Below are 57671 nucleotides of genomic sequence, written 5' to 3' on the forward strand. Positions count from 1 at the left end.
AATCTAATATTGCTCATACTACCTATATACTCATTTCAGGTATTTGACCGAGTCCTTACTTCAAAAAGCGTAGAGACGTTACTATCACTTTCTTTAATTGCATGCCTATGCTTATTATTCTATGGGCTAATTGATTTATGCCGTCAGAAAATCTCAAACTATGTAGCAAGTGACATTGCCAATATTCTATCAGAAACAATGAGCCAGGAAAAACTTGCTGAAACAAAATCAACGAAAAGCAGCGATAAACTGGAATCACTATTTAACAAGGTATATAAAGGCATACACCCTTATACTCTTCAAATTTCAGAGCTAATTTGGAGTCCACTATTCGTTATATTTCTTTGGCTGCTGCACCCTACATATGCATTAATAACACTTACATTTATATTCACTTTTGCAATATTAACCGCAATAAGCAATACAAAAAATGAATCAAACACCGAAATCAATCAAAACATCACGATCAAAGGTTTAGAAGACACAATCATAGCCACTGGTACAACTGACACTATTACAAAAGAAATAGAAAAAATAGATTCAGAAAATCAAGAAAAAAACGCTCATTCTTTAGATTCGATAATTATAATCAAAACCATATCCAAAACAACAAGACTTATAGGACAAATATTAATAATTGCTAGCGGCGCATACCTATACATAGGTAATCAAATATCAATTGGTGGAATGATCGCAGGAACTCTTATTTTTGGCAGAGCCTTGCAGCCTTATGAAAGTATGGTATTGAATGGAAAATCCTGGATTATTTTTTATAAATCAATAAAAGAGCTACGAGAAAGACTAAAGCATACATACCGGGACTCGCCCAGAACAAACTTAACAAAGATGCAAGGCAATATAAATATTGAAAACGCTCTAATATTTCACAAAAATACGAAGAATATTTTTTTCCAAAACTTAAATTTAAGCATTAAATCTGGTGAAATAATTTCAATTATAGGCGGTGCAGGATCAGGTAAATCTACATTACTCAGATGCCTCTTAGGCTTGCAAACCCCTGAAATTGGTAACATTACAATTGATAATGCAGCGCTAACGCAATGGGGTGACGACCTATTCTTAAATGTTGGCTACTATTCATCTAATCAACAACTTTTACCAGGAACCCTTAAACAGAACATATCAAGATACAGCGTCTCAGATGACATTGTAGTTAATACCTGCAAAAGAATTGGTATTCATCGTTCAATAATAAATCTTCCTATGGGCTACGATACAGCCTCAGATGACATCATGTCACAATTGAGTGACGCAGAAAAACAAAGATTACTAGTTGCAAGAGCTATAATAATGGACCCAGCAGTCCTAATCCTTGATAATGCAGATAGCTACCAAGGCGCCGATGGCGAACCTTATATAAAAAAATTGATCGTCGACAGAAAAACTGCCGGAAAAACAACAGTTATCGCCTCAAACAAACCTAGCATAATAAGCCTTAGCGATAGAATAATAATTCTAAACAATGGAAAAATTGAGAAAACATTATCTCCAAATGATCTGGCATTAATAGGCAGGAATAAACTAGAGATATCAAATGTCTAGAACAAACCACATATTAAAAAGTAAATCTTGGGCAAAAAAATCAACCATAACAACTCTATTATCAGCATCAGTACTAATACCTCTTCTATTTATATTAAAGATTCAAAGCGCTGCAATCGCACCAGGAATTCTAAAGATTGAAAGCAATAGAAAAGTTATCGCACACTACCAGAACAGTCTCGTAGAAGAGATATTTATATCTGAAGGTGAAACGGTATATAAGGGGCAACTTCTAATCCAGGCCGACAACACAATTGAGCAGTCAAAATATGAGCAAATAAGAAATGAATTTCTTTCAAATTATGCCCTATACTCAAGATTACTATCTGAGTTAGATAGACACATAAAAGTTAAAATACCAGAAAATTTTGACTCAATAACACTACTGGAAAAACATATAGAACAGCAAAATAGAATTTTTATAAAAAGAAAAGAGAAAATTAACGGAGTAAAAACAATAATAAACGAAAGAATCAGAAAGGCTAATGAAGAAATAGTTTCATTAGAATTAAAAGAACATACGGACAACAAAATTTTACGAACAATAAAACAACAAATATCAATGCAATCGCCCTTAGTAAAAAAAGGACTAGCATCAAGAGAAAAAATTCTTGATTATATGATAGACCGCTCAAAAATTGAATCAAGCATAGGTAACACAAAATCAAAGGTAAGATCTGCTCACATTGAAATAAAACAATTAGAACAAGAGCTGAAGAACACAGACATAGATTTTTTTAGTGTAATAAGTGAAGAAATAACACAGACCGAAAACAGGTTGTTTCAGCTAAAAGAAAGACTTTTTCAGGCTAAGGTTGACTTAGAGAGAACAAAAATATTTAGTCCCGTTGATGGTAATGTTGTCGGACTCTCTATCTTCACAAAGGGAGGAGTTATAAGCGCACACTCCACCCTCATGGAAATAGTACCCGCAGACAGAAAATATATTGTAGAGGCTCTACTTGATCCTAAAGATATAGATATCATAAATTTGGGCGATGATGTTAGCATCAGACTGAGCGCTTATAACTTCAGATCTATTCGCCCTCTTACAGGAAACATTGCAGTAGTCTCAGCTGATCGTGTATCAGAACCTAATACAGGGGTCTCAGCATACTCACTAAGGGTTTCTTTAAATGAGCCTACACAAAATATAAAGCTACACCCGGGCATGCAAGCAGAAGTCATGATACTTAAAGAAAATAGAACCATTATTAATTACTTAACGACACCAATATTAAAAGTATTTAGCAAATCATTTAAAGAAAGTGATTTGTAACTGCGGGTACTGAAACTAATTTCAATCTATTTATTTTAAAATTAACAATACAGCCAAAAAACCTATTAGTGACTAGAGATAGATTTAAAAACAAACCTATGTTCGAATGGCAATTAGCCTTTAACTAAAACCCATTACAACCTAACAATACCTTTTAGCATGTCTACAAGCTGCTTTTTTGGAAAAATAAAAAAATTTAAATAGTTTCCATATATCGACTCATCAAGATACAGGTTTACTATTCATACCACTAAGAGCATTCATACGATATTCAGCAATACAAACAGCATATCAAACTTGCTGCCGTTTCAGGCTCAACAACTATTGCGAATCGATATCATACTTTTTAAATACTACCCACTAAAATTTGAAATAACTTTTCAAGTCTATATTTAAAAATATAGAATAAACAACATACCAGCTAACCTTCAACCTTTAATTTAGCATGTATTTCTATCTTATATAGTTTTTAAAAACTTCAAAGTTTCAGTATCTGTTGCAATTTTATAGTCTTTCTTCCACCAGTCTGATATGACCGTTTGATACATATGCCTAAAATCTGTGGTGTATAACATATCATTGTTTACAAGGTATTTAATATCAGGGTCAGCCCCATAATGCCCGCCAACAACCCTTCCCCCCATCACGAGGTGAGTTGCCGCAGTACCGTGATCAGTACCACCCGAGCCATTTTGAAAAGCCCTACGACCGAATTCTGAATATGTCATTATCAACGTATTTTCCCAATGGCCGGAAATTTTCAATTGATTTTTTAGTGAATTCAAGCCCGAAGCTAACTGTTTTAGCAACTGACTATGCTTAGCCGTCTGCTTACTATGAGTATCGAATCCACTCAGAGCTAGTTTATAAACTGGTATACCACTGTTTAACTGAACCAAAGTGCAAATATCCGACAAATTCATTCCAAATGTTGTTCTTGGAAACAAACTACCCAATAGTTTTTTATCTCTAGAAAAACTTTTTAATAGTTTCTTTCCTTCATGAATATAATTTTGTGAACTGATAACACTATTCAATGCATCATTGCTAGTTGTCACATTAGTAGACATAACTGACTTTGAGCTTTTTACAAACTTAGCCATATTCTTAAACTGGATAAAGCGATTCATCCCTCCCGTAACACACCCGGGATTTCGACCAAATACAATACTATCTAGTCCACTTCTTCCCATCCCATCGATGACATTAGAAAGCCAGCCTTTCATACTACCGTTATCTACTTTATTAGCAGTATCCCAGATATCAATAGACCGAAAATGCGACTTATTAGGCTTTTCATAACCCAGGCCATGTATTAACGCAAAGTCTCCATCCAGCCAACTTTGCTTAAGAGGTTCTAGTGAGGGGTGTAATGCAAAATCAGTATCAAGATCAATCATTTTGTCACGACCAACTCCTAGCTTGGGCCTTAACCTATAATAGCTTTCAAGCTGATTCAAAGGTATGTAGCTATTTAGAGTGTCATTTCCACCATTCAACTCAATAAGTATTAGAACAGGCAATTCTTTATGGTCTATCGAATATACTCTGGCATTAAATAGAAATGGAGATAAAGCTACCATTCTCAGCAACTGTCGTCGATTCAATGTAAACTCCTTATTTACTTTAATTGCCAGACAGGATCTGAAAGTAATTGTTCAATTTTACCTAAACAGGTTGTAGAACCCATAGTTTGAAGAGGCGGCATCGCAGTATAATAATTTAATTCTATTGATTCACATAATCTATGTGACAAATTACTATTATTCATGTTTACACCTCGTAAAACTCTTCCTAGGAAATTTAACCTTACAAGTAATCGACCAGAACTAACCCACTCACTTCCGAAAGGCCACCCTTTAACGTTCGGGGGATCAAACAAATCCATTCCCATCTGAGCCGAATAACGCGTAATATCTTCTGGTTTAACCATTCGATTACCTACTACACGAACAGTCCCAGTTATCAGCTCTAAAGGAGATTTTATCATTTGCCCTTTATCTAAATTAAACTGATCTGATTCAATGATTGTGACAACTAACTTTTCAATATCCCAATTTTTATAGAAATCATCACTGAGTTCATCAACCATTTCATTATCTACTACACTTATAAAATGACTCCAAATTTTTTCCGTAATATACCGTGCAGCTTCAGGCTTCTCTAAAATCAGTCCCAGCACAGCCTCTGGATTATAATTGCCTGATTTATCAAATATAATCTTATTTCCTTTGTCGTGCATATCTTCTACAAATACTGTTTCAAAAGTTTCTTTATCAACTGTAAGACCAGTAAGAGATCTAGCAACCCCCTTCACATCATCTTCAGTATAATTCCCTACACCTAATGTGAAAAGTTCCAATAATTCTCTAGCAAAATTCTCATTTGGTTTTTCTTTAACATTTGAATTATTATCCAAATAAATGAGCATTGCAGAATCAAACAATATAGCTTTTAATAATTCATCAAAAGATCCGAGTGATAATTTTTCAATTGAAATATGTTGTTTATAAATAAGCTGAGGCTCTTTTACTTTCTTAAGAGACGATGTGAAATGATTATGCCAAAACAGAACCATCGTATTTCGCAAGCCGTCCTTACTATAAAGAAGATATTCTGCATACCAATTTTTCATTTGTTTCTGACACTTTTTACGTAACTTAACAAAACTTTCTCGTTCTGTTTTTGACCATTTTTTTCGATGTGACATTGGTATTATTTTTGATTTCAGACAACCTGGAGCCATAGGTACTGTTTCGTTTACTTGTTTATTATCATAATAGACAACACCTTTTTTACAAATTCCAGAAAAACCTAGCATGTTTGTTCGCAGTGATAAATGCAGGCATTTATCCGCTGCGATCACTTTTGAATTAAGTAGTACAAAAGAAACAACAGTGGCAAATATGATTTTGATCACTAAGGCCTGCATATAAACATCAACCTCACTTATAAAACCTATAAAATAAATTTTACGTAATTAACAATTAGTTTTTTTCCATATAGCCATTGTGTTAAAACCAAGTCGTTTATTAACCAACCACATGGCCATAATATTTTGTGTAGAAATAGCGATAGCGGTTGCTATTGCAGCACCAGTAACACCATATATTGGAGTTAAAACCAGGCCTAGTACTATGGCTACGGGACCAGAGATAAGTGCAGTATTTCTTAGCTCTTTTTCATGCCCTGACATTGTAAGCAAATAAGCTACAGAGCCAGTCATCACATTAACAAACTGGCTAACTGCAAGAATCTGTAGCAGGCTGGCTCCTCCGCTAAATCCTTCACCAAATAGACCCATGATGTAATCTGGAATAACAACCATAATCGTTACAACAGGTATCGACAAAAATATCATTATTCGTGTAGATGTGATGGCCATATCTTCCAATTCAGCCATCTTTGCTTGCTTAAACATGGCAGCGTATCTTGGCGCAACAACCATATTTACTGCCATTAAAACAAAACTGACAAGCAAAGCAGTTCTTTGCGCTACTGCTAATTGCGCAACTTCTTCTGTTGAGACAAAACTACCCGCGATAAACTGTCCGGACCATTGGACAGTTTGTTGCATGATAACCACTATCCATAATGGCATGCAGCTTTTAAATAATGCTTGCCAGCTAACAACTTGTGAACCCCTTTCCAAATTACTAAAAAATAGATAACAACCAAAAATAACGGTTAGTACTGTTGTAATACTATATGCTAATGCCGCACTTTCAGGGCTTGATACAGAATAAATGTATAGTCCAATGGCCAACACTAAATTCACGACAATAGTCTGAATTAAAATAGAAGCAGGTATGCGCCTGGTGCCTTGCAGTGCCATGGAAATAAGTGTTAATACACTCAATCCAACAATACCTGGCGAAATCAGCTTAAGAACGGCACCAAGTTCTGATTTTTGAAACAGACTTTCAGCCAATAAATCCGCACTATAATACAAAACTATAGCCAGGCTGAAACTTACTAATGAACTAATTAAAATGGCTTTGTAAACTGTCGTTCTAATGATCCCCCAGTTCCTTTCAGGCAGTGCCGCACCACAAAATCGAACGATAGTATTATCGAGTCCTAACCGGGAAAAAGCCGACACAAAAGATACAATGCTGAAAGCAAGAAAGTACAAACCGGCACCCTCAGCTCCTAGCTGACGTCCTATGACCAGGCTTGTGATAAGTGCTGCAATAGCAGCCAGAGCACGGCAAAAGAAACTAATAATTGTTTGAATCAGTAACTCTCGCCGCCCACTGAGCTTCATCATAATTGTTAGAGACAATCTTGCATTTCCTTATGCACGACCATATTCATCCTCTATTCGAATAATATCATCTTCACCAAGGTACGATCCTGATTGAACTTCAATCAACTCAAGCGGTATTTTGCCAGGGTTTTCCAGAGAGTGGATATCCCCAATCGGGATATAGATGGACTCATTTTCAGAAATAAGCATTGATTCTTCGCCACGACGAACTTTCGCGGTACCCAACACAACAACCCAGTGTTCAGCTCGGTGATGGTGCTTTTGCAGTGATAATTTAGCACCTGGGTTGACCGTTATACGCTTAACTTGATAGCGACCACCACTATCAATTGAGTCATACTTACCCCAGGGCCGGTAGACCTCGCGATGTTGAAAATGCTCTGATCTGGCCGCATTCTTAATACCAGACACTATTTTTTTAATATCTTGTACCCGGTCTTTACGAGCCACCAACAGTGCATCTTTGGTATCCACTATTACCAGGTCATCCACCCCAAGTGTGGTTACCAGGCGGTCACAACCATAAACAAAACTGTTCATTGTATCTTCAATAATAACATCACCTTCGAGAACGTTATTATTGGCGTCTTTCTCTTTTATTTCCCACAGTGCAGACCAGCTGCCCACATCACTCCAGCCGACATCCAACGGAATCACAACTACACTGCCAGAGCTACCACGAGAGTCAGCCCCCCCTGCTAAAAGGGAGCCCTCAGCACACAGCGGCTCCATCACTGCATAATCGATAGACTCATCAGGACAAGTTTCAAAAGCCTCAGCATTAACCCTGATAAAGTCCATATCTTTAGCCGTATCAGCCATCGCCTTTTCGCAAGCCTCGATAATATCGGGCCGATACTTTTGTAACTCTTCCAGATAACGATCAGCACGGAACATAAACATTCCACTGTTCCAGTAGTATCCCCCCTCTGCCAAATATGACTCAGCGGTAACCCTATCCGGTTTCTCTACAAACGCAGCTACGTTGTAATACTCTTGCTCTTCGCCTTTTTGGAAATCCGCCCCTTCGGCCTTGATATATCCATAACCTGTTTCAGGATGTTGAGGAACAATCCCAAAAGTAACCATCTTACCCTGAGCAGCCAGCGGCAGCGCCTTATCAATCGCTCGACGAAACGCTTCTTCATCTTTAATCACATGATCCGCCGCCAACACCAACAGAATCTCACTCTCAAGCTCGTTGGCATCGGACTTCTGCTTTTCACCTCCAGACGCCAATTTATTGGCATCGGCGTGCAACGCAGCCAAAGCCACAGCAGGAGCAGTATTCCGCCCTACAGGCTCAAGAAAAACAGAACATTGCACACCTAACTGCCGCATTTGTTCTGCAGCCAAAAAACGATGATCCTCATTACAGATCAAGCTAACCGAATCGACGTCTCCCAAGCGCTTAACCGTATCCTGTAGCATTGTGGTTTCACCATTAAGTGGTAAAAACTGCTTAGGGTATTGAGTACGGGACAGTGGCCAAAGTCGAGTCCCCGAACCACCACATAGAATTACTGGTGAAATCATTTTAGGCACCCACCCTGGTTTTCGAGTAAACATACTCTTTAATTTGTTTACGAAAGCGACTAGTACAAAATTTTTCCGCATGGGTACGAATAACGTTAGCATCAAACTGTTCAGAACAGTTTTCAAATCTCAATACCGCGTCACATAGTGAAGGCACTGATTGCTGATCAAAAAACACACCTGTAACACCATCGTCTACAGTCTCCAACGCGCCACCTTTGCCAAAAGCTATAACAGGTGTACCGCAGGCTTGTGCCTCAACAGGAACTATCCCGAAATCCTCTTCCGCAGCAAAAACAAATGCTTTTGCATTAGCCATTAATTCTCGCATCTTCTCAAACTCTTGATAGCCGAAAAGTTCAACATTCGATGTTGCTAACTCACTAATTTTTTCCATTTCTGGGCCATCACCAACGACTATGAGCTTTTTATCTTTCATTTCACTAAACGCTTCAACAATAAGATCAATTCGTTTATAGGGTACAAGCCTTGAACATGTAAAATAATAGTCACTTTTTTTATTGACTACGTTAAAATCATCAACATTGACATTCGGGTAGATAACCTCAGCATCACGTTTATAAACTTTCTTAATACGTCTGCTAATGTACGTTGAGTTAGCTATGAAAAAATCAACATTGAAAGAACTGGTGACGTCCCACATCCGCATCTTGTGTAATAAATGTCTATAAATAAAGGATAGAAAACCTTTTTCTTTGTGTGCTGATCTAAGATATTCTTCCTGTAAATCCCAGGCATACCTCATAGGTGAATGGCAATAGCAAATGTGTACCTGATCAGCACCTGTTATAACACCTTTAGCCACGGATGAACTGCTTGATAGAATTAAATCATATTCAGATAAGTCAAAAGAAGCCATTGCCATTGGCATAAGAGTAAAATATTTCTTGTATGATTTAGACAGTGGTAATTTTTGAATGAACGTTGTATTTATTTTTTTCCCATTAACGATTTCATCTCGTTGTTTATCAGTCAAATAATCTACAGTGGAAAAAACATCGGCGTCAGGAAAAATTGAAAGCAATTCACTTACAACTTTTTCGGCACCACCACTATCGACAAACCAATCATGAACGATTGCAACTTTTTGACCTAAATTTACTGACATATTTTAACTACCTGATCAACGTGTCGGTTTATATTTTCAGGCATACTCCAATACAATCTGTATCCACGTTCACTGCAACTCTTCACATTGTCATTACTTTCAAATAATTTGATCGTCTCAGACAACGAGTCCAGTTCATATGGGTCATATAGCATCCCTGCTTTGTATTTCCCTAAAGCTTCCATACCACAATTAACATTAGCGCATATAACCGGTACTCCCATAGCAATTGCTTCAGTTACAACAAGGCCTTGAGTCTCATACCATAGACTCGGAAAAAAAAGATACCGAGCCTTAGCCATGATCTTTTCTACATCATGCCGTCCAAGCCAACCACAACATTCCAGATTTAGATTTTGTAATTTTTTATTACCAAAATCTGATTCTTCAGCCCCGATGACAACTATTTTTCTTCTGAAGTCTATCTTTGACAGCAATTCAAGTAACTCTGCAACGCCTTTTTCAGGTGAAGGTCTACCCACAACGACAACATAATCATTTTTTTCAGAATGAATCCTGTCTTTTTTTATCAAATCAATTGGATTATTAATAACAGAAATGGATTCAAAGTATGAAAACTCATTAATCACATTCAAACTAGCGTTTGTCACCGCTATTTCTGAACATTTCCCACGAGCTAATCTAAAAGCAAAAAACCTGAGAATACGCCAAACTTTTATAAGATAACTTCGAGAATCGCAATTGCGCACAAGACACCTAAATGAAACCGCACTTTCCTTACATGACTTTTTTATTTTATAGTCAAAAAAACCACCATTCGGACAATGCATAAAATAGTCATGATTCCAATAAAAGGTTCTATCCGTATAAGATCTTAACGATAGGAATATTGATGGTGATAACGATTTACTCCAGCCATGAACAAGTACTTTAGTATCATCAGTTATACATGCTTTTAAAATCTTACGTAACTTAAGCGCCACAGACAGGTCAAATATTCCATTAAGAGCACCATCGACGCTATTACTCCTCGTTAAATAGTCTCCTTTGCCGATGACTAGATGGTCAACATTATTATTACTTAACTCAGGAGCTAATTTTTTAGAACCTGTTACAAGTAAAATCTTCTTATTTCTTCCTATAGATAGTTCTAAAATTTGAGAAACTACAACTTTGGCAAGACCACCATTAATATAGCCATGATCTGTAATAACAATATAATCATAATCATTTAGCATATAAATCATACAACCTGTAGACTTCTTTATACAAAGCTTCGCAGTTTTTAGGAACATCAACCATTTTATAAGATGCCTTTAATGCATCTTTTCCACGCTGATGATTATGAATTCCAGAAAATACACCTCTAGATTTTGATTCATACATCTGATCAAGATTACACTTAAGGCTCGCATATGAATCTAAATTCAAATGATTAAAAACTTTTTTTAAATCATCTTCTGTTGCACCAGCTAGCTTAGATGTATCCACAACCGTAAACAAATCTGATTTTAGATCTTCAAATGAATTATAAATAAGGTATTGAATATAGAGCGCATAAAATTCAGGCTGCATTGTATATTCTGATAAACTAAACCCTTCCAAATACTCACACCCATCATGTGGAAACACTTCAGGAAAGATCCAGTTATACCTTTTAAAACTATTCATTATTCCAATTGGAGGTCGAACTGTTATATATACATGATCAAAAAAAACTGTAGCGGATTTAAGAGACAACGATAAAAACGGGTCCTTTACAACACGATTAAGACCTTTAAAATTGTTTAAGCTTCTTTTTGTTCGTGCACCAAAAACTCTTTTGGCACATCTACGTAACAAGTCATCACCTGGAAATATACCATCTTTAACAATAACGTCATCATTGGCCAGGCGTATCAATAAACTAATCAATTCATTGTTTAAAGTTGAGTTGGGGACATCCTTAAACTGAAAATAACTATTTACTTGTTCAATCCCGGTATGATAATTAAACGGCTCATGCAAAACTGAATAATCTAAATATTTATCAAATATATACCCTAAAGGAGTCGTTCCACTTCTCGGACATCCTGTCACCAAAATCATTACTATCTCCACTTCACAACTAGGTTATGACGATAGTTTTCGCTTCGTCTTCCTGACAATTTAAGACCTATATAAATCCAATTTAACATATATGTAAAGAACATTGCTGACCATGTAAACCAATAAACAACCGATAAAACATAAAACCAAAATAAGAAAAATATTCCAATGTCATTTTTATTATATAAATAGTCACGATCTAATACCGCCCTACATATAACAATAAGATTAATCAATATCAAAACTAAAAGACCCACACCGCCTCTTTTTAAATATTCAGAATAGATACCTACATGTACATTATGATTTTCATATATAACTTTTTTTGAAAGATAAACATCATATCTAGCTGACGCCCCTAAACCAAAGATATAATTAAGTACAGAAGCTTCATTATGAAACTTATCTTTAACACTATTATTTTCGTATTCTCTATCATTTAGAGAAACGTTCCCCTCCATTTCCCCACCGCTGATCATAAATAAAACCGAATTTACTCTGCTCAACGTCTTTGAGCTGTCATCGTCAATAATTTCATTACCTGAGACATCAACGAAAGCCCATGTAAATATAACTAATATGACAAGGAATGGGCATACAAACTTTAAAACAATGCTCTTAAATCTGAAATAGAAATTTACTAATAAAAACAAAGAGAACCAAAGCATAAAGGTTCTATTTATGTCCTCTACAGCCATAATAAACATTGCCAGAAATGACACGAAAAAAAAGCAATACAGAAAACTTCTTTCAAAACAAATAACAGATATCATTATCAATACAGATAGTAAAATAGATGAAGATCCTGAATACGCTCCGGCAAGAGATAAAAAAACATTTACCAATACAATACAGAGCGACACCTTTAACAGCGCTCTTTTATCAAACACTAGCTCAACAGATCTTCCGTATAGGTATGAAGCCATAATTATTATGAGAATAAACACCTGCTTTACTAATATTATATCTACACCTTCAGATAGAATTGACACTATAAGTGATAAGGCAAACAGCCCTCCATAAAGCAGCAATAAAAAATCTACTGGCTTTAGCAAGAACCTTTTAAATTCCTGATTCACAACAACATATAATAACGAAAAAACTAAGCCTAAACTTAAAAACAAGCTTCGCTCAGAACTTAGAAAATACCACCACTCGCCTTTCACAATTTCAAAATAAAACCTTGAAAACTCCAACCCAAAAAACGGAAGGAATATCACGCATATAATAGGTGTATTTTTAAAGAACCTATTCATTAGAAATCTAACCTTTACCTTCCAACAACTCTTTAGTTTTCAAGTAATCGTCTTTCAATGTAATTAAAATATCCTTTCTAACAAGTTCAGTATTCAGCTTCTCATCATTTTCCTTATACACCACTCTCTTTATATGATTTTTAACATTTGAGCCTAGCACTGTTCTCAAGAAAACCTTTACCCCACTAGTCTGAAGAAAAGTATTTAAAAATTTAAAACGTGGCACTTGTGCTGCATTCTTCTTTTCCAGAAATACTGCCTTATACTTCAACCCAACAAATGAGTAGATATCACTCATTACATCTTCTTTCTTATCACTAAACAGGTCCTCAAAAAAGACGACTAGAACATTATCATGGTTAAATAACTCCATATATCTTTTTACTTGTTCAAAATATAATGATCTTGATACATAGAGCGGACTATTACTAAAGTTGACGTTAGCTATATCATCATATTCTTTCTCAATCTCTTCATAAAACCCTTGAACTCTGAATCCTATCCTTCTATCCATAAGCCAATGTGAATACGCCCGTTTAATTGGATCTCTCAGAATAATTATTATTTTTGCATCTGGATCATCCTTATAAATCTCACTAGCCGCTTCTAATGAGTATAAGTAATTAGTAGACGCATCTAACCTTATATCCCCTTGACTAAATAATTGCTCATAAATAAATTCATCTTTAACAATAGCCGCATGACTATGCACTTCTTCATAATCAGCCACTGACTCTAAAACCTTTAAATTATTATATTTTGAGGTCATAAATTGAGCATGAAGATCTTTACAATAATAATTTGGTTCTTTTATCAAGGATTTTGATATAGATGCATTTGAAGACAGAACACTTTCAACCGTTGTAGTACCAGCCTTTGCAGCGCCTACCAAAAACACTTTTTCAATATTATTCACTCAGTATATATCCTTAGAAAATAAAGAAATTGGTGTTTTAATAAGAATTTTAATATCTAGAGTTAATGACCAGTTATTGATATATGCGAGATCAAACTCAACCCTTTTTTCCATTTTATCCAGCGTTTCTGTTTCACCCCGGCAACCACTGATCTGCGCCAATCCTGTAATTCCAGGCTTAATCCTGTGTCTTAATAAGTAGGCATTCACCTTACCTGAGTAATAATTGTTATGGGCTACAGCATGGGGTCGTGGACCAACCAGAGACATAGTCCCCTGAAGTACATTAAAGAACTGTGGCAATTCATCGATTGAGGTCCGCCGTATAAAAGCCCCAACCTTTGTTACTCTACTATCGCCTTTGGTTGCCTGCTTTACCTCTGCCCCCTCATGCATTTTCATACTACGAAACTTCCACACTTTAATAATCTTTCCATCCCAACCGTGACGATCTTGCTTAAAGAAAATGGGACCGGGGGATGATTTTTTAATCAATATGGCCACAACCAGCATTAAAGGGCTTAACGCAATTATTGCGAGAAACGCGAGTGCTTTATCCATAAGGTTTTTCAATACTATTGAAGATGGGCTGGATGTCAGCGGGCTTTCGTTCAATGAGATTAGCGGCATGCCTGCAACCTCTCGAATTGAATGATTAAGTAAGCTCAGGCCAAAGATATCTGGTACCCAGATCACATCGACATTCATATCCAGCAGATCAATATGCAGAGCTTCTATCTGTTCAGACTCTGAAACCGCTAATGCAATGTATACCCTGCGCACATTTCTTTCTTTTATTAACTGCCTCAGAGACTGCACACCACCTAACAACGGCAGTGACATTTCATTTTTCTCACTTTCGGCCACGGGATAATCGTCAGCTTGCACAAGCCCCACCACCCTGTCTGCTAACCATTGGTTAGAGTTAAGATTCTGTATCAGGTTATTTGCAAGCGCTCCCGTTCCAACGACCAGGGCTGGAATTTCATGTGAGAATAGCTCGATATAGCGTTTATATATGAGGCCGAGGAGGGTATGACTTAACAGCTGAAGTGCATAACCTACTACAGCCCATTCAAACAGAACCTCACGGGAAAAACTTTCGCTGCTTTTGGTTAAAAACCCTACCAGCCCCAGTACTAACAGAACCTGGAACCACGCGACCAGCAATCGAAACGAGCTTTTCATAAAGCCCACGGACTGGCGATAAACGCCTTCACGACGATAAATAATCCAGACACAAAGTACCGCAATCACCGCTAACAAGCGGTAATGGGAAGGAAGGTTACCTAGTTTTATAAAGGTAAAGGCAAACAGACAGCCACAAATAATTAGCGAATCCGCAAAACGCTGGATCCAGAAAATCAGTGACTCATGATTATTTAATAGCCTACGCTTACGACTAAGCGTATCAGGCAGTCTTACACTCGCATCCATTGAGTAATTCCGAACAGTCCATTGTTCTTGTGATGTAACGGTTTCTTTCTAAAACCCATCAATCATTTGTAAGATATTTACACAGAGAATCCTCTGTTTGCAGATGTCTTACAAAGCCATTAAAGCTTAACTCTGAGGCTGACATATATCAATGTTTACTTTTTATAGGTTGCGTTGCTAAACTCTTGTAAAGGATTTATTTATGTGCAGGAGCACAAGGAGCAAAGGATATGCACCTACTACGTTATGGGGCTATGGTAACAACTGGATTGTTATTATCGGTTAACCAGGCTCAGGCAACTATTCAAACGGACCTCAGTGCAGGATTACCCCTCACCAGCATCATTCAGAATGCAGTTAGTAGTCAGACATCACTAGAGACAATTCTTGATCAGATTTTGACAAACTGTGACTCAAAAGCCATTCCTGATCCTGCCCTTGATAATAAATTTATTGTCTGTACAGCAGGAAGCCTTGAGTCAATCATAAGCGCAGCTGTAGTCAATTATTCAGATGATACGGAATCATTGCAAATGATCGGACAGTCGGGTCTCGAGGAGGGTCTATCGTTAGAACAACTTATTCAGATTGCCATCAATAATGGAATTGACCCTGCAGCACTCTTACCTCCAGCAGCGGCGGGTGCTCCTCCTGCACCAGCTGGTCAGAACTTTACACCATCCCCCTTTGGTAACAATACTGGTGGCGGAGGAGGTGGAAACATAAGCCCCAGTTAACAACTGACCGCCTCGCTTGTCCGATTTAAATACCGAGGTCCAATGCCTGAAGATCAGGCATCCGATGCAGCTACGCTGCGTCCGAATGTTGCTACGCAACTTGTCCGAAATAACCGTTAAAGACATTCTCACCACAGAAAAGAGACTCATATATTGTTGTAATGCTTTTATCTTCCGCTCTTCCACTTTTTCGGACGCGGCGAAGCCGCATCGGACAAGCGCAGCGTTCGGACTAGTTGCGAAGCAACAATCGGACTTCGGTATTTAAGATCGAACTTCGATTTTTAGGGAATAACAATCTCGGCCTCAGGCACGACCTCTTCCAACAGCTCCCGGAGTTTTAGTTTCGCCCTTTCGCTGCCATGCACTATGCGGATCTCTTTTGGTTTGTGTCGCATCCGTTTAACGAAATTGACCAGGTCTTTCTGATCAGCATGCGCTGAATACCCGCTAATCGTATGCACCCCGGCCCGTATATCTATACGTTCGCCATCAAGATAAACATAGCCGCCCTTCTCTCCGTACTTTTGTATATCCCGCCCCGGCGTACCACTTGCCTGATAACCCACAAAAAGTACATCAGTTCGAACATCATCCAGCAACGCTTTCAGGTAATTCTGGATCCGGCCACCGCTACACATACCGCTTGCCGCTATCACAATTGCCGCCCGGCCACTGCTTTTCAGATAATTAACCAGTTTCATATGATCCCGGTGTGATTCAACAGTAATCAACTGATCAAAACTCAGAGGGTGTCTGCCAGCGTTTTTCTTTCTGCTAGCCTCTGCATCCCAGAGCCCTTGCAGTGCAATATAATGTTCAGTAAATTTTGCGGCCAACGGCGAATCAACAATAATGTCCACAGAATCCCAATCGCTCCCCTGACGCTTGTGGATAATACTTTCAAGCTCATAGAGTAGTTCCTGGGTACGACCAATACTGAACGCAGGAATCAGAACAGTCCCGGCATTTCTAAAACTGTGGTCAACAATCTTTTCAAGTGCTAACTTTCTGGTTCGGCGGTTCTCATGTAACCGGTCACCATAGGTACTCTCGATTATTAACCGATCTGCCCGCCAGGGTGACTTGGGCGAAGGTAGTAATGGCGTATAAGGTGCGCCCAGATCGCCAGAGAACAACGTAATCTCATTATTGTATTTAAGCTCAATATAGGCAGAGCCCAGAATATGACCAGCAGGCTTAAAACGAAATTGTAGCGAATCATCAAAATCAACGCGCCCCCATTCTTTATAGGGGATAGCAATGAGCTGTTGCTTTAACCGCTGTAATACTTTCTTAATCAGACGACTATTACGAGTAATGCCTATCTTGATCGCATCCTCAATAACCAACGGCAACAACTTAGCAGTGGCTTCAGATGCATAAATCGGCCCCTCAAAACCCGCAGCAAGTAGCCAGGGTAATCGTCCGACATGATCAATGTGACAGTGGGTTATATACAGCGCTTTGATATGATCGATCGGGAAATCGATAGGCGATTCACCATCTTCCAGTGCCACTGATTCAGCCCCCTGAAACATGCCACAATCGATAAGCACCCCGGCCCCAGAATCAAGTAACAGTTCATGACACGAGCCAGTAACACCCGTAACCGCACCATGATGAAGAATAGAAACCATAAGAACCTCCCTGCTCTTAAAAACCAAACGCTTCGCTTGTCCGATACGGCTCACCGCGTCCGATCATTTCATTTGTCCGAACGTAGCTACGCAACTTGTCCGCAATATACCGAAGTCCGATACTACTTCGTAGCGACCGATGTGACTTCGTCACGTCCGAACGTTGCTACGCAACTTGTCCGTGATTAATTAAGTTCAAAAGCATTTTCACCACTGAGAACACAGAGTACACGGAGTCAAAGAATTGAAAGATTAAGCTACGCTACATGGCCAGGATTGATTAAGTTCAAAATAATTTTCACTACAGTACCCAGATGCATGCTAAGAACACAAAGAACAAGGAAAAAAGATTAAAACTATAATTACTTGTTCTTCTCTGTGTGCTCGGTGCCCTTGGCATGCCCCTTGGGCACTGTGGCAAACCGTTCTTATTTTTTCGCTCTTATCTTTTCCGGTTTTTCAGACGCGGCGTAGCCGCATCGGACAAGCGCAGCGCTCGGACTAGTTGCGAATCAACAATCGGACTAGTAAAACGATCGGCTCTTATACCGGACTAGTGAAACGCTCGGCTCTTAACGTTCTTCTCAGTGTGCTCGGTGCCCTTGGCATGCCCCTTGGGTACTGTGGTAAACCGTTCTTATTTTTTCGCTCTTATCTTTTCCGGTTTTTCGGACGCGGCAAAGCCACATCGGGCAATAGCAGCTCTCGTACAAGTGTAACAATCTGACCTCAAAATTTATGATCGGACAATTAACGCGATCGTAATCGGACGCTACTAAGCTGCATCAGACAGACCAAGTGTTCAGATTTAATCCAGTAAGACTTGGTAAAATCGTTCTGTAGGAAGTATCCAACGGAATAATTCTTTAATCTTAAAAATCAAAACACTAGTAAATAAAATCAAAGATAATCTTTCTATGTTTCTCAAGTGAGTAGGCTTCACAGAAGCATCAATGTGATAAAATCTAATTCTATAAAAACACTGGATAACAAATAAAATATCAAAGCTTCTTTAAAGAAAAGACAGTACCACATAGGATTAGCGCATATTTTGTATTTTTTCGTCTTAATAATAGTCAATTAATCACTTCCAATATCTCACTTTTCTCTTTTAAATTAGCCACACAAGCAATACAATGTAAATACTAATATTTGAAAGCCAAAGACTTACCATAAAAAGCAGAAAAACTCAAATGCATTCTTTAAATAAAAGCACCGTAGAAAAGTATGATTTTATCGATCTGGCAAGGGCACTAGCCATTTTAGGAGTTATTGCAGTTCATAGCTACCAAAAAATTGAAGATCTACCATATATACTTTCAGCAATATCGAATTATGGTCAACTAGGTGTTCAACTTTTTTTTATAGCATCAGCCTACACTTTATGCTTATCCATGGAAAATCGAAATGAAATATCTATATCCTACTTCTACTTACGACGTTTTTTTAGAATAGCCCCATTATTCTACTTTGGTATAGTCTTTTATTATCTGTGGAGTGTATTTAAAATCAATACGCTTGGGTTAACTAGTGAAATTAGCTATAGTTATTTATACGTAATTGAAAACATATTATTCATTCATGGGTTTAATCCAGAAAATTTCAACAATATAGTACCAGGAGGGTGGAGCATTTCTGTAGAAATGACCTTTTACTTACTATTCCCTCTCCTCTATAGACTCTATAAACTCATTGGCCAAGAGAAGTTTTTAGCATACTCTGCACTCCTTATAACTACTGGAATTTGTATACAATATAGTATATATAACGAATTAACCCCACTATCTCTTAGTAGTAATATTACAAATGATGGCTTTTCATTCATTTACGCCTCATTTTTTAATATGTATGGCGTTTTCCTTATTGGTATGATTTTTTATTTCTATAGGGACAAGCCTCTAGCGAGTGGATCAATGGTGTTAGCCTTAGTATTAATAGCCACATCCGCATTGATGCAAAACCTACAACAATTCAATACTACAATTGATGGAGCCATATACCCAATCCTCTCATCAATAGCATTTGGAATATTTATTATAAGAATATCAAAAATTAAAAACATAAATTTTTGGGGTAAAAACTTTTTAATTGAGATAGGAAAAAAATCATATTCAATTTATCTTTTACATTTTTTCACGCTAGATATCATTAGAGAGTTACTAATAAAAGTAGATGCAAACCCTTCACTACTTCTATTTTTAACATTTTCATTAACAATATTACTTACTACATTTTTTGCGACACTAACAATGAAGTATATCGAGAAACCTTTCATAGATACTGGCTCAAAAATCATAAATTCAATAAAAAGAAACAGAGCCCTTATTAACTTTAAATAACTCATTACAATCAAAAAAATTCACACTACCAATTAAGAAGGCAAATTAATTTTTAACACACATGAAATTAAGCCATAAAACGAACCTCATAAACACGGAGTCAATTTTTATTATAATTAAACATTCTACATTGATCTATCAAAAAAAATTTAGAATAGGTTTTAATATTATTTATAAACATCATTCATCTTAGAAAAAGCCAATCAACTATCTAAATACAGCACGCAAGATTATTCAATTAAAAACAACAAAGACATTAGTAGAGCATTATCTTCACAAGCAACTATAAACAAAAAAAACAGCAAAACATCCAAACCATAGCATTAAATTTATAAGTTATAAATAAATGATCTTTTTTACAAATTCTAATTTAAAGGTTCACTGTAATCCAATTACAGTTTTCTCCATTAATAACTTAGTTTTAATTACCTCATTAATTAGTAACTCAGCCCCCCGCAGAGAAGGATGATCATCGTCAAAGTAAAGCGGTACACCATTTTTAACTGCATAACATACATCTAAATCACAAAAAGATTTTACAGGATCTATAAAAAATACATTTTTTGGATAAACCGTTTTTTCAAAGTGATCCAAAACATAAGAATTACGATTATAATAATCTGAAAGACCAACACCGAAAACATTATTAACAGATCCACCCAGTATATTATTCCGCCCCAACAAATCATACACAGAAAACTCAAGCTCAGGAATCGGCTTAAGCACAAAGACGTATTTTTTTACTTTTGAAAGATCTAAAATCAACTCATCAAGAGATTCAATAATTAATCTTCTTCGACCTTCAGAATACTCCTGCCCACCATCAGATGAGTTGCTACCTTCTCCAAACAATGCGTACGAATACCTATAATTAATCAAAACATTTTCAATAGACTTATTATTTATAATTTTCGAATAAGATTGATTTGTCCATGAAGCACAGTCACTAAAATCTTTTCCTTTATTATAAGAAGGGATGCAAGCAGAATAGCTATAATGTGCAACTCCTCTATTTTTAGAATCTAATTTTTTTGCCAAAGCGTATGCTAATTCAATAGTGTGGCTATCTCCAAGAGTAGCCCAAGATATATCTTCATGAAAATACTTGCACTCGCCCTTCGTACTAGCGTTATAATTTTTGTCACTATTGCATTTTAGCCTATAAGGGCTCGCCTTAACTTTAGATAGAACATTCGATAGCTCTGTGCTTATTGTCGGCCTTGAAAACAAGCCTGACTCAAAAAATGTGATCACACTGATAACTACCACGAAGAAGGCCATAACAACTGGAGTGGTAGTAAAAAGGCCACTAAAAGTCGCTTTCTTATTATGTTTTATTTTGCTTTCAACATAAAAATATGATAGAAAACCTAAAAGAAAAGCTAATCCAAACCCTAGGAAAATATAAAACACGTCATCTAAACCTGCGGTGTAGAACAGTACAACTATCGGCCAATGCCAAAGATATATAGAGTATGAGCACTTCCCTATTAACTGGACGGCAACATTATTTAAAAGAATATTACTTTCTCTATTCGACAGAACAACCAAGAACGTTCCAAAAACAGGAAGCATTGCAAGGTATCCTGGCCAAGTGCTACTTTTCGAGAAAATATAAAATGATATAAAGATAATTAACATACCAAGAAGCTGAAAGTAGCACTTACTTTTTTCCTTCATAGTAAGTGGAAACAAATAAGCTAGACCGCCCATCAACATTTCCCACGCACGAGTAGGCAATAGATAATAAGCCGAACTAGGCCAATAATGTGACGCAACACTAGAAACAATGAAGGAAAAAGCAAATACAATAAGAACAAAAATCTTTATTGACTGAAAACCAAGAAACCTATTAATAAATAGAATAAAAGCTGGATAAAGCAAGTAAAATTGCCACTCAACAGATAAAGACCATGTATGAAGAAGCCATTTACCATGAGAAGATCTATCAAAATAACCTGCCTCACTCCAATATAAAAAATTCGAAAAAAATGATATAGAACCTAGTATATGTTTACTTATCGTTTCATATTGAAGAGGTGGAAAATATATCCATCCAAACACAAATAAAACAAAGCACATTATAGCTAAAGCCGGAACAATTCTATTAGCTCTAGCCATATAAAAATCAGTTAATGAGAAGGTTTTCTCTCGTACCCCATTAATAACTATTCCTGTCATTAAATAACCAGAGATAACAAAAAAGACATCAACACCTGCAAAACCACCAGATAGCCAGTTCTGATTAAAGTGAAACACAACTACAGCAATAACAGCCACAGCTCTAAGTCCATTTATATCTTTTCTAAACAAAGCAAACCTTTTTTACTTAAGACTATTTATTGGTAATTACACTGCACACACAACTCATTAAAATCAATTTATTTTAGTTCAATTTTTCATAAAAAATATTAAACACGCCCGTACTGATCTTCCAACCTAACGATATCATCTTCACCCAGATAGGAGCCGGACTGAACTTCGATAAGCTCCAGTGGGATCTTGCCGGGGTTTTCAAGGGAATGAATTTCACCGATAGGGATATAAACCGATTCATTCTCTGATACAAGCATAGTATCGTCACCGCGGCGTACATTGGCAGTACCAGATACAACAACCCAGTGCTCCGCTCGATGATGGTGTTTTTGTAACGATAGCTTAGCCCCTGGATTTACCGTAATACGTTTTGCCTGGTAACGCTCACCGTTATCAATAGAATCATACTTACCCCAGGGACGATAAACTACACGATGCTGAAAATGCTCATTACGCTCAGCCGCTTTAATCTGGTTGACGATCTTCTTAACATCCTGCACCCGGTCTTTACGGGCAACAAGAAGAGCATCTTTGGTATCCACAATTACCAGATCATCCACACCCAGTGTCGTTACCAGGCGGTCTCCGGCATAAACAAAGCTGTTAGTGGTATCTTCAAGAATGGTATCGCCAACGGCGACATTATTGTTGGCATCTTTATCTTTAATCTCCCACAACGCAGACCAACTGCCCACATCACTCCAACCCGCATCAAGCGGCACGACAACCACACTGTCAGAGCTATCTTGAGAGTCAGAGCCTTCAGCGGATAAAGAGCCTTCAGCGCACAACGGCTCCATAACAGCATAATCAATCGACTCATCCGGGCAAGCCGAAAAAGCTGTCTCATCGACACGTACAAAATCCATATCAGCAACGGTACCAGCCATCGCAGCCTGACAAGCTTCTAGAATGTCTGGTCGAAACTTACCTAGTTCTTCTAAATAACGATCCGCCCGGAACATAAACATCCCGCTGTTCCAGTAATAATCCCCAGAATCCACATAAGCCTCAGCCGTCACAACATCCGGCTTTTCAACAAACTCCTGAACTGTAAAATGGCTTTGCTTTAGATCTTCCGACTTTGAACTACGGATATAACCGTAGCCTGTTTCAGCATGAGTCGGCACTATGCCAAAAGTTACCATCTTACCCGCCGCCGCTAACGGCTCCGCAATGGCCACCGCATCACGAAACGCCGCGACATCCTCAATCACATGATCCGCCGCCAACACCAACAAAATCTCGCTCTGATCTTGATCTTTTGCCCCTTCGGACAAGCGAAGCGATCGGACCTCGGACGCCGATCTATCGGCATCGGTGTTTTTGGCATCGATTCGTTTAGCATCAGCCTTAAGCGCAGCTAAGGCAATCGCCGGCGCTGTATTTCGCCCCACAGGCTCAAGTAACACCGAACAGTTTTGCCCGATCTGACGCATCTGCTCCGCCGCCAGAAAGCGATGTTCTTCGTTACAGATAACATCAACAATATCGACCTGTTTCAGGCGGGCAACCGTTTCCTGCAGCATGGTCTTTTCTGCATTTAAAGGCAGAAATTGCTTCGGATACTGGGTACGTGAAAGAGGCCAGAGCCGGGTACCGGAACCGCCGGCCATAATTACAGGGATCATTTCGAATATCCTTTTCCATTCATGAAATACCACTTCGAGTGCAGATGCACATCATCCGCCTCTAACAGCTCAGCCTCTCTGAGCCAGCGATATTCACTATGTTGTTCTTCGGGTAACGACCTTATTGTGTCCCCAAGATTGATTAAAAATGCGTTAACAACATAATGTGTCGAGACTAACTCACACACCGCCGCATCTTCATAAAAATGTTCATACAGACCTAAATAACGGGCCTGATCAATAGTATAAGACTGACCTAGCTCATTAAGGGTTAGCCGCTGAAACGCATCGGCCAGGGCTTCATTCTTCAACACCCGACCACCGGGCACAAACCAATACCCCTTCGCAGGGCGATTAAGCCGCTTGCCCAGCAACACCTTACCTTGTTGATCTCGTACCACCAGATCTAAAGAGATCAACGGCGTAGACTCGACTACGGTCTTAAACTGTTCCTTCGATAACAAACGGCTCATTTTATGTAAAAACCCTTAAAAACTTTTTGCACCACAGAGGACACAGAGGCCACGGAGGGAAAGCCTCAAACATGATAAAAACACTATTACCTTAAGCTCTTACCCACGAAGTCTGCCTTTGATCTTCTCCGTGTACTCTGTGTCCTTAGCATGCCTTTAGGTACCGTGGTTAACCGCTCTTACGCACCTGAACCGTAAAATCTTACAAGCCTTCTCACCACAGAGAACACCGAGGAAAGGAAAGAAAAACATAACAAACACCTCAACTGGTGACCCTTTAGCATTAGGCTATTAATTCTAGCCAGAAATCCCTTCGCTTTTGATCTTCTCTGTGGTCTCTGTGTCCTTGGCATGCCCCTTGGGTACTGTGGTAAACAACTCTTTAGCTCTTATCTTTCGTTTTTAACCGCGAAAATCATCCTGATGTTGCAGGAACCAATCGTAAGTCATGGCAAGACCTTCGCGCAGGCTGATCGAGTGTTTCCAGCCCAGTGCATTCAGTTTGCTCACGTCCATCAGTTTCCGTGGTGTTCCGTCAGGTTTAGTCGAATCAAATACTACTTCGCCTTTAAAGCCCACCACATCCGCCATGGTCAGGGCCATCTCTGCGATGGTGCAGTCTTCACCGGTACCCACATTCAGGTGCGATAGCATGGTTTCGGTATTGGCTTCATAAACCGCTTTATCAGCGTTCATGACAAACACAGAAGCGGCGGCCATATCATCCACATGTAAAAACTCACGCATTGGCTTACCGGTACCCCAGACGACTACCTCGGCATCATTGGCTAGCTTCGCCTCATGGAAGCGACGCATCAGCGCCGGAATAACATGGGAGTTTTCCGGGTGGAAGTTATCGTTTTCGCCATACAGGTTAGTCGGCATCACGCTGCGGTAATCAACACCATACTGACGGTTATAAGATTCACACATCTTAATACCGGCAATCTTAGCGATAGCATAAGGCTCGTTAGTTGGCTCAAGCACACCGGTCAACAACTCACTTTCCTGCATCGGCTGTTCCGCCAGTTTAGGATAGATACAGGACGATCCCAGGAACAACAAATGCTTAACACCTGACTCATATGCCCCGTGAATCACATTATTCTGAATGGTCAGGTTCTGATAGATAAACTCAGCCGGGTACTCATTATTCGCCCAGATTCCACCCACTTTAGCAGCAGCCAGATACACCTGATCGAACTTATGCTCAGCAAAAAATGCCAGCACATCCTGCTGTGACAACAAATCCAGTTCCTGCCGGCTAGCCGTCACAACTTCAACCGAATCATCCGCCGCCAACTGACGACAAATAGCAGACCCAACCATCCCGTTATGGCCCGCAACAAATATTTTTTGTTTCATTTTTGTTCCAAAAATAACAAAAAATCGAATAGCGCTAACGCGCAGTGTCCGATCGTTTCACTAGTCCGAACGCGTTGCTTGTCCGAAGTCCGAAAAAGCGGACAGTCGCTTTGCGACTATCGGACACGCAGCGTAGCTGCATCGGACATAGCGCAGAGCGCTGATCGGACAAGCGAAGCGTTCGGTTTTTAACGCTCAAGAGCAACGCTAACGTCATAACCGTGTTCTTTAAGCAAGGCGTGTTGCTTAGCTTGCTTAAGATCGTTCTGGACCATTTCAGCACACATCTCTTCGACGGTAATTTCCGGAGTCCAGCCCAGTTTTTCTTTGGCCTTGGTCGGATCACCCAACAGCGTCTCTACTTCAGCTGGGCGGAAATACTTAGGATCAACCCGTACAATCACATCACCTTCTTTAACAGCTGGAGCATCGTCGCCTTCAACCTTAGTGACAACCGCGTATTCATCAACGCCTTCGCCTCTGAAATCAAGAGTAACACCCACCTCAGCAGCCGACATACGCACAAACTCACGGACGGAAATCTGCTTACCGGTGGCGATAACGAAATCTTCTGGATTATCTTGTTGCAGCATCATCCACTGCATACGTACATAGTCTTTCGCATGACCCCAGTCACGTAGCGCATCCATGTTGCCCAGGTACAAACAATTCTCAATACCTTGCGCAATATTAGAGACTGCCCGGGTGATTTTACGGGTAACAAAGGTTTCACCACGGCGTGGCGATTCATGGTTAAACAAAATACCGTTACAGGCATACATACCGTAAGACTCACGGTAGTTAACAGTAATCCAGTAGGCATACATCTTAGCCGCGGCATAAGGCGAACGCGGATAGAAAGGTGTAGTTTCGCGCTGAGGTGTTTCCTGTACTTCTCCAAATAGCTCAGAAGTTGACGCCTGATAAAATTTAGTTTTCTTTTCCAGGCCTAAAAAGCGGATCGCTTCTAATAAGCGCAAGGTACCGATAGCATCAACATCTGCAGTGTATTCAGGCGACTCAAAAGAAACCGCTACGTGAGACTGTGCACCCAGGTTATAAACCTCGTCCGGTTGAACTTGTTGAATAATACGGGTTAGGTTCGAAGTATCAGATAGATCACCATAGTGTAGGTGAAATTTAACATTTTCTTCGTGTGAATCCTTATAAATATGGTCAACCCGCTCGGTATTAAAAGAAGATGCACGGCGCTTAATGCCATGCACTTCATAGCCTTTTTCTAACAGGAATTCAGCAAGGTACGAGCCGTCCTGACCGGTAACGCCGGTAATGAGTGCTACTTTGTTAGACATTAGATTATCCTTTCTAGTCAGTTAAATTTTTTACCAAACAACCACTGTTGCAAGAAGTAATAAATAAATCGTGGATTTTGTATAAGGTATCGCTTCCAAAGACGCTTAGGCTCACTAAAAAGTCTGAACAACCATTCTAAGCCAATTCTTTGCATCCAGCGGGGGGCATGTTTCTTACTGCCTGAGATAAAGTCGTAAGCAGCACCAACACCAAGCATGACACAATTAAGTCGATCTTTATGCTCCGCCATCCAACGCTCTTGTTTAGGACAACCGATACCAACAAAAAGAACATCAACACCAGTCATATTAATTTCATCTACAACAGCATTGTCTTCTTCAGTCGTTAGTGAACGAAACGGTGGTGAGTATGAATAAACAATCTCAATACCAGGGTAACTCATAGATAAAGCAGCTTTTACTTCCTCAAGGACATCATTATTTGCGCCGCCATAAAGACCAATTCGTATAGATTTCTCAGAACTGAGCCTACACAGCTCATTCATTATGTCCTGACCACGTACCTGACGGGCTACAGAAGACCCTAAAAAAAATTGTGCCCACGAAATAGGTCGTCCATCAGGTATAATAAGATCAGCATCATTAACAACTGATCTAAACTCCGATGAATCAAATACTTCCATACACATATGGACATTAGAGACGCAGACGTAAGCACCACGATCTGACTGGGCTAAACCTAAAACCCTATCTATAGATTTCTGAATATTAACAACATCAACATCCATATTTATAATTGTACGACGATCTTCCATTATTTAACCTTAGCCTCAGCTATAGCCTGTTGATAAATATCCATTAACATTTCGTAATTTTTTTCAGGAGTGTATTTATCTAAATATTCTTGACGTGAACTTTCACCCATTCGACGAGTCTCTTCAGGGTGTTCAATCATCCATTGAGCTTTATTAGCAAGGTCATCTAAGTTACCTGGCTCAAAATGCAAACCAGTAAGACCATCCTCTACAATCTCTTCCATGCTACCCAGTCGAGAAACAACTGCTGGAGTTCCACAAGCAAAAGCCTCTACTAATACCATTGGGAAGCCTTCGTACCAAGTAGAAGGCATTAGAATGAAATCTGCATTACGAACCAACTCAAAAACATCTTCTTTATCTTTACGCCCTAAATACTCGACACCTTTTGTGACATTGGATTCCAGTTGTTCTTTAAGTGGCCCATCTCCAATGATTTTTAGTGAAGCATCAACTTGTTCCCAAGCAGATAGCAGTAGACTTAGACCTTTCTCTTCACTAAGCCTCCCCACATATAACGCATAGCCCCCTTTTTTAGGTACACTAGTAACACCAAAAAAAGGATCTTCAATAAAATTTGGCTTTATACATATTTTGTTTTCAGGCCAACCAGCTTCAATATATTTCTTTTTTGAAAACTCTGTTAAAACGATGTATAAATCAACGTGGTTATTCCAAGTCTGAAAAAACTTATGAAATTCTACCATCACAAAAAGAATGAAGCTCCCTAAAAAAGAATTACGATAAACTTTTGATTTAACAGCCCACCATGAAGAGTTAAGTATACTAGTTTCGTTAATCTGACCATCATGCATCAACAATGAACTAGGGCAGACAGCACGATAATTATGAAGCGTATGAACAACTGGGCACTTAACCTTAGAGCAGGAATAAAATATTGATGGAGAAAAAATTGGAAAATAATTATGAACGTGAACAACGCTAGGCTTACTTCTCAACAACTTACGTTTAATTCTATAGTATTGTTTTATAGAAAAAATAGTCCCCAGGGCCACCCTAATCTTACTGAAAAAACCTACTATAGAGTCATTATCAACATAAACCAACTCGACAACCTTACCATTTTTAACAAGGATGTCACGTTCATTTTCTAGAACAAAATCTTCACCACCGCCAATCTGATAATAATTATGCAAAAAAATAATTTTCATTGAAAAACTCCAGAAACAGCTTTCAAAACACCAAAATGAAAATTTGAAGCCATATTTTCAACACTATAATTAGAAGCAGAAGACCTACAGCCTTCTTTCAAAGCAATTAAAAGAGAATCATCTTTAAATAATTCAATAACTTTTTTTGAGTATAAATGAACATCAAATTCTGTTACAATCCCATTAACATTATTATCCAAATAATCAAACTCAGGACTATGTATTGGTATATTTGTTGTAATCATTGGGACTTCGAAAGCAAAGCTATCTAATACTGCTAATCCTACAAGACCAGGCATTAGAAGAATTTTACTAATTTTAAAATATGGGACTCTATCGACACCAACTTTAGGTCCTATAAAATGCGCCCATGACCGATTGACTGTGTAGTTTATAACATCCTTTGAATCAGGGCCGTCTCCTATAAACAAAACCTCAAAGTCTGATATTTCCTTCCTCACGAGATCACAAGATTCAAGAAGGAAATTAATTTTCTTTTCAGAATACATCCCACCACAATAGACAGCCACATTATTTGAGATAATACCTAGAGTTTTCTTAATTTCTAAAACATCATTTAGCTCTACGTTTCTTGAACTTAATTTAAGCTCAGAAACATCTATACTATTATCTACACAAGTAATTTTCGATTCAGGAAACCCCAAACTTTTGATAATTGAAACACCACTATTTGTATATGAAAACCACCAATCCACTTCAGAAGAATAAAACCGTTTAATTTTCTCAAAAAAATCATCTGAATTATAAGACTGGAAATTTTTTCCATGCCCCCAAAAAGCAACTTTCAGTTTGGTTAGACGCCTTAAAACAAGCAACAAATAGTTTAAAACTAACCTATTTGCCTGCTCTACTATCACTAGATCTGAAGTACTTAACAAATGAAAGACTGGTTGATAAACAATTTCTTTTCCGAAAAAACTAAAATATTTATTATCAATTTTTAATGACCAATCTCTAGTATATTCACAACTCGCTGGCACAGAACCAGGGCACTCTTGACCATAAATCACAAAAAGCTCTACGCCTTCATCTTTCAAAAGCTTATATAATAAATCGAAGAATGGAACTCTATAATGAGGCAAAACCCTTTGCAATATAATTACTCGCATACCTATCCTAATGTATGATTGTTGATAATATTAAGATAGAGCTCTTCAAGTTTAATCGATTGTTCAGCAATATTGAAACGATTAAGAACCATATCTCTCCCTCTAGCTCCCATTAATCGTGCTTGACTGTCGTCATTAATTATTTTGATAATAGCAGAAGCTAACTCTTCTACGTTTTCAGATTCAACAACAAATCCTGTCTCACCATCAATAACAGCTTCAGGGATTCCACCAACTCTAGTACCTATTACAGGAATACCGCAGGCGGAAGCTTCGACTAAAGCTAACCCAAAAGCTTCTTCAGCTCCTGATTTAGACTTTCTACTAGATAAGACAAGCGCTGATGATTCCTGCATAAGTTTAACAATCTCAACTTGCTCTAAGGCGCCCTTGAAAAACACATTACCATCAATACCAAGATCTACGCATTGCTTTCTCAAATCACTAGTTAAAGTTCCATCACCTACCTGAATTAAACTTAAATCAGGATAATATTCTAGAACTTTAGAGAAAGCTGAGAGCAATATATCAATCCCTTTTACATCTGTATGCCTAGCTATTGAAATGATCGACTTTTTACTACCAGATTTTTTTTCTTTTCCTGGAACAAAGAGCTGAGTATCAACGCCGATATAATGCTTAACAATTTTATCTTTTGGAAACCCTTTTTTAACCATTAAGTCACGAATAAAGTCAGACACAACAATAAAGGTCGTTACTTTTTTCTTTAACATTTTTCGTAATATTAAATAGCGAAAATCAGTTATTCGTTTATTCAATATCAAACCATAATCTGTAGTAGTTACATCTGAGCCATGACATGTAACGACCATCGGTTTATCCAAAACATACGACAAGCTTAAAATAAGAGCTGCATCTTGGACAAAATGAGCATGGAGCAATTCAATATCATTAACAATTTTATTAGAGAAAAGCTCCTTACTATAACCTACCAAGGTAAATATTAACCGTGAGAATTTACCATTAACACTCACTAATTTAATACCATGAACTTCCGAAATATTATCTCTGCAAATAACAACAGGCTCAATATTTTTGCAACTCTTTATCTGCTTAGTTATAAAAACCTCAGAATATATTGGATAGACAGTACGAAAGATCCCTACTCTGATCTTCTTGCTCATATTTTGCAGCCTCAAAAATCATTTGCGATTTTTTACTATAGACGCGGGGTTACCGGCCACGACAACATAATCTGGAATATCTTTGGTAACTATTGATCCTGCACCAATAACCACACCTTTCCCGACATTAACACCTGGCAAAATTATACTATTTGATCCAATCCAAACATCATCGGATACGACAATTGACTTTTCTTTAGTCAAACCTTGTTTGATCATTGGAACATTTATGTCTGAAAATTCATGACCAGTAGTAATAAACTGAACATTTTGCCCCATCATTATATTATTACCCAGAACTACTGTACCAAATAACTTACAGTTAACACCTATTCCAGAATTATCACCAATACGAACTTTTTTTCCACTACCAAAGTATGCGTTTCTCTCAATATTGATATTATCACCTGCCTTGTCAAACATATACGATGCAATATTTCTTCTTAGAGGCCTTACCCACTTAGTTAACTTTGTATTTGATGAAGGAAGGTATCTAACAGCACCATAATATGTACAGGCACTTAAAAGATATCTGGCCTTATTAAGTGACAATTTTGCATTAATTTTAAAGATAGAATAATAAATGTTTAAGACTGATTTATCATGCCACTCTGCCCCATGTTCAAGTAGCATTTTTTTACGCTCGGTTAAGAGAGACGTCCCTCCATTCAAGGTCTTAGTTTCCTCCCATTCACGATATCCTGCGATCGGCTTTGTGTTAAGATCTACAGGATTACTTTTAACTAGGAGTCTTAGCCATAGGTCTAAATCCATTGAGTACCTGAGGGTCTCACTAAAGTAGCCAACATCTACCAAAGCCTTTCTACTATAAAATGAACCTGGCTGAATCAATGTATTATTTTCACGTAACAACTGTTCCCTTGTGGATACTTTAACCGATGCCTCTCTTATAACCTTTCCATATTTATCAATAATGTTGATATTTGAATTGTAAAACAAAGTTGAGTCATGTGAGAGGTTGTATGCATCTACTATCTTCTCTACTGCATCAGGATATAAAATATCATCAGAATTTATCCAACCTACTAGATCACCGCTAGCTAATTTGAAACCTTTAATTATTGCATCACTTTGTCCATTATCAGGCTCACATACCAACCTATCTATTGAATTTGAAAAACTATCTAATACTTCTGATGTATTATCACTAGACTGAGCATCAACAACAATATATTCAACATTCTTATAAGTCTGACTCACAACAGACTTAATGGTATTAGCAATAAACATCCCTTGATTAAAGCTAGGTGTAATTATTGATACTAAAGGTTCATTATTCATAACCGCTTCCTATTATTAGAAACAAACTTCTACTTTTTTGAATAACTCTGTGAAGATTTTTTCATTTGCTTATAATACGAATAGGCAAGCAAATCGTACACTAAAAAAACAACAAACAAATATACATAACTCATACTAGCTGCATTTATGAATGACAAAACAAGATAAATTATAAAAATAAAGTGAACTTTTGAAAACCTTTCCATCTTCATCAACTGTAAGTTGATATTAACATTGAGCCAAAAAACAAGAACACACATAAACAAAAATGTACCAAGAAAGCCTGTAACTCCAATTAAATTTGAAAATCCATTATCTGGTGACCCTCCATGAATCACATTTGACTGATACCCTAATCCTAGCGCATTAAGGTTAGTAAACCCGAAGCCTAATATCGGATTAAAATCTAGAACATTATTTATTATATTATTAAATTCAATAGCTCTCACCATATATCCACTTGACTGATCGTACCCAGCTACTTTAAATTCATCAAAGCGCCCAAAAAGAGCAGTTAAGTGCCCAGAGAATACATCTACTAAAAAAGGCGATACAATCGTAAACAACGCAAATATAAACAGCATTCTTTTAAAACTACGAATCATTGGTGAACGATAAACTAAAACAAGTAGCATCACTGCAAACATTAAAATTAATGATCCTCTTGTTAGACTTAGCAATACACAACCAATCAAAATAAATAAACTAGCAACATCTATAAATTTAACTGTAGTAGAAGACAATACTCTATCCGTCAAATAAATAATAAAATAAAAACAAAACACAGGAAACCCTGAGAAATTTCTTTTAACATCTTCAACATCCAACAAAAATTCTTCATGAACGCCTTTTGGATATATCTCCCAGCCCAGTAAATTATAACCAAAATAACAAACCCCAAAAAAAATAGTTGACCATTTTAAAATACAAATAATATCATTAAAAACGGCTACAGGATTCACTCTCATCACATAGTACGCAACAAAAAAAACAAGACCATAAAAAAACTGCCTACCCATTTTTATGGGCCATTCTATCCCGCCCTGAATCAAAACAGAGTAAATAAATAAAAAACAGTAGTAGTAAAAAAAAACAACAACCGAGTTGTATAAATAACTTGAATATTTATGCCTCTGGTAATCAACATACCTAGGCTCACACAGAAACTTCCAATAAAAAAACAGAAAAATGGTTATTACCAACCCATAATCCATAAACTTAATCATGCCTTTTAACGCAAAATCTTCCCAATCAAGCAAACCATTAATATTCGAATATACTATCAATATCAAAGGAATCCAGGCCGCTTTACTTCTATTCAATAGAAATAAAAAAATTAGCACAAACATCATAACAACAGTATATTTATACAAACTTAGCACCTAATAAAAACAAGCCAACTGCTAATTTAAATACCCTTAAAAAACGAAACTTTCAGCAGTAAAATATCTATAAGTATTTTCCTTGGATAGAATACAAACAGCATAATAACAAACATTGATACATATAAGAGCATTGATATTAAAGAAAACAAATACCCCCCTATATCAACAAAGTAATAACTACCAAGAAAAGACACACTTAGTGACACAATTGATGAAAAACCAATCTTTATACAATCAGGAGAAAACAACTCAAACAATTTTATATTCAGCCATTTTTGTACTTTAAACAGCAACATCAAGTTACCTACACTCAGCGCTATAATTGAAGCATAAACGATCCCTATCCCTTCGTAGTAAAGACCAAGCACATATCCTAGCATTAAATTAAGTAGACTCATCAAGACATGCGCCCATGCATTAACAGAAATATCCCCTGCACCTAGATTCATAAAATACGCGGGCAGACACATCCCTGACACTAACGCGCCCACAGCCAATATCTTTCCATATAATATAAATTCACTTTCTGCATACCCTATCCATAGTATTGAAAGCATTGAAAAGAATACAAACACCGCTAGATAATAAGGTAATCCAATAACAAAAATACTGTTAAATGAACTTTTATATACGCTTTTCAACCTTTCGACATCATTATTTTTTATTGTCGCAATTTCTGGCAAAAGCGCCTGCATTACAACTACAACGATAGCTCTAATTTTTACAACCGCTTGATTAGCCATTTCATAATATGCAGTGGCATCCAGCCCTGCAAACTTTGCAAGCAGGAACTTTGTAATAGGATCAAACATTAACCCTGAAATCCCAATTACTTGAAAATTTAAAGCATAGCGATATATCTTTATAAAGCTTTCTCGATCCCAACAGAGAGGAATTATTGGAAGTTTTGACATCAGCTTTTTCAAAACAAACCAATTCAATATCATTAACACCAAAAACTGAATTAATTGTGCTATCGCAACCCCCTCTATACCATAATATGGGACAAAATACAGAGTAAGAAATAAATACAACAGATTACATAATATTAATATAATATTCTTTAAATCCATTCTTTGACACCCATCAATCGCGGACTGCAACACACCTGATATTATTCCAATCCATAACGCCACAATTGACCAAGGTAATATCTTTACTGCAATTATATATTCGGATTCCGGTAGACTCCATGACAGGAGGTTTATTATTAGTTGGTACCCTATACCCACTAATACAAAAAAAATTATTGCTACTGTTATAACTGCAGTTTGTACTATCTTGCGTGCACTCGCATGATTGTTATTAGATATATCTCGAGCTATAAACTTCAACACGGCTCCAGAAAATCCCAGCTCACTCAAGCGACCAACAGAAACACTAGCAAGCACTACCGCCCACACCCCCAACTGAGCAGTTCCAATGGTATCCAATAGGTAGCGATACATAATGAAAAGTACTATTGTAGAAATGCATAATTGAATAACCCCTGTCAATGCGTTTCTACTTAACCTTTTCCTAGCTATCACTTTCAATTCCTTTTCATCTGCCAATAATAAACTTGGCTCTATCACTTAGCTTTAAAATATATTTTTAATGAATATTAATTACTATACCTATCACTCGTCCCTTAATTGCATTTTTCTGTTATTAATAACGAGATCATAAAACTTAAACATTAATCTTTCTTAAAAATCTAGCTGGATTACCAGCCCATATTTCATTAGCCGGAATACTTTTTGTCACAACACTACCAGCACCAATTATTACCTTATTACCAACATCAACTCCTTTTAATATAATCACTGAGCCTCCAATAAAAACGTCATCTCCTATTCTTATTTTTTTTGATATAACATCATCGTCTGCCCCTCTCCTATCAACAAATGATATTGAATGAAAGTTAGTATCCCAAATCTTAGTGCCATTTCCCAACAAGCATCTTTTACCTATTTCAACCTCATCGCAACTAAAAATACTAACATTAGACATTCCCGTTCCTTCTCCTATTTTTATAAAAGCTCCATCCAATGCTGTAATTTGAGTTTTACTCCCCCCACCGATTGGATTATATTTATTTCCTGAATTTATAACTACATTATCATCTATCTCAACTTGACCTCGACTCTGAAAGGCAACCATGCCATTAAAAACAACATTTTTTCCAACCCTAATTCTTAAAACATTTCTCAAGTAATATTTATTGATATTGCCTATTATCTTATTTATCAAATTAGTTATATTCATAACAAAATTAAATTCTCTATTTATCAAGGCTAATTAATCTTAATATATATCCTTAGAAAATAAGGAAATTGGTGTTTTAACAATTATTTTTATATCCAGTGTCAACGACCAGTTATTTATATACGCCAGATCGTATTCGACCCTTTTTTCCATCTTATCCAGGGTTTCAGTTTCGCCCCGAAAACCACTGATTTGCGCCAAACCGGTTATTCCCGGTTTAATTCGATGGCGTGCCAAATAAGCATTCACTTTGTCAGAGTAATAATCGTTATGAGCTACCGCATGGGGTCGGGGGCCAACCAATGACATGGTGCCCTGCAGTACATTAAAGAATTGCGGTAGTTCATCGATTGAGGTTCGGCGTATAAAAGCACCGACCTTGGTAATGCGGGTATCGCCTTTAGTGGCTTGTTTTACTTCAGCATCATCGTGCAGTTTCATGCTGCGAAACTTCCACACTTTGATGATTTTGCCATCCCAACCATGGCGATCCTGTTTAAAAAATACCGGCCCTGGGGATGAGCGCTTAATTGCAATGGCGACTCCCAGCATTAACGGACTGAAAGCGATAAGCGCTAAGGTAGCCAGCACTTTATCCAGTATGTTTTTTAAAACGATGGCGCTTCTTCGCGAAGTCATCGGGCTTTCGTTCAACGAGATAAGTGGCATACCCGCCACTTCTCTAATGGAGTGATTCAACAAACTCAATCCGAAAATATCCGGTACCCAGATAACATCGACATTCATATCCAGCAGATCGATATGCAACGCTTCGATCAGTTCTGATTCTGCAACAGGAAGCGCCACATACACCCGACGAACTTTATTCTCTTTAATTAGCTGCCTGATCGCTTCAGAACGACCCAGTAGCGGTAATGGTAGTAATCCGATTTCATCATCGGTCAGTGGATAATCATCTGAATGGACGAAGCCTACTACCCGATCGGGTAACCAACGGTTTGAATTAAGATTATTAACCAGATTACATGCCAGCTCACCGGTACCCAGCACCAGGGTTGGTATTTCACGAGAGAACAGCTGTTTATATTGCTTATATAATGAGCCCAGTACGTTGAGGCTTAACAATTGCAGCAGATAACCGGCAATAGCCCATTCGATGAGTACTTCCCGGGAAAAGCTTTGACTACTTTTGGTCGCAAACCCCACCAGCGCAAGTAACAGCATGACCTGAAACCAGGCGGCAAATAGCCGGAATGCACTTTTAGCAAAGTTCAGTGATTGACGGTATACACCGCGACGCCGATAGATAATCCAGACGCAAAGAACCGATACCACCGCCAGCATGCGATAGTTTGAAGGCAGTTCGCCTAACTTAAGGAAGGTAAAGAAAAACAGGCAGCCACACACAATCACCAGGTCAGCAATATGCTGCACCCAGAATGCGAGTGACTCATGATTATTTAATAGACGTCGCTTACGCGCAACTGTGCCGTAAGGCGTCACATTGATATTCATATCAATGCGTTTCCCTGTGTTATCCCTTGTTTGCGATCGACAACTCCATTAATCCCTGATCGCAATAAATGCTTAAATGCTGCATACCGACGTAGACTTAACTAGCGGCGAAGCTTTGTGCTGCTATTCTGCAGCGCAACATTAACGCAGGCAGATTTTACACAATTTACGTTCTTTATAGCAAATAATACGTGCCACAGTATGGCAGAGTTATTTACTTTACTCCTGCGTCACTGCTAGAATTCGATGGATTTCATGCATAATGTGCACATAGCACACAAGGAGCACGCTACATGCGCCAACTTATTATTGGTGTCGTAGCAGGGATGTTGTTACCGTTGTACCCTGCCCAGGCAAACATTCAAACAGACCTTAAAGACGGCCTTTCTTTTACTTCTGTGATTGAGAATGCTATTCAAAGTGAGATGTCTGTCGACAAAATCCTGTCTCAACTATTGGTTAATTGTAACGGTGACACTCTGATCGTCTGTAAAGCAGGCGATGCTGAAGCGATAGTTTCTGCTGCTGTCTCATCTTTTTCTCAGGATGACGCTGCGCTATCACTCATAGGTGAAGCAGCCATTGAAGCTGGCCTCACTGAAGCCCAGCTTACGCAGATAGCGCTGAATACCGGCGCTGATATCACCAAAATCCTGCCCGCTACCGCTGCTGGTAATCCGCAAGGTATTGGACAAGGACAGGGACAAGGCCAGGGTTTAAACATTGCGCCGGGGCAGACAGGCCTTCCTGTTAACCCACCAGTCTTTGGTAATAATGGTGGTGGCGGTGGTGGCGGTAACGCCAGCCCAAATACCTGACAATTAAAATCCAGGCCCTAAGCAACCTTAAAGTACAGCCTTGAGCTAGCTTTAAAGAACAGCCTTGAGCCAACTTTTAAGAACAGCCTTGAGCCGAATTTTAAGAGCAGCCTTAAGCCAGTCTTTAAGAATAACCTGGGGCGCGTTTTAATTTAGTCTTGAGCCTGGTTTCGATAAAGTCCTGTATTTCTGAAAAGCGCTAACGCGCTTTTCTTTTTATTCAGGCAGGGCTGTTATTTCTGCTAATCGTATGCGCTTTTTTATTACCGCGTAACTGTCATACATGGACGTAGCCATCATGCTTGAGCCTGCTAAGCATTCTAAAGAGTACGATCGCTGGCTGTTTTTTTTCTTTATAGCGCTATTGATCTGGATCCCCCTCCCCCTTGCCAGTAATAAACTCTGGGCCAGCAGTTTGCTCTGCATGGTCAGTTTTTCACTCACAGCCTGGTGGCTGACTCTCTTTAGTCTGAACCGCGTTGAAATCAGTGAAAGCCTTAAGAAAAGCCTGCCCATCATTCTGTTACTTAGCTTCGCCCCCCTTTGGGCTTTCGCACAGAGCCTTTTATCGTCTGAATACTTGGGTGCCTCGATAGACAGATCTTCTTCACTGCATGATGCAGCACTGGGCGTTAGCTTTATATTAATATTCTGCCTGACGCTATTGTTGGCTTCTTCTAAATCTCGTTTAAAAGTGTTGGCATACAGCCTTATATTCAGCGGTCTGTTTCAGGCGGTATACGGCAGTATGATGAGCCTGACCGGCATTGAATATAGTTTTTTCGTGCCGAAAGAAGCCTATACCAACCTGGCCACCGGCACTTTTATCAACCGTAACCATCTGGCGGGTTACCTTGTGCTTACTCTCAGCGTTGGCATTGGCATCATGATCTCCAGCCTCAATACTTCAAGCGTTTCAGGTTGGCGCGCACATTCACGTCGTTTACTTGCGACTTTGCTTGGCCCTAAAGCCCGGTTAAGAGTTATGTTGATCATCATGGTCGCTGGCCTGGTTATGACCCACTCACGCATGGGCAATACTGCTTTCTTTGCCAGCCTTGCTATTACCGGCGTACTCGCACTGATACTAGGGAAGCACTCTACCCGCTCGACAATTATGCTGATCAGCAGCCTGATTGTGATCGACATTTTTGTTATGGGTACGTTTTTCGGTGTTGATAAGGTTGCGGACCGATTGCAAAACACATCAGAAGCCTCGGAGACCAGAGACGAAGTAAATACTTACACCCTGGATGCAATTCAGGACAATTTATGGGTGGGTAGCGGTGCAGGCACCTATTACACTAACTTCCCGCAGTACCGTGAATACGATGCCGGCCGGGGCTTCTACGACCACGCCCACAACGACTACTTCGAGTTCGCTAGTGACTACGGTGTTATTGTAACGGGTTGCCTGATTGCTGCTGTATTGTTGGTATTCATTTCCGCACTGCGCGCACTAAAGAGCCGCAAAAACACACTCATGCGTGGCCTGGCATTCAGCGCAGCTATGGCCGTTATCGCCCTGGCGATCCATTCAACGGTGGATTTCAATCTACAGATCCCGGCGAATGCCGCGACTTTTATGGTTATCTTAGCTTTAGGTCAAATTTCACTTTATCAAAAAAACCGTAAAGTAAAATCTTGACCTAAAGCCGAACGCTTCGCTTGTCCGATTTCCGAAAAAGATTAATCAAGAATTGAAACGAAAGGTTCAAATATCGGACAAGAGGCCGAAGGTCTCGTTCGGACAAGGTGCGTAGTACCAGTCGGGCAAGCAAAGCGTTCGGACAAGCAAAGCGCTCGGCTATTAAAGCGTCCGATCATTTCATTTGTCCGGTTTCCGAAAAAGATTGATCAAGAATTGAAACGAAAGGTTCAAATATCGGACAAGAGGCCGAAGGTCTCGTTCGGACAAGGTACGTAGTACCAGTCGGGCAAGCAAAGCGTTCGGACAAGCAAAGCGTTCGGACAAGCAAAGCGCTCGGCTATTAAAGCGTCCGATCATTTCATTTGTCCAAGGTCCGAAAAAGCAGACAAGTTGCTCCGTCAACAATCGCTATTATCTTTCCGTCCTTTCGGACTAGCTGCTTTGCAGCGGTCGGACAATCGTAGCGTTCGGACTAGTGAAACGATCAGACAAACGTAGTGCTCGATCTCTACATCGGACAAGCGTAGCGTTCGGACTAGTGAAACGATCGGACAAACGTAGTGCTCGATCTCTATACCGGACTAGCAACGCGTTCGGACGCGGCATAGCCGCATCGGACACGACGCAGAGCGTCAATCGGATTTTTTGCCAAGCTACGTTTGGTAAAAATCCTTATACCAATCGACAAACTTCTGCATGCCGTCTTCGATGGTAGTGCTGGGTTTGAAACCGACTGTTTTTTGCAGGCTGTCGATGTCGGCATAAGTGGCTGGTACATCGCCCGGCTGCATTGGTAGGTATTCTTTCTGTGCTTTTTTACCGCAGGCAGATTCAATGGCTTCAATGAAACGGCTCAGTTCAATTGGCTCGTTGTTACCGATATTGAATACCCGGTACGGTGCGGTGCTGCTTTCAGGACTGGTTCTTAGATTGTTCTCATCCGCTTGCGGGATGACATCCTGAATACGGATAACCCCTTCGACGATATCATCGATATAGGTGAAATCACGTAACATTTTACCGTGGTTAAAGACCTTGATCGGACGATCTTCCAGAATCGCACTGGTAAACAGGAACGGCGCCATATCCGGGCGGCCCCAGGGACCGTAAACGGTAAAGAAACGCAATCCGGTGGTTGGCACACCGTACAGATGCGAATAGGTATGGGCCATCAGTTCGTTGGACTTCTTAGTAGCTGCATACAGCGATACTGGATGATCTACCCCATCGGATGTAGAAAACGGCATCTTTGAGTTCATACCGTAGACAGAAGAAGAGGATGCATATACCAGATGCTTCACATCGTTGTTACGACAGCCTTCCAGAATCGTCATCATACCGTTCAGGTTTGAATCGACATAAGCAAACGGATTCTCAATCGAGTAACGAACCCCAGCCTGCGCTGCCAGGTGAATAACCCGGTCAAAGCCACTATCAGCAAACAGCTTTGCCATACCTTCACGATCTGCCAGATCCTGATTAACAAAAGTGAACTCAGGGTACTGTTCTAAACGCGCCAGACGAGCATCTTTCAGTGCCGGATCGTAGTAATCATTCAGGTTATCCAGACCGATCACCTTATGACCCGCCTGACACAGACGCTCTGATACGAAGTTGCCAATAAAACCGGCCGCGCCGGTGACTAGATAGGTTAGTTGCATTGTCTGTACCTGGTAATAATATTTGTTTGGCAAGCATCGTATTGGTATGAGGACCGTGCCGGAAAACCACTAACCGAACGCTAAAGAGCAGCGTGACGATCGCTTCGCTTGTCCGATGCTACTACGTAGCGTCCGAGCATTTCATTTGTCCGAGGTCCGAAAAAGCGGACAAGTTGCCAGTGGCAACGTTCGGACACGTGGCGCAGCCACATCGGACACGGCGCGTAGCGCCATTCGGACAAGCAACGCGCTCGGTTCTATCCGGACTAGCGGCTGGGCCGCGCTCGTCGATTAAGTGCTTTGCTTAATCGAAAGCCCACGCCCTATGGCGTAGTAATCGAAGCCACGATCTGCCATACGTTGTGGATCGTACAAGTTTCGGCCATCGAAGATGACTGCTTCGTTCAGCTCACTTTTAATCAGATCGAAATCCGGAGCGCGGAAGCTTTGCCACTCGGTGCAGATCACCAGTGCATCGGCACCGTTCAAAGCAGCTTCTTTAGTGCCCATCAGTGCCAGATCAGTACGTGAGCCGTAGATACGCTGGGTTTCTTCCATCGCTTCAGGATCGAAGGCCTGCACTTTAGCACCCGCTGCCCACAAGGTTTCCATCAGAACCCGACTGGAAGCTTCGCGCATATCATCAGTTTTTGGCTTAAATGACAGCCCCCACAAGGCAACCGTCTTACCCGCAACGTCATCTCCAAAGTGACGTTTAATCAACTCAGGCAGCTTGGATTTCTGCTTATCGTTGACCGCTTCAACCGCTTTCAAAATCTTAGAGTCGTAGCCGATCTGCTCGGAGGTTTTTACCAACGCCTGTACGTCTTTAGGGAAACACGATCCACCATAGCCACAACCTGGATAGATAAAGTGGTAACCGATACGCTCATCAGAACCGATACCGTTACGTACCTGTTCGATATCTGCACCAACCATCTCGGCGATATTAGCCATCTCATTCATGAAACTGATTTTAGTTGCCAGCATGCAGTTGGCGGCATATTTGGTTAGCTCAGCACTGCGGATATCCATGAAGATAATACGATCATGGTTACGATTGAATGGTGCATACAGCTCGGTAATCACATCTTTAACATGATCGCTATCGGTACCGATAACAATACGGTCCGGACGCATACAGTCACTAACGGCGGCCCCCTCTTTAAGGAATTCCGGATTGGATACAACCTGATAATCGATCTCTGCACCACGATTCGCCAGCGTTTCGGCTACTTTGGCACTCACCTTATCACCGGTCCCTACAGGTACCGTCGATTTATCGATGATGATCTTCGGATCCTGCATATGAGTAGCAATGGTTTCAGCAACAGCCAATACATACTTCAGGTCTGCTGAGCCATCTTCGTCCGGCGGTGTACCTACCGCGATAAACTGGATCTCACCAAACTCTACTGCCATTTTGGCGTCAGTAGTGAACTGCAGACGGCCTTCTTCGTAGTTAGATTTAACAATAGGGGTTAAACCCGGTTCGTAGATCGGGATGATACCCTGCTTCAGGTTTTCGACCTTCTGCGCATCTACGTCGACACAACACACATCGTGACCAACTTCGGCCAGCACTGCTGCTTGTACCAAACCTACATAACCTATACCAAAAACCGTAACTTTCATGCGCGTTGTATTCCTTTAGCAACCATTCCTGTAGCCCGTGATTATACCTTGGAATCGAAATATGTTGCCTACTTTATAGCCAAATAATTTATTGCAATTCTAACATAGTAAATGCCGAAGTCCGATGCGAGAAAATCCGAGGTCCGATGCGGAAAAATCGCGCCCGAACTGAAAAGCCGAGGTCCGATGTGACTTCGTCTCGTCCGAACACTTCGTTTGTCCGAACGTTGCCGGAGGCAACTTGTCCGGGAAAAACCGAACGCTGCGCTTGCACGATTGGTGCTGCGCACCTTGTCCGATGCGGCAAAAATCGCGCCCGAGCGTTGCCGGAGGCAACTTACCCGTAAAAAAAAGCCCCGTCTCAATCATGAGAAGGGGCTTGAGTCAGGCGAATAGCCTAGAAACAGTGATCGATGCGGCTATGCCGCGTCCGATCATTTCATTTGTCCGAACGAGGCCTTCGGCCTCTTGTCCGGTTTCGGACCTCGGACAAGCGTAGCGTTCGGACACGGCTCGTAGAGCCATTCGGACAAGGCGAAGCCGAATCGGGCTTAGAAGCCTTATCGGACATCGAACCTTTTCCTTACATCACCATGCGACGTACGTCGCTTAGTAACTGGTTCAGGTAGGTCAGGAACTTACCTGCATCACTGCCGTTGATCGCGCGGTGATCGTAAGACAGGCACAGTGGCAGCATCTTACGTGGTTCGAATTCCTTACCGTTCCAGCGTGGCTCGATATCTGCTTTAGAGATACCCAGGATTGCCACTTCAGGTGCATTAACGATCGGCGTAAAGCCGGTACCACCGATGCCGCCCAGGCTGGAGATTGTAAAACATGCGCCCTGCATTTCTGCCGGCTTCAGCTTACGATTTTTAGCTTTACCTGCCAGCTCTGTCGCTTCACGGGACAGCTCATAGATGCTCTTCTTATCTGCATCTTTGATTACCGGAACCATCAGGCCGTTAGGTGTATCAACCGCCATACCGATATTTACATACTTCTTCAGCACCACATGCTCACCATCGGCATGCAGAGAAGCGTTGAATTTCGGATGCGCTTTCAGTGCAATCGCGATCGCTTTCAGCATAAATGGCAGTGGAGTCAGCTTAACGCCATCGCGCGCTGCTTCCTCTTTCATGCTGCCACGGAAGGCTTCCAGATCGGTGATATCCGCTTTATCGAACTGAGTTACGTGCGGGATGTTCAACCAGCAGCGTGACATGTTGGCAGCGGTCAGCTTGTGGATCTTGGACATCTTCACCATTTCGATTTCGCCGAACTGGCTGAAATCTACTTCTGGAATCGCCGGAATACCGGAACCGCCGGTTACCGCTGCCGCAGCAGGCTTTTCAGCCAGTTGCTTCAGAGCACCTTTCACGTACGCCTGAACATCTTCTTTCAGCATACGACCGCGAGGACCAGTACCTGTCACCAGCGCCAGATCAACACCGAATTCACGGGCGATGGCACGTACAGCAGGACCCGCATGAACAGACTTGTTCTTCTTTTCCAAGGCGTCCTTATCAAGCTTCTGGCCAGCAGCAGGCGCTGCCGCCGGAGCCGCTTTAGCTGGAGCTGCTGCAGGAGCCGCCGGAGCTGAAGCAGCAGGTGCCGCCGCTGGTGCAGCTGCAGGAGCAGATCCACCAGCCACTTCAAGCTGCATCAGTAGATCGCCTTCGCTAACCGTACCGCCTTCAGTAATTTTCATGGACTTTACGATACCCGCTTTCGGGGCAGGTACTTCCATCGATGCTTTGTCTGTTTCCAGTACGATCAGGGAGTCACCTTCCTCAACGCTGTCACCATCCTTGACCAGGACTTCAACAACATCAACGTCGGACGCACCGCTCAGATCCGGGATCAGAACATCTTCAACACCACCGGCAACCGCGGCCGGAGCTGATGCAGCTGGTGCTGCCGCAGGCGCTTCAGCGACCGGAGCAGGAGCAGCGGCAGGCGCAGCGCCAGCAACCTGAAGATCACACAAGTGATCGCCTTCGTTGGTGGTGTCGCCATCTTTAATATTGATCGCGACAATTGTACCGGCCTTAGGGGCAGGTACTTCCATCGATGCTTTATCAGTTTCCAGTACGATCAGTGAATCGCCTTCTTCAACGCTGTCGCCGGCTTTAACCAGCACTTCAACAACATCGACATCGGTCGCGCCACTCAGATCCGGAACCATAATCGCTTCAACCGCACTGGCTGCCGCAGGTGCTGCAACCGGAGCAGGTGCTTCAGCAACAGGGGCCGGCGCCTCTGGAGCGGATTCAGGTGCAACAGCAGCCGGATCGGCTACGTTCAGGCCGGTATCCAGTACCACAATCGCCTGGCCTTCGTTACAAGTGCCATCGGTTTCAACCAGAATCTCAACCACTGTACCCGCATGGGTTGATGGTACTTCCATGGATGCTTTGTCAGTTTCCAGAACGATCAGAGAATCGCCCTCAACTATGCTATCACCCACCGCTACGCATACTTCAACGATATCTACGTCTGTCGCGCCGCCAATATCAGGAACCGTAATGTTTACATTACTCACGTTATTTTCCTCTCTTAAAAGTTCAGCTTCGGGTTACACAGTCCAAGGGGCTGGTTTTTCCGGATTAATGCCAAACTTCTGCATCGCTTTGGCTACAACAGTACGCTCAATCTTGCCGTCTTCTGCCAGAGCAGTCAGGGCAGCAACAGTGACGTAGTAACGGTTAACTTCAAAGAATTCACGCAGCTTAGTACGGGTATCTGAACGGCCGTAGCCGTCGGTACCCAGCACTTTATAAGTACGTGGAATGTATTCACGCAACTGATCAGCGAACATACGCATGTAGTCAGTCGATGCGATAACCGGGCCTTCACGATCTTTCAGACATTCGTCCAGGTAAGAGGTACGCGCCTCTTCTTCTGGGTGCAGCATGTTCCAGCGTGCAACCGACTGAGCATCACGACGAACTTCGTTGATAGAAGTCGTACTCCATACATCGGACTCGATACCGTACTCGTCACGCAGAATATCAGCAGCGGCTGTTACTTCACGCAGAATCGCACCACAACCCATCAGCTGTACTTTATGCTCTGCATCTTTGCCTTCCTGCAGCAGGTACATACCTTTGATGATGCCATCTTCAGAACCCACCGGCATCGCTGGATGAGCGTAGTTCTCAGTCGTGGTCGTGATGTAGTAGAACTTGTTCTCTTTGTCCTGGAACATGCGCTTCAGGCCATCCTGAACAATCACCGCCATTTCGTAACCGAAAGTCGGATCGTAAGAGACACAGTTAGGGATCATCTGCGCCATCAGGTGCGAATGACCATCCTGATGCTGCAGACCTTCTCCGTTCAGCGTAGTACGGCCTGAGGTTGCACCTACTAAGAAACCACGTGCCTGCATATCACCTGCCGCCCATGCCAGGTCCATAATGCGCTGGAAACCAAACATAGAGTAGTAGATGTAGAATGGCACCATGGTGCAGTTGTTGTTGCTGTATGAGGTGGCACATGCCATCCATGCAGACATCGCACCCGCTTCGTTGATACCTTCTTCCAGAATCTGACCGGTCTTAGATTCTTTGTAGAACATGATCTGGTCAGAGTCATGCGGTACATAACGCTGGCCTGCTGAAGTATAGATACCCAACTGACGGAACATACCTTCCATACCGAAGGTACGGGCTTCGTCCGGTACGATAGGTACCACGCGCTCGCCCATATTCTTATCTTTAACCAGCGTACTCAGTACCCGGTTCAGTACCATCTGGTTCGACATTTCACGCTTGCCGCTTTCTTTCAGCTGCGCTGCAAATGTTTCCAGTGGTGGAATTTCAAGGGCATCGAAGTCAGCACGACGGGTAGGATAAACACCGCCCAGCTTGTTACGACGATCCATCATGTACTTCATCTCAGGAGAATCAGGTGATGGACGGTAGTAAGGCACTTCTTTCAGCTGATCATCGCTCAGTGGAATGTTGTGGTGATCACGGAAATCTTTAAGATCATCCATCGCCACTTTTTTCATTGAGTGCGTATCGTTCTTAGCCTGGCCCGACTTACCGGTGCCGTAACCTTTAACGGTTTGCGCCAGAATAACAGTAGGCTGACCTTTGTGATTCATTGCAGACTGGTACGCTGCAAAAACTTTATAAGGATCATGGCCGCCGCGGTTCAGGTTCATGATGTCGTCGTCGGACAGATCTTTAACCATCTCCAGCAGTTCAGGGTACTTACCGAAGAAATGCTCACGGGTGTATGCACCACCGTTCGCTTTGTAGTTCTGCAGCTCGCCGTCACAGACTTCGTCCATACGCTTTTGCAGCAGACCTTTTTCATCGTTTTCAAACAGTGGATCCCAGTGACGACCCCACAGACACTTAACTACGTTCCAGCCAGCGCCACGGAATACACCTTCCAGTTCCTGAACGATCTTACCGTTACCCCGTACCGGCCCATCCAGACGCTGCAGGTTACAGTTAACCACGAACACCAGGTTTTCCAGGTTTTCACGGCCTGCCAGTGCGATCGCACCCAGTGATTCCGGCTCATCACACTCACCGTCACCCAGGAACGCCCATACTTTACGGTCACCACGGTCGATCAGGGAACGGGCAGACAGGTAACGCATAACGTGTGCCTGGTAGATCGCCTGAATCGGGCCCAGACCCATAGATACGGTCGGGAACTGCCAGAAATCTGGCATCAACCAAGGGTGTGGATAAGAGGAAAGGCCAACACCGTCTACTTCACGGCGATAGTTATCCATCTGTACTTCGGTCAGACGGCCTTCAAGATATGCACGGGAGTAGATACCCGGTGCGATATGACCCTGGAAGAAAACCAGGTCACCTTCCTGCTCACCTTCGGAGCCACGGAAGAAATAGTTAAAACCGATATCGTACAGAGTTGCCGAAGATGAGAAGCTGGAGATGTGACCACCCAGACCGTCATCATTATCATTGGCACGCATTACCATCGCCATCGCGTTCCAGCGAATGAAAGAACGGATACGACGCTCCATAAACAGATCACCCGGCATGCGGATCTCGTCTTTTGGTGCGATGGTGTTACAGTAAGGAGTATTCAGTGAACTGGTCGTCTTTACGCCCAGGTCAGACGCTTTTTCACCCAGCTTCTGCAGAATGTAGTGCGCGCGATCGCTGCCTTCATTTTTAGCAACGGACTCCAGCGCGTCCATCCATTCCGTTGTTTCGATTGGATCAATATCATCGATAATATCTTGCACTTTGCCTTTCTCCACTATTCTTGCACTCAAAACCAGGTCTCCCAATCAACCCGGCTGCGAAGGTAAACTCTGTAAGAATAGAAGTTTTTAGACGTGACAAGACAACAAAACAACCATAAAGCTGAATTTAATCAATTATTCAGAATATTTAGCACTTTGCCTCACGCCCAAACCTTCTATTTGAGGCCTTAAAGAGCTTAGAAACAGGATCCATGCTGCACCGCAACAAGCCTGCCATTTTTTGTTCTAGTTATTAATTCTGTAGTAATACTACAAAAAAACCGTTTTAAAGTCCACACTGACTACAAAATAATCAGCCTGTGTAGTTTTTATACGGGAGAAATATTACAGAGGTGTGACGTCAGCACGGCGCAGTGCCCGCTTAAGGCGAGTGTTCTCTTTACCTTGCTCTAACAGGGCATCTTCAACATAGGCAAGGTGATCATGGGCTGCTTTTCGGGCGCGCTCAGGGTCACCATCCAGAATCGCTTCCATCAAAACCGAGTGTTGTTCATGAATCTTGCCTCGAATATCTGATTTTGGGTAAATATCCTGGAGGTTTTCCCAGATGTGCTGACGCAGCAGACTGAACAGTGCGCGCATCATATGCAGCAGCACCATGTTATGGGTGGATTCTGCTATTGCCAGGTGGAAATCCACATCGGCATACACCTCTTTATCAAAGGCTTTATTGTCGTGATGCTCCTGCAACAGCTTATAACAGGCTTTAATATTCTCTTTATCAGCTGGGGTACTACGCAGTGCGGCATAGTAGGCAGACACTCCTTCCAGAGCATGACGGAACTCAAGCAGATCGTATTGCGCTTCAGGATGGGTTTTGAACAGTTCTAAGAGCGGATCAGAAAATGCATCACCTAAGCCTTCAGAGACAAAAGTCCCGCCCCCCTGCCGACTCACCAGAATGCCTTTAGCTGCCAGCTTTTGTACCGCCTCCCTTAAAGAGGGGCGCGACACTTCAAACTGTTTTGCCAATTCACGTTCTGGCGGCAACCGCTGGCCCGGCTTAAGTGTACCTTCCAGTACCATCTCTTCCAGCTGACCCATAATTACGTCAGAAATTTTCGGTTGCTTAACCCGCTGATACGCCATCTTTATCTCTCCACCACGTCATCCGATCCAGGACAGGTGTGCTCTCTATCTATAGCCATATTTTAAGGCTGCACTATATAGAAGATCACCTTTTGGTATCAAATGAAAATTGGTCTTACCAAACTCACCTTTCGTTCTAACAGCCCATTTATCGTTGTTTTTTATGGAAAATAACGTATTTTCAGAAAAAGAGTCTAGATTTATAACTTAAAAAACCATTGACAAGCTACGCGTTTAACTTTTAAGGTAGCGACTGATTGCATGGTAAATTGGTATGACCAATTATTCAAGAACATTTTTAAAAAGGCTTCCGAATGGCCTGTTCTGAATCCGGCAATGCCGAACAAAAACAACAAAACATCATGAGGACACATCATGAATAAAATCGCCAAGTCTCTTGTTTCCGCAGCAGTAATAACAACTGCAATGACAGCAACTACTGCTACTGTACAAGCTGCTGACCGAGTATTACTTAAAACCCCAATCGCATTTGGATCACACCTGCCAGCACTGGGCACACCTATTAAGTGGGTCTCTGAACAGCTGCCTGTCATGAGTGATAACACTTTAAAGATGAAGATCTACGAGCCGGGTAAGCTGGTTGGCGCAAAAGAGATTCTGGACGCGGTATCTTCAGGTAAAGTGAACTCTGGTTATGCTACAGCCGGTTACTGGCAGGGTAAAATGCCTGCAGCTGCTCTGTTCTCAGCAGTACCATTTGGTCCGGAAGCGGGCGAGTATATGGCCTGGTTGTACTACGGTAACGGCATGAGCCTGTACCAGGAGATGTATGACACCAACGGCTATAACGTAAAAGTTATCCCTTGTGCCATTATCTCCCCTGAAACCTCAGGCTGGTTCAACAAAGAAATTAACACGCCTGAAGACCTGAAAGGTCTGAACATGCGCTTCTTCGGTCTGGGCGCTTCAGTCATGGAGAAGATGGGCGTTTCTACTTCACAGCTGCCTGGCGGTGAAATCTTTGGAGCACTTGAGAAAGGCGCTATCGACGCGAGTGAGTTCTCTCAGCCTGCTATTGATAAGCTTTTGGGTTTCCACAAGATCATGAAGTACAACTACTTCCCTGGCTGGCATCAGCAGGCAACCGTATTTGAACTGCTGGTCAACAAAGATGCCTGGGGCAAGATGTCCGGCGGACAGCAAGCTATTGTTGAGAACACCTGTAAAGCATCCATGACCAATGCGATTGCAGAGGGCGAATCCATGCAGTTCGAAGAGATGGCCAAAGCGCAGGAAAATGGTGTAGAGATCCGCTACTGGAACGACACTATGCTGAACGCATTTGAAGAGAAGTGGCTGGAAGTGGTTGAAGAGAAAACCGCCGCTGATCCATTCTTCAATAAAGTATGGTCTGACCTGAGCACTTTCCGTAAGGGTTATGATCTGTGGGAAGCTAACGCATTCCTACCTCGTACAACTAAGTAAGACTCACCATTTAAAGCCGGGGAGCGCTGTTCCCCGGCTTTTATCAGATTCCCAGTTACAACAGTCAAGATTTCTGCAAAGCGTACTGTCTGGTTCGTTTTTCAGAATTTTTGTAACTACGCTATATAAAATAATAATTGGTTTAAAGGTGCATCACGGTGAATGAGCAAAGCAGCCTGCCTCCAGTTCCCCTGGCGGATAGTATCGACAGAGCAATTCAAAGAATAGGACTCAGCATCGCCTGGGCGTATGTCCTGCTGGTCCTGGTAATTATGACTCAGGTTATTCTGCGAAAAGGATTCTCCAGCGGCTTAATCGTTCTGGAAGAACTACAGTGGCATTTGTATGCCGTGGGGGTGATGTTTGGCCTTTCTTATGCTCAAACCACTAACTCACATATCCGCGTTGACCTGTTCTATTCATCATTCAGAGCCAGAACAAAACACATCATCGAAATTCTAGGTATTCTGATACTGGTACTGCCTTTTGTCAGCGTTATTTTTATCCACAGCCTCGATTTTGTACACGACTCATGGCGAATCAATGAGCACTCGGAATCACCTTCCGGCCTGCCCTGGCGCTGGCTGATCAAAACCGTCATTCCTCTCAGTATGCTGATGTTAGGTCTTGCCGTTTTATCCCGTCTGTATCGTGACACTGTTCTGCTGTTTAAAGGTAATGCGTAATGGAAGCTAATGAAATTCTCGTTATCGCGATGTTCCTATCGTTCATCGCGCTGCTCTTTACCGGTATCCCTGTAGCCTGGGTTCTGGGCGGTATTGGTGTATTGTTTGCCGGTATCGGCTATCTGGCAGATATCTATTTGGATACCTTTACCGGTCTGGATTTTCTGACGCTGGGTTTGGTGGTTAATCGTCTGTATAAGATCATGGACAACTGGATTCTGGTCGCCCTGCCCATGTTTATCTTTATGGGCATTATGTTAGATAAGTCCGGCGTTGCTGAACGCCTGATGAAGTCGATGCAGGAGCTGTTCGGTAACGTACGTGGCGGTCTGGCCATCACGGTAACCGCTATCGGTATCATACTGGCAGCCTCTACCGGCATCATTGGCGCGTCCGTTGTACTGCTGGCAGTCATGTCGCTGCCTTCGATGACTAAGCAAGGCTATTCAATGCCGCTGGCTCTGGGCACCATCGCCAGTGCCGGTACCCTGGGTATCCTGATTCCACCGAGTATCATGCTGGTCATCATGGCCGATCAGCTAGGCCTGTCAGTAGGTGACCTGTTTATGGGCGCTGTTTTCCCAGGCCTTATGCTGGGTGCCATGTATATTATCTACATTCTGGTTACCGGCTGGCTTAAGCCTGAATCAGCACCAATTCCATCTGATGCTAAACCGGTTACCCTCGCGACATTAATGAATGTGCTGAAAGCAGTAACCCCGACCCTGGCGCTGATCTTCGTGGTGCTTGGATCTATATTTACCGGTGTTGCCACACCGACAGAAGCATCGGGCGTGGGTGCCTTTGGTGCAACCCTGCTGGCTGCCTATAACCGCAAATTTAATTTCAAGGTAATGAAAGAGGTTGTTGCGGGCACATACAATACTACCGCTTATATCTTCGCGATCTTTATCGGTGCAACTTGTTTTGCTCTGGTACTGCGGGAACTGGGCGGTGATGAACTGATTGAGTCTTTCCTGACCGGTCTGCCATTTGGCCCGTACGGTATCATCTTCTTTATCCTGGGTGTGATCTTCCTGCTGGGTTTCTTCCTGGACTGGATCGAAATCACGCTGATTATTCTGCCCTTATTAGCACCGGTAATATCGGCACTGGGACTGGATATCAATGGCTACGGTGTTGTGGATAACCCTGAATTAGTATGGTTCGTGATGTTGGTAGCGATGGCATTGCAGACATCCTTCCTCACCCCCCCCGTCGGGTTTGCACTCTTCTATCTCAAAGGGGTCTGCCCGCCAAACGTAAAACTGAGTGACATCTACAAGGGGGTTATGCCGTTTATCATGCTTCAGCTAATTGCGCTGCTGGTGCTGGTATTCTGGCCACAGCTGATACTCTGGTTACCTGCTGCAGCATACGGTTAACAATTAAGTACGAGGAAGGGGTATTGCGCCCCTTCCTTCTCTTCCTTATTTCATACCCGGCCCCAGCGGCCAGATTTATACCGGGCAGCGCCTGTGCATTTGGCTGCCCGAGGCGAGGCTCTTATGAAGCAGCAATACCAACAATTCGAACAACTGCTGCAGGCATTCCTGCCGGCTGAGCAGATCATTTCTGATCCTCTGCGCACTCTGGCCTACGGTACCGACGCCAGTTTTTATCGCCTGATTCCTCAACTGGTTCTGCGTCCTGAAACAGAACAGGATGTCGCTCAAATAGTTAAGCTGGCCCAACAGCAAAATATTCCGGTTACTTTTCGTGCAGCAGGCACCAGCCTTTCCGGCCAGGCGATTACAGATTCGGTTCTGATTCAACTACGCGATGGCTGGAGAAGCTATTCGGTTAACGAAGATGCCAGCCAGATAAGCCTGCAACCGGGCGTTATCGGTGGTCAGGCCAATAAAGCGCTGGCCCCGTTTAATAAGAAAATAGGCCCTGATCCGGCATCCATCAACACGGCCATGATCGGTGGCATTGCCGCCAATAATGCCAGTGGCATGTGTTGCGGTACAGCACAAAACAGTTATCGCACCCTGCACAGTATGAAGCTGGTACTGGCCGATGGCACATTACTGGATACCGGTGATACTCAGTCTGCTGCTAAATTCAGAAACAGCCATAAAGGCTTGCTGACCGCCCTTGAGTCCCTGGCACTCCAGACCCGCAGCAATGAAAACCTACGCCAACGTATTGAGCATAAATACCGCCTTAAAAATACTACCGGTTATGCACTGAACTCTCTGGTGGATTATGAAGATCCTATCGAGATCATGAAGCATCTGATGATTGGCTCGGAAGGTACCTTAGGCTTTATCTCTGAGATCACCTATAACACCGTTGATGAACATCCGAATAAAGCCTCTGCTCTGATCTTTTTCCCCACAGTACGTACTACCTGCGAAGCGGTGGCTATTTTAAAGCAAACGCCGGTATCCGCTGTCGAGATGATGGACCGGGCAGGCCTTCGCTCTATCGAAAATAAAGCGGGCATGCCTGACTTTATTAAACAGCTACCTGATGATGCAGCAGCGCTATTAGTTGAAACCCGTTCCGGTTGTCCTGATCACCTTGCGCAACAGGTCGACGCAATAAAAGCCTCTATCGCTGCACTGGAAACCGTTCAACCGGTTGAGTTCACTACCGACCCTGCGGAATATTCTAAGTACTGGGCGATCCGTAAAGGCTTGTTCCCGGCTGTTGGCGCGATGCGAGAAACAGGTACCACGGTTATTATCGAAGATGTTGCCTTCCCGGTACCTCAGCTCGCTGAGGCGGTACACGACCTGCATCAGATCTTTGAAAAGTGGCATTACGATGAAGCCCTGATCTTTGGCCATGCGTTAGAAGGTAACCTGCATTTTGTATTCACCCAGTCGTTTGATTCCCAGGCTGAAACCGATCGCTATGAAGGCCTGATGGATGATGTCGCCAATATGGTGGTGGATAAGTACGATGGCTCACTCAAAGCTGAGCACGGTACCGGCCGTAATATGGCACCCTATGTAGAGAAGGAATGGGGCAGCGAAGCTTACGCGCTTATGTGGGAGATCAAAGAGCTTTTCGATCCCAATAACATCCTTAATCCGGGCGTACTTCTTAACCGTAACGCCCATGTTCACCTTGAAAATCTTAAGCCATTGCCGGCTGCCGATCCGCTTGTGGATAAGTGTATTGAGTGTGGTTTCTGTGAGCCGACCTGCCCGTCACGGGATCTGACCCTGACTCCTCGCCAGCGCATAGTCATCTGGCGGGAGATCGCCCGACTGGAAGCCAGTGGCGAAGATTCGCAGCGGCTTGCCGAACTACGTAAAGAGTACCTTTATCAGGGGATTGATACCTGTGCGGCCTGCGGGTTATGTTCCACCACCTGTCCGGTAGGGATCAATACCGGTGATCTGACGCGCTCGGTGCGTAGCCGTAATAATGAAAATCATACCAAGTTGGCACAATGGTTAGCTGAACATTACGGTGGCGTAATGAAGGTCAGCAAGGCAGCATTTATGGGTGCCGATCTGACCCATGCGGTAATCGGTAGTAAGGCGATGAGTGCAATCTGTGATACCACGCGTAAGATTTCCGGTGGCCGGGTTCAGAAATGGACACCGTCAATGCCGAAGGCTGCACCTAAGATCAACACACAACGCCCTGTTACTAACCCGGATGCACCGAAGGTAGTGTATCTGCCAAGCTGTGCAAGTCGGGCAATGGGACCTGCGCGGGGTGATGAAGATCAAACATCGTTGGCAGATAAAACCGAGCAGCTACTACGCAAAGCCGGCTTTGAGGTTATCTATCCGGACAATCTCGATCAGCTTTGTTGCGGTATGCCGTTTCAGTCTAAAGGAATGTTTGATGCAGCCGACTTCAAGGCATCTGAAACCGACACTATGTTGCTGGCAGCTACACAAAATGGTGAGTATCCAGTACTTTCAGATACAAGTCCCTGTAGTCTTCGACTAAAGGATAATACAGATCAACGTCTGAGACTTCTGGATACAGTAGAGTTTATTCATGAATATTTGCTGGACCGGCTGGTCATTACCCCAGCTAAAGAGACAGTAGCGTTACATATTACCTGCAGCACAACACGGATGGGGGTTGCAGATAAGCTTAAACAGATTGTTGAAGCTTGTGTTACCGATGTAGTGATACCTGAAGACATAACCTGCTGCGGATTTGCTGGCGACAAAGGTTTTTCGACACCAGAGCTGAATGAATCAGCCCTGCGAACCCTTAAGCCGGCGGTAGCAGGATGCAAAACAGGCTATTCGACCAGTCGAACCTGTGAAATAGGGCTGTCACACCATAGCGGTATAGATTACAAATCGATTATTTATCTTCTGGACCGGGTTAGTCAGCCAAAGCTGAGTAACCAGGACACAACCCCAGAAAACAAACTGATACAGGCACATACCCCTGATCAGTAAAAATGAGGAAATTGAGCATGGCACTCCCTGAAATTAAGACAATTCTGTACACAACCTCTTTGGGCAAACATACCCGCCCTGTATTCAGACAGGCGGTCAACCTTGCTCAGACATTCAATGCTCACATTGTTATGTTGCATGTTATTGAGCCGATTGGTGAACTGGGCCACGCCCTGATTCAGAACTACCTGCCTGAAGATACCGTGAAAAAGATGCACGATGAAGGTATTGAACAGGTTAAAGAGCAGATGAAACAACGGGTTGCTAAGTTCTGTGAAGAGGAACTGGGATCCCTTGATAAGGCACTGGACATGGATATTGAACATGTCATTGTCGAAGGCAACTACACTGACTCGATTCTGAAAACAGCATCTGATCGTAAAGCTGACATGATTGTTATGGGCTCTGAAAACACTTTCGGTCACCATAGCCAGACCACCCGTCAGGTTATCAAAGGCGCTAAAATACCTGTGGTTGCAGTACCTGTAGGTAAGAAGTTTAAGTAACAGGATTAAATCCCGAGCGCTGCGCTTGTCCGATGCGACTGCGCCGCGTCCGATCGTTGCTTCGCAACTAGTCCGATCGCTTTGCTTGCCCGATCGCTACGCTAGTCCGAAGTCCGAAAAAGCCTGTCGAATGACAGGCTTTTTTTATGTCTGAACAGGTTTATAGGTCCATATTAATCGAGGTCCGACCGTTTCACTCGTCCGAGCGCTACGCTTGTCCGATGCGGCTTCGCCGCGTCCGAAAGAACGGAAAAGATAAGAGATAAGAGATAAGAGATAAGAGATAAGAGCGATTTACCACGGTACCCAAAGGGCATGCTAAGAACACAGAGGACACCGAGAAGGTCAAAAGCAAAGAATGTTGATAAAAGAATAATACGCTTTTTTCAATCTTTTCTCCGTGTGTTTGGCATGCCCTTTGGGTACTGTGGTGATAATTCTTTAAAGGACTGAAAGAACAAAAAGAGAAGAGCTAAGTGCTTTAATCTTTTCAATCTTTCCTCCGTGTTCTCTGTGCCCTCTGTGGTGCATATTGTTTTGAACTTAAATAGTCCCGGACAAGTTGCGCAGCAACGATCGGACAAATGAAATGCTCGGACTCGGTGCGTAGTGCCATTCGGACTAGCGAAGCGATCGGATCTTAATATCGGAC

42 protein-coding genes (1 of these 42 running past the window's edge) are annotated in these 57671 nt (G+C 41.7%); 11 read left to right on the plus strand and 31 right to left on the minus strand.

Annotation, left to right across the window (positions count from 1 at the left end):
* Together EHS89_RS08190 and EHS89_RS08195 are read left to right on the plus strand one after the other, a co-directional pair.
* Window positions 1-1563: the 3' portion of an ATP-binding cassette domain-containing protein gene (locus tag EHS89_RS08190; protein WP_124925644.1), read on the plus strand. Its footprint begins 93 nt before the window's first position; 1563 of the gene's 1656 nt are visible here — the last part of the coding sequence; its start codon lies beyond the left edge, outside the window; its stop codon occupies window positions 1561-1563.
* The gene (locus tag EHS89_RS08195) at window positions 1556-2842 is read left to right on the plus strand and encodes an HlyD family type I secretion periplasmic adaptor subunit (protein ID WP_124925645.1); all 1287 of its coding nucleotides are present in this window, start codon (window positions 1556-1558) and stop codon (window positions 2840-2842) included. Before EHS89_RS08190 ends, EHS89_RS08195 begins: the two co-directional genes overlap by 8 nt.
* A gap of 458 nt (window positions 2843-3300) precedes the next feature.
* Here EHS89_RS08195 and EHS89_RS08200 read toward each other — a convergent pair whose 3' ends face one another.
* The 10 genes from EHS89_RS08200 to EHS89_RS08245 are packed head-to-tail and all read right to left on the minus strand — an operon-like array spanning window position 3301 to window position 15435.
* Window positions 3301-4449, minus strand: coding sequence for a DUF1501 domain-containing protein (locus EHS89_RS08200; protein WP_124925646.1), 1149 nt, complete (start codon window positions 4447-4449; stop codon window positions 3301-3303).
* A gap of 14 nt (window positions 4450-4463) precedes the next feature.
* Window positions 4464-5774 (minus strand): DUF1800 domain-containing protein, encoded by a 1311-nt coding sequence (locus EHS89_RS08205; RefSeq protein ID WP_124925647.1) that lies wholly within the window; start codon window positions 5772-5774, stop codon window positions 4464-4466.
* A gap of 48 nt (window positions 5775-5822) precedes the next feature.
* Window positions 5823-7127: an oligosaccharide flippase family protein gene (locus EHS89_RS08210; RefSeq protein ID WP_124925648.1), complete on the minus strand. Its 1305-nt coding sequence runs from the start codon at window positions 7125-7127 to the stop codon at window positions 5823-5825.
* A 12-nt stretch (window positions 7128-7139) separates the two neighbouring features.
* A complete protein-coding gene (locus EHS89_RS08215) occupies window positions 7140-8648 on the minus strand; it encodes a mannose-1-phosphate guanylyltransferase/mannose-6-phosphate isomerase (protein ID WP_124925649.1) in 1509 nt (502 codons plus the stop codon).
* Window position 8649: 1 nt separating this feature from the next.
* Complete coding sequence (locus tag EHS89_RS08220; protein ID WP_124925650.1) at window positions 8650-9777, minus strand: glycosyltransferase family 4 protein; 1128 nt, start codon at window positions 9775-9777, stop codon at window positions 8650-8652.
* The gene (locus EHS89_RS08225; RefSeq protein ID WP_170167448.1) at window positions 9768-10976 is read right to left on the minus strand and encodes a glycosyltransferase family 4 protein; all 1209 of its coding nucleotides are present in this window, start codon (window positions 10974-10976) and stop codon (window positions 9768-9770) included. Before EHS89_RS08225 ends, EHS89_RS08220 begins: the two co-directional genes overlap by 10 nt.
* A complete protein-coding gene (locus EHS89_RS08230) occupies window positions 10966-11826 on the minus strand; it encodes a hypothetical protein (RefSeq protein WP_124925652.1) in 861 nt (286 codons plus the stop codon). Before EHS89_RS08230 ends, EHS89_RS08225 begins: the two co-directional genes overlap by 11 nt.
* A 2-nt stretch (window positions 11827-11828) precedes the next feature.
* A complete protein-coding gene (locus EHS89_RS08235) occupies window positions 11829-13082 on the minus strand; it encodes a hypothetical protein (RefSeq protein WP_124925653.1) in 1254 nt (417 codons plus the stop codon).
* Window positions 13083-13089: 7 nt separating this feature from the next.
* Window positions 13090-13998 carry a sulfotransferase family protein gene (locus tag EHS89_RS08240; protein WP_124925654.1) on the minus strand — a complete coding sequence of 303 codons (909 nt, stop codon included), beginning with the start codon at window positions 13996-13998 and terminating at the stop codon, window positions 13090-13092.
* Complete coding sequence (locus tag EHS89_RS08245; protein WP_124925655.1) at window positions 13999-15435, minus strand: undecaprenyl-phosphate glucose phosphotransferase; 1437 nt, start codon at window positions 15433-15435, stop codon at window positions 13999-14001.
* A 230-nt stretch (window positions 15436-15665) separates the two neighbouring features.
* Here EHS89_RS08245 and EHS89_RS08250 point away from each other — a divergent pair, with 230 nt between their 5' ends.
* Window positions 15666-16172, plus strand: coding sequence for a hypothetical protein (locus EHS89_RS08250; protein WP_124925656.1), 507 nt, complete (start codon window positions 15666-15668; stop codon window positions 16170-16172).
* 284 nt (window positions 16173-16456) lie between these two features.
* Here EHS89_RS08250 and EHS89_RS08255 read toward each other — a convergent pair whose 3' ends face one another.
* On the minus strand, window positions 16457-17812 hold the full coding sequence (locus EHS89_RS08255) for an MBL fold metallo-hydrolase RNA specificity domain-containing protein (RefSeq protein ID WP_124925657.1): 1356 nt from the start codon (window positions 17810-17812) through the stop codon (window positions 16457-16459).
* A gap of 1193 nt (window positions 17813-19005) precedes the next feature.
* Between EHS89_RS08255 and EHS89_RS08260 the strand changes: the two genes are divergently transcribed.
* A complete protein-coding gene (locus EHS89_RS08260) occupies window positions 19006-20151 on the plus strand; it encodes an acyltransferase family protein (RefSeq protein ID WP_124925658.1) in 1146 nt (381 codons plus the stop codon).
* Window positions 20152-20529: 378 nt separating this feature from the next.
* Here EHS89_RS08260 and EHS89_RS08265 read toward each other — a convergent pair whose 3' ends face one another.
* The 14 genes from EHS89_RS08265 to EHS89_RS08330 all read right to left on the minus strand — a co-directional run bounded on the left by EHS89_RS08265 (window position 20530) and on the right by EHS89_RS08330 (window position 37882).
* Window positions 20530-22464 (minus strand): acyltransferase family protein, encoded by a 1935-nt coding sequence (locus EHS89_RS08265; RefSeq protein ID WP_124925659.1) that lies wholly within the window; start codon window positions 22462-22464, stop codon window positions 20530-20532.
* A gap of 98 nt (window positions 22465-22562) precedes the next feature.
* Window positions 22563-24098 (minus strand): mannose-1-phosphate guanylyltransferase/mannose-6-phosphate isomerase, encoded by a 1536-nt coding sequence (locus EHS89_RS08270; RefSeq protein WP_124925660.1) that lies wholly within the window; start codon window positions 24096-24098, stop codon window positions 22563-22565.
* Window positions 24095-24571, minus strand: coding sequence for a GDP-mannose mannosyl hydrolase (locus EHS89_RS08275; RefSeq protein WP_124925661.1), 477 nt, complete (start codon window positions 24569-24571; stop codon window positions 24095-24097). The genes EHS89_RS08270 and EHS89_RS08275 overlap by 4 nt, the downstream gene beginning before the upstream one ends.
* 402 nt (window positions 24572-24973) lie before the next feature.
* The gene (gene fcl, locus EHS89_RS08280; RefSeq protein WP_124925662.1) at window positions 24974-25936 is read right to left on the minus strand and encodes a GDP-L-fucose synthase; all 963 of its coding nucleotides are present in this window, start codon (window positions 25934-25936) and stop codon (window positions 24974-24976) included.
* A gap of 188 nt (window positions 25937-26124) precedes the next feature.
* The gene (gmd, locus tag EHS89_RS08285; protein WP_124925663.1) at window positions 26125-27249 is read right to left on the minus strand and encodes a GDP-mannose 4,6-dehydratase; all 1125 of its coding nucleotides are present in this window, start codon (window positions 27247-27249) and stop codon (window positions 26125-26127) included.
* Window positions 27250-27266: 17 nt separating this feature from the next.
* Entirely contained in the window at window positions 27267-28025 is a 759-nt protein-coding gene (locus EHS89_RS08290; protein ID WP_124925664.1) for a WecB/TagA/CpsF family glycosyltransferase, read from the minus strand.
* Window positions 28025-29197: a glycosyltransferase family 4 protein gene (locus EHS89_RS08295; RefSeq protein ID WP_124925665.1), complete on the minus strand. Its 1173-nt coding sequence runs from the start codon at window positions 29195-29197 to the stop codon at window positions 28025-28027. The genes EHS89_RS08290 and EHS89_RS08295 overlap by 1 nt, the downstream gene beginning before the upstream one ends.
* Window positions 29194-30327 carry a glycosyltransferase family 4 protein gene (locus tag EHS89_RS08300; protein ID WP_124925666.1) on the minus strand — a complete coding sequence of 378 codons (1134 nt, stop codon included), beginning with the start codon at window positions 30325-30327 and terminating at the stop codon, window positions 29194-29196. The genes EHS89_RS08295 and EHS89_RS08300 overlap by 4 nt, the downstream gene beginning before the upstream one ends.
* A gap of 2 nt (window positions 30328-30329) precedes the next feature.
* The gene (locus EHS89_RS08305) at window positions 30330-31472 is read right to left on the minus strand and encodes a glycosyltransferase (RefSeq protein WP_124925667.1); all 1143 of its coding nucleotides are present in this window, start codon (window positions 31470-31472) and stop codon (window positions 30330-30332) included.
* A gap of 18 nt (window positions 31473-31490) precedes the next feature.
* Complete coding sequence (locus EHS89_RS21470) at window positions 31491-32774, minus strand: glycosyltransferase (RefSeq protein WP_124925668.1); 1284 nt, start codon at window positions 32772-32774, stop codon at window positions 31491-31493.
* A gap of 29 nt (window positions 32775-32803) precedes the next feature.
* The gene (locus EHS89_RS08315) at window positions 32804-34147 is read right to left on the minus strand and encodes an O-antigen ligase family protein (protein ID WP_124925669.1); all 1344 of its coding nucleotides are present in this window, start codon (window positions 34145-34147) and stop codon (window positions 32804-32806) included.
* A 35-nt stretch (window positions 34148-34182) separates the two neighbouring features.
* On the minus strand, window positions 34183-35712 hold the full coding sequence (locus EHS89_RS08320; protein WP_124925670.1) for an oligosaccharide flippase family protein: 1530 nt from the start codon (window positions 35710-35712) through the stop codon (window positions 34183-34185).
* Window positions 35713-35830: 118 nt separating this feature from the next.
* Complete coding sequence (locus EHS89_RS08325; RefSeq protein ID WP_124925671.1) at window positions 35831-36406, minus strand: acyltransferase; 576 nt, start codon at window positions 36404-36406, stop codon at window positions 35831-35833.
* A 39-nt stretch (window positions 36407-36445) separates the two neighbouring features.
* The gene (locus EHS89_RS08330) at window positions 36446-37882 is read right to left on the minus strand and encodes an undecaprenyl-phosphate glucose phosphotransferase (protein ID WP_124925672.1); all 1437 of its coding nucleotides are present in this window, start codon (window positions 37880-37882) and stop codon (window positions 36446-36448) included.
* A gap of 293 nt (window positions 37883-38175) precedes the next feature.
* Here EHS89_RS08330 and EHS89_RS08335 point away from each other — a divergent pair, with 293 nt between their 5' ends.
* A complete protein-coding gene (locus EHS89_RS08335) occupies window positions 38176-38700 on the plus strand; it encodes a hypothetical protein (protein ID WP_124925673.1) in 525 nt (174 codons plus the stop codon).
* A 298-nt stretch (window positions 38701-38998) separates the two neighbouring features.
* Window positions 38999-40348 (plus strand): O-antigen ligase family protein, encoded by a 1350-nt coding sequence (locus EHS89_RS08340; RefSeq protein WP_229753721.1) that lies wholly within the window; start codon window positions 38999-39001, stop codon window positions 40346-40348.
* 656 nt (window positions 40349-41004) lie between these two features.
* Here EHS89_RS08340 and EHS89_RS08345 read toward each other — a convergent pair.
* From EHS89_RS08345 to EHS89_RS21355, 6 genes are all read right to left on the minus strand, one after another.
* On the minus strand, window positions 41005-42012 hold the full coding sequence (locus EHS89_RS08345; RefSeq protein ID WP_124925675.1) for an NAD-dependent epimerase: 1008 nt from the start codon (window positions 42010-42012) through the stop codon (window positions 41005-41007).
* A 291-nt stretch (window positions 42013-42303) separates the two neighbouring features.
* Window positions 42304-43647 carry a UDP-glucose dehydrogenase family protein gene (locus EHS89_RS08350; protein WP_124925676.1) on the minus strand — a complete coding sequence of 448 codons (1344 nt, stop codon included), beginning with the start codon at window positions 43645-43647 and terminating at the stop codon, window positions 42304-42306.
* Window positions 43648-44230: 583 nt separating this feature from the next.
* Complete coding sequence (aceF, locus tag EHS89_RS08355; protein ID WP_124925677.1) at window positions 44231-46192, minus strand: pyruvate dehydrogenase complex dihydrolipoyllysine-residue acetyltransferase; 1962 nt, start codon at window positions 46190-46192, stop codon at window positions 44231-44233.
* Between the two features lie 33 nt (window positions 46193-46225).
* On the minus strand, window positions 46226-48913 hold the full coding sequence (aceE, locus tag EHS89_RS08360) for a pyruvate dehydrogenase (acetyl-transferring), homodimeric type (RefSeq protein WP_268239400.1): 2688 nt from the start codon (window positions 48911-48913) through the stop codon (window positions 46226-46228).
* A 315-nt stretch (window positions 48914-49228) separates the two neighbouring features.
* Window positions 49229-49993 carry a pyruvate dehydrogenase complex transcriptional repressor PdhR gene (pdhR, locus tag EHS89_RS08365; RefSeq protein ID WP_124925678.1) on the minus strand — a complete coding sequence of 255 codons (765 nt, stop codon included), beginning with the start codon at window positions 49991-49993 and terminating at the stop codon, window positions 49229-49231.
* 200 nt (window positions 49994-50193) lie between these two features.
* Window positions 50194-50547 carry a hypothetical protein gene (locus EHS89_RS21355; RefSeq protein ID WP_229753723.1) on the minus strand — a complete coding sequence of 118 codons (354 nt, stop codon included), beginning with the start codon at window positions 50545-50547 and terminating at the stop codon, window positions 50194-50196.
* Here EHS89_RS21355 and EHS89_RS08370 point away from each other — a divergent pair.
* The 5 genes from EHS89_RS08370 (at window position 50546) to EHS89_RS08390 (ending at window position 57019) form a co-directional block, all read left to right on the plus strand.
* A complete protein-coding gene (locus tag EHS89_RS08370; RefSeq protein WP_229753725.1) occupies window positions 50546-51439 on the plus strand; it encodes a TRAP transporter substrate-binding protein in 894 nt (297 codons plus the stop codon). The two genes, EHS89_RS21355 and EHS89_RS08370, sit on opposite strands and share 2 nt — an antisense overlap.
* A gap of 158 nt (window positions 51440-51597) precedes the next feature.
* Window positions 51598-52125: a TRAP transporter small permease subunit gene (locus EHS89_RS08375; protein ID WP_124925680.1), complete on the plus strand. Its 528-nt coding sequence runs from the start codon at window positions 51598-51600 to the stop codon at window positions 52123-52125.
* A complete protein-coding gene (locus EHS89_RS08380) occupies window positions 52125-53510 on the plus strand; it encodes a TRAP transporter large permease (RefSeq protein WP_124925681.1) in 1386 nt (461 codons plus the stop codon). The genes EHS89_RS08375 and EHS89_RS08380 overlap by 1 nt, the downstream gene beginning before the upstream one ends.
* Window positions 53511-53633: 123 nt before the next feature.
* Complete coding sequence (locus EHS89_RS08385; protein ID WP_124925682.1) at window positions 53634-56513, plus strand: FAD-binding and (Fe-S)-binding domain-containing protein; 2880 nt, start codon at window positions 53634-53636, stop codon at window positions 56511-56513.
* A 17-nt stretch (window positions 56514-56530) separates the two neighbouring features.
* Entirely contained in the window at window positions 56531-57019 is a 489-nt protein-coding gene (locus EHS89_RS08390) for a universal stress protein (protein ID WP_124925683.1), read from the plus strand.
* Window positions 57020-57671: the final 652 nt, after the last annotated feature.

The organism is Amphritea balenae (genome assembly GCF_003858655.1).
Lineage (GTDB): Bacteria > Pseudomonadota > Gammaproteobacteria > Pseudomonadales > Balneatricaceae > Amphritea > Amphritea balenae.

What these genes read in the sequence shown, in the direction of transcription:
- EHS89_RS08250 (WP_124925656.1), top strand. Translation starts at nt 15,666, where the DNA reads ATGCACCTACTACGTTATGGGGCTATGGTAACAACTGGATTGTTATTA.
- EHS89_RS08215 (WP_124925649.1), bottom strand. Translation starts at nt 8,648, where the DNA reads ATGATTTCACCAGTAATTCTATGTGGTGGTTCGGGGACTCGACTTTGG.
- EHS89_RS08390 (WP_124925683.1), top strand. Translation starts at nt 56,531, where the DNA reads ATGGCACTCCCTGAAATTAAGACAATTCTGTACACAACCTCTTTGGGC.
- EHS89_RS08205 (WP_124925647.1), bottom strand. Translation starts at nt 5,774, where the DNA reads ATGCAGGCCTTAGTGATCAAAATCATATTTGCCACTGTTGTTTCTTTT.
- EHS89_RS08325 (WP_124925671.1), bottom strand. Translation starts at nt 36,406, where the DNA reads ATGAATATAACTAATTTGATAAATAAGATAATAGGCAATATCAATAAA.
- EHS89_RS08330 (WP_124925672.1), bottom strand. Translation starts at nt 37,882, where the DNA reads ATGAATATCAATGTGACGCCTTACGGCACAGTTGCGCGTAAGCGACGT.
- EHS89_RS08335 (WP_124925673.1), top strand. Translation starts at nt 38,176, where the DNA reads ATGCGCCAACTTATTATTGGTGTCGTAGCAGGGATGTTGTTACCGTTG.
- EHS89_RS08385 (WP_124925682.1), top strand. Translation starts at nt 53,634, where the DNA reads ATGAAGCAGCAATACCAACAATTCGAACAACTGCTGCAGGCATTCCTG.
- EHS89_RS08275 (WP_124925661.1), bottom strand. Translation starts at nt 24,571, where the DNA reads ATGAGCCGTTTGTTATCGAAGGAACAGTTTAAGACCGTAGTCGAGTCT.
- EHS89_RS08305 (WP_124925667.1), bottom strand. Translation starts at nt 31,472, where the DNA reads ATGAGCAAGAAGATCAGAGTAGGGATCTTTCGTACTGTCTATCCAATA.
- EHS89_RS08270 (WP_124925660.1), bottom strand. Translation starts at nt 24,098, where the DNA reads ATGATCCCTGTAATTATGGCCGGCGGTTCCGGTACCCGGCTCTGGCCT.
- EHS89_RS08350 (WP_124925676.1), bottom strand. Translation starts at nt 43,647, where the DNA reads ATGAAAGTTACGGTTTTTGGTATAGGTTATGTAGGTTTGGTACAAGCA.
- EHS89_RS21355 (WP_229753723.1), bottom strand. Translation starts at nt 50,547, where the DNA reads ATGACAGGCAGCTGTTCAGAGACCCACTTAATAGGTGTGCCCAGTGCT.
- EHS89_RS08255 (WP_124925657.1), bottom strand. Translation starts at nt 17,812, where the DNA reads ATGGTTTCTATTCTTCATCATGGTGCGGTTACGGGTGTTACTGGCTCG.
- EHS89_RS08235 (WP_124925653.1), bottom strand. Translation starts at nt 13,082, where the DNA reads ATGAATAGGTTCTTTAAAAATACACCTATTATATGCGTGATATTCCTT.
- EHS89_RS08380 (WP_124925681.1), top strand. Translation starts at nt 52,125, where the DNA reads ATGGAAGCTAATGAAATTCTCGTTATCGCGATGTTCCTATCGTTCATC.
- EHS89_RS08225 (WP_170167448.1), bottom strand. Translation starts at nt 10,976, where the DNA reads ATGCTAAATGATTATGATTATATTGTTATTACAGATCATGGCTATATT.
- pdhR (WP_124925678.1), bottom strand. Translation starts at nt 49,993, where the DNA reads ATGGCGTATCAGCGGGTTAAGCAACCGAAAATTTCTGACGTAATTATG.
- EHS89_RS08340 (WP_229753721.1), top strand. Translation starts at nt 38,999, where the DNA reads ATGCTTGAGCCTGCTAAGCATTCTAAAGAGTACGATCGCTGGCTGTTT.
- EHS89_RS08300 (WP_124925666.1), bottom strand. Translation starts at nt 30,327, where the DNA reads ATGCGAGTAATTATATTGCAAAGGGTTTTGCCTCATTATAGAGTTCCA.
- fcl (WP_124925662.1), bottom strand. Translation starts at nt 25,936, where the DNA reads ATGAAACAAAAAATATTTGTTGCGGGCCATAACGGGATGGTTGGGTCT.
- EHS89_RS08220 (WP_124925650.1), bottom strand. Translation starts at nt 9,777, where the DNA reads ATGTCAGTAAATTTAGGTCAAAAAGTTGCAATCGTTCATGATTGGTTT.
- EHS89_RS08295 (WP_124925665.1), bottom strand. Translation starts at nt 29,197, where the DNA reads ATGAAAATTATTTTTTTGCATAATTATTATCAGATTGGCGGTGGTGAA.
- EHS89_RS08195 (WP_124925645.1), top strand. Translation starts at nt 1,556, where the DNA reads ATGTCTAGAACAAACCACATATTAAAAAGTAAATCTTGGGCAAAAAAA.
- EHS89_RS21470 (WP_124925668.1), bottom strand. Translation starts at nt 32,774, where the DNA reads ATGAATAATGAACCTTTAGTATCAATAATTACACCTAGCTTTAATCAA.
- gmd (WP_124925663.1), bottom strand. Translation starts at nt 27,249, where the DNA reads ATGTCTAACAAAGTAGCACTCATTACCGGCGTTACCGGTCAGGACGGC.
- EHS89_RS08290 (WP_124925664.1), bottom strand. Translation starts at nt 28,025, where the DNA reads ATGGAAGATCGTCGTACAATTATAAATATGGATGTTGATGTTGTTAAT.
- EHS89_RS08260 (WP_124925658.1), top strand. Translation starts at nt 19,006, where the DNA reads ATGCATTCTTTAAATAAAAGCACCGTAGAAAAGTATGATTTTATCGAT.
- EHS89_RS08230 (WP_124925652.1), bottom strand. Translation starts at nt 11,826, where the DNA reads ATGATTTTGGTGACAGGATGTCCGAGAAGTGGAACGACTCCTTTAGGG.
- EHS89_RS08370 (WP_229753725.1), top strand. Translation starts at nt 50,546, where the DNA reads ATGAGTGATAACACTTTAAAGATGAAGATCTACGAGCCGGGTAAGCTG.
- EHS89_RS08245 (WP_124925655.1), bottom strand. Translation starts at nt 15,435, where the DNA reads ATGGATGCGAGTGTAAGACTGCCTGATACGCTTAGTCGTAAGCGTAGG.
- EHS89_RS08345 (WP_124925675.1), bottom strand. Translation starts at nt 42,012, where the DNA reads ATGCAACTAACCTATCTAGTCACCGGCGCGGCCGGTTTTATTGGCAAC.